Origin of the sequence: Streptomyces sp. NPDC048277, from assembly GCF_040652235.1 — a bacterium.
Lineage (GTDB): Bacteria > Actinomycetota > Actinomycetes > Streptomycetales > Streptomycetaceae > Streptomyces.
Genome location: NZ_JBEZLQ010000042.1, coordinates 19478 through 61268, shown reverse-complemented (window position 1 = coordinate 61268; position 41791 = coordinate 19478). Strand labels below are relative to the sequence as shown.

General features: G+C 71.2%; 36 protein-coding genes and 3 pseudogenes. 18 read left to right on the top strand and 21 right to left on the bottom strand.

All coding sequences use genetic code 11. The annotated features are described in order from the left end of the window. The 3 genes and pseudogenes from AB0D85_RS48895 to AB0D85_RS48885 all read right to left on the bottom strand — a co-directional run. Positions 1–359: pseudogene (locus tag AB0D85_RS48895) on the bottom strand (electron transfer flavoprotein subunit beta); the annotation flags it as partial. 218 nt (positions 360–577) lie between these two features. After that, positions 578–1087, bottom strand: coding sequence for a flavin reductase family protein (locus tag AB0D85_RS48890; RefSeq protein WP_362336983.1), 510 nt, complete (start codon positions 1085–1087; stop codon positions 578–580). Positions 1088–1295: 208 nt separating this feature from the next. Beyond that, entirely contained in the window at positions 1296–1724 is a 429-nt protein-coding gene (locus AB0D85_RS48885; RefSeq protein ID WP_362336980.1) for a thioredoxin family protein, read from the bottom strand. A 91-nt stretch (positions 1725–1815) separates the two neighbouring features. Here AB0D85_RS48885 and AB0D85_RS48880 point away from each other — a divergent pair, with 91 nt between their 5' ends. After that, a complete protein-coding gene (locus AB0D85_RS48880; RefSeq protein ID WP_362336977.1) occupies positions 1816–2232 on the top strand; it encodes a DUF4395 domain-containing protein in 417 nt (138 codons plus the stop codon). Between the two features lie 187 nt (positions 2233–2419). Next, the gene (locus AB0D85_RS48875) at positions 2420–3148 is read left to right on the top strand and encodes a lysophospholipid acyltransferase family protein (protein ID WP_362336974.1); all 729 of its coding nucleotides are present in this window, start codon (positions 2420–2422) and stop codon (positions 3146–3148) included. Between the two features lie 182 nt (positions 3149–3330). Here the strand turns inward: AB0D85_RS48875 and AB0D85_RS48870 are convergent, their stop codons facing one another. The 9 genes and pseudogenes from AB0D85_RS48870 to AB0D85_RS48830 all read right to left on the bottom strand — a co-directional run bounded on the left by AB0D85_RS48870 (position 3331) and on the right by AB0D85_RS48830 (position 12731). Next, a complete protein-coding gene (locus AB0D85_RS48870) occupies positions 3331–4032 on the bottom strand; it encodes a phenylalanine--tRNA ligase beta subunit-related protein (protein ID WP_362336971.1) in 702 nt (233 codons plus the stop codon). A 9-nt stretch (positions 4033–4041) separates the two neighbouring features. After that, positions 4042–4275: pseudogene (locus AB0D85_RS48865) on the bottom strand (transglutaminase); the annotation flags it as partial. A gap of 128 nt (positions 4276–4403) precedes the next feature. Further along, positions 4404–5237 (bottom strand): hypothetical protein, encoded by an 834-nt coding sequence (locus tag AB0D85_RS48860; protein WP_362336968.1) that lies wholly within the window; start codon positions 5235–5237, stop codon positions 4404–4406. 84 nt (positions 5238–5321) lie between these two features. Further along, entirely contained in the window at positions 5322–7349 is a 2028-nt protein-coding gene (locus AB0D85_RS48855) for a site-specific integrase (protein WP_362336965.1), read from the bottom strand. A gap of 395 nt (positions 7350–7744) precedes the next feature. Next, positions 7745–8959 (bottom strand): tyrosine-type recombinase/integrase, encoded by a 1215-nt coding sequence (locus AB0D85_RS48850; RefSeq protein ID WP_362336962.1) that lies wholly within the window; start codon positions 8957–8959, stop codon positions 7745–7747. A 63-nt stretch (positions 8960–9022) separates the two neighbouring features. Continuing rightward, a pseudogene (locus AB0D85_RS48845) lies at positions 9023–9391 on the bottom strand (transglutaminase domain-containing protein); the annotation flags it as partial. 78 nt (positions 9392–9469) lie between these two features. Then, positions 9470–10540: a low specificity L-threonine aldolase gene (locus AB0D85_RS48840; RefSeq protein WP_362336959.1), complete on the bottom strand. Its 1071-nt coding sequence runs from the start codon at positions 10538–10540 to the stop codon at positions 9470–9472. After that, positions 10537–11283, bottom strand: a complete 747-nt coding sequence (locus AB0D85_RS48835) for an SDR family NAD(P)-dependent oxidoreductase (protein WP_362336996.1) — start codon at positions 11281–11283, stop codon at positions 10537–10539. Before AB0D85_RS48835 ends, AB0D85_RS48840 begins: the two co-directional genes overlap by 4 nt. 50 nt (positions 11284–11333) lie before the next feature. Next, positions 11334–12731 (bottom strand): DUF6421 family protein, encoded by a 1398-nt coding sequence (locus AB0D85_RS48830; RefSeq protein ID WP_362336957.1) that lies wholly within the window; start codon positions 12729–12731, stop codon positions 11334–11336. Between the two features lie 411 nt (positions 12732–13142). Here AB0D85_RS48830 and AB0D85_RS48825 point away from each other — a divergent pair, with 411 nt between their 5' ends. Beyond that, on the top strand, positions 13143–13826 hold the full coding sequence (locus AB0D85_RS48825; RefSeq protein WP_362336954.1) for a glycerophosphodiester phosphodiesterase family protein: 684 nt from the start codon (positions 13143–13145) through the stop codon (positions 13824–13826). A 15-nt stretch (positions 13827–13841) separates the two neighbouring features. Here the strand turns inward: AB0D85_RS48825 and AB0D85_RS48820 are convergent, their stop codons facing one another. After that, positions 13842–14381, bottom strand: coding sequence for a GNAT family N-acetyltransferase (locus tag AB0D85_RS48820; RefSeq protein ID WP_362336951.1), 540 nt, complete (start codon positions 14379–14381; stop codon positions 13842–13844). Between the two features lie 115 nt (positions 14382–14496). On the opposite strand from AB0D85_RS48820, the gene AB0D85_RS48815 reads away from it, so the two are divergent. Continuing rightward, positions 14497–14889, top strand: a complete 393-nt coding sequence (locus AB0D85_RS48815) for a VOC family protein (RefSeq protein ID WP_362336948.1) — start codon at positions 14497–14499, stop codon at positions 14887–14889. A gap of 352 nt (positions 14890–15241) precedes the next feature. After that, positions 15242–16006: a VOC family protein gene (locus tag AB0D85_RS48810; RefSeq protein ID WP_362336945.1), complete on the top strand. Its 765-nt coding sequence runs from the start codon at positions 15242–15244 to the stop codon at positions 16004–16006. A 22-nt stretch (positions 16007–16028) separates the two neighbouring features. Here AB0D85_RS48810 and AB0D85_RS48805 read toward each other — a convergent pair whose 3' ends face one another. Beyond that, positions 16029–16619 carry a MarR family transcriptional regulator gene (locus tag AB0D85_RS48805; protein WP_362336942.1) on the bottom strand — a complete coding sequence of 197 codons (591 nt, stop codon included), beginning with the start codon at positions 16617–16619 and terminating at the stop codon, positions 16029–16031. Then, the gene (locus tag AB0D85_RS48800; protein WP_362336939.1) at positions 16616–18259 is read right to left on the bottom strand and encodes an FUSC family protein; all 1644 of its coding nucleotides are present in this window, start codon (positions 18257–18259) and stop codon (positions 16616–16618) included. The genes AB0D85_RS48805 and AB0D85_RS48800 overlap by 4 nt, the downstream gene beginning before the upstream one ends. Before the next feature lie 170 nt (positions 18260–18429). Here AB0D85_RS48800 and AB0D85_RS48795 point away from each other — a divergent pair, with 170 nt between their 5' ends. The 9 genes from AB0D85_RS48795 (at position 18430) to AB0D85_RS48755 (ending at position 28023) form a co-directional block, all read left to right on the top strand. Next, positions 18430–18975 (top strand): DUF5134 domain-containing protein, encoded by a 546-nt coding sequence (locus AB0D85_RS48795; RefSeq protein ID WP_362336936.1) that lies wholly within the window; start codon positions 18430–18432, stop codon positions 18973–18975. A 95-nt stretch (positions 18976–19070) separates the two neighbouring features. Next, entirely contained in the window at positions 19071–20006 is a 936-nt protein-coding gene (locus tag AB0D85_RS48790) for a M56 family metallopeptidase (protein WP_362336933.1), read from the top strand. A gap of 56 nt (positions 20007–20062) precedes the next feature. After that, positions 20063–20734, top strand: coding sequence for a phosphatase PAP2 family protein (locus AB0D85_RS48785; protein WP_362336930.1), 672 nt, complete (start codon positions 20063–20065; stop codon positions 20732–20734). A gap of 36 nt (positions 20735–20770) precedes the next feature. Beyond that, positions 20771–21493: an HAD-IA family hydrolase gene (locus AB0D85_RS48780; RefSeq protein ID WP_362336927.1), complete on the top strand. Its 723-nt coding sequence runs from the start codon at positions 20771–20773 to the stop codon at positions 21491–21493. A gap of 136 nt (positions 21494–21629) precedes the next feature. Beyond that, positions 21630–22298 carry a helix-turn-helix domain-containing protein gene (locus AB0D85_RS48775; RefSeq protein WP_362336924.1) on the top strand — a complete coding sequence of 223 codons (669 nt, stop codon included), beginning with the start codon at positions 21630–21632 and terminating at the stop codon, positions 22296–22298. A gap of 188 nt (positions 22299–22486) precedes the next feature. Then, on the top strand, positions 22487–23833 hold the full coding sequence (locus AB0D85_RS48770; protein WP_362336921.1) for an FAD-dependent oxidoreductase: 1347 nt from the start codon (positions 22487–22489) through the stop codon (positions 23831–23833). A 120-nt stretch (positions 23834–23953) separates the two neighbouring features. Continuing rightward, positions 23954–25300 (top strand): nucleobase:cation symporter-2 family protein, encoded by a 1347-nt coding sequence (locus AB0D85_RS48765; protein WP_362336918.1) that lies wholly within the window; start codon positions 23954–23956, stop codon positions 25298–25300. 79 nt (positions 25301–25379) lie between these two features. Then, positions 25380–25895 (top strand): CGNR zinc finger domain-containing protein, encoded by a 516-nt coding sequence (locus AB0D85_RS48760; RefSeq protein ID WP_362336915.1) that lies wholly within the window; start codon positions 25380–25382, stop codon positions 25893–25895. 412 nt (positions 25896–26307) lie between these two features. Next, entirely contained in the window at positions 26308–28023 is a 1716-nt protein-coding gene (locus AB0D85_RS48755) for an MOSC and FAD-binding oxidoreductase domain-containing protein (protein ID WP_362336912.1), read from the top strand. Between the two features lie 18 nt (positions 28024–28041). Here AB0D85_RS48755 and AB0D85_RS48750 read toward each other — a convergent pair whose 3' ends face one another. Beyond that, on the bottom strand, positions 28042–29364 hold the full coding sequence (locus AB0D85_RS48750) for an SGNH/GDSL hydrolase family protein (protein ID WP_362336909.1): 1323 nt from the start codon (positions 29362–29364) through the stop codon (positions 28042–28044). A 51-nt stretch (positions 29365–29415) separates the two neighbouring features. Beyond that, complete coding sequence (locus tag AB0D85_RS48745; protein ID WP_362336993.1) at positions 29416–30681, bottom strand: PHB depolymerase family esterase; 1266 nt, start codon at positions 30679–30681, stop codon at positions 29416–29418. A gap of 381 nt (positions 30682–31062) precedes the next feature. Here AB0D85_RS48745 and AB0D85_RS48740 point away from each other — a divergent pair, with 381 nt between their 5' ends. Beyond that, positions 31063–31857, top strand: coding sequence for a pectate lyase (locus tag AB0D85_RS48740; RefSeq protein WP_362336906.1), 795 nt, complete (start codon positions 31063–31065; stop codon positions 31855–31857). A gap of 214 nt (positions 31858–32071) precedes the next feature. Then, positions 32072–33226: an NAD(P)-binding domain-containing protein gene (locus tag AB0D85_RS48735; RefSeq protein ID WP_362336903.1), complete on the top strand. Its 1155-nt coding sequence runs from the start codon at positions 32072–32074 to the stop codon at positions 33224–33226. 42 nt (positions 33227–33268) lie between these two features. Here AB0D85_RS48735 and AB0D85_RS48730 read toward each other — a convergent pair whose 3' ends face one another. The 4 genes from AB0D85_RS48730 to AB0D85_RS48715 form a co-directional block, all read right to left on the bottom strand. Continuing rightward, the gene (locus AB0D85_RS48730) at positions 33269–34042 is read right to left on the bottom strand and encodes an enoyl-CoA hydratase-related protein (RefSeq protein WP_362336900.1); all 774 of its coding nucleotides are present in this window, start codon (positions 34040–34042) and stop codon (positions 33269–33271) included. Between the two features lie 79 nt (positions 34043–34121). Further along, positions 34122–35984 (bottom strand): multicopper oxidase domain-containing protein, encoded by a 1863-nt coding sequence (locus tag AB0D85_RS48725; RefSeq protein WP_362336897.1) that lies wholly within the window; start codon positions 35982–35984, stop codon positions 34122–34124. Between the two features lie 218 nt (positions 35985–36202). After that, complete coding sequence (locus AB0D85_RS48720; RefSeq protein WP_362336894.1) at positions 36203–36733, bottom strand: hypothetical protein; 531 nt, start codon at positions 36731–36733, stop codon at positions 36203–36205. Positions 36734–36839: 106 nt separating this feature from the next. Further along, a complete protein-coding gene (locus AB0D85_RS48715) occupies positions 36840–37595 on the bottom strand; it encodes a PaaX family transcriptional regulator C-terminal domain-containing protein (protein ID WP_362336891.1) in 756 nt (251 codons plus the stop codon). A 72-nt stretch (positions 37596–37667) separates the two neighbouring features. Between AB0D85_RS48715 and AB0D85_RS48710 the strand changes: the two genes are divergently transcribed. Continuing rightward, positions 37668–39335, top strand: coding sequence for a DNA alkylation response protein (locus AB0D85_RS48710; RefSeq protein WP_362336889.1), 1668 nt, complete (start codon positions 37668–37670; stop codon positions 39333–39335). Between the two features lie 128 nt (positions 39336–39463). Beyond that, positions 39464–41446, top strand: coding sequence for a HEAT repeat domain-containing protein (locus tag AB0D85_RS48705; protein ID WP_362336888.1), 1983 nt, complete (start codon positions 39464–39466; stop codon positions 41444–41446). Positions 41447–41791: the final 345 nt, after the last annotated feature.

The window sequence follows — 41791 nt, the reverse complement described above, 5'->3', positions numbered from 1 at the left end:
CCGGAGACCACCAGGTCGAAACCGGCCTTCTCGATCGCCTTCGCCAGAACCAGCGAGGTACCGATCGCGTCCGTGCCGTGCAGGTCGTCGTCCTCGACATGGATGGCCTTGTCCGCACCCATCGACAGCGCCTTGCGCAGCGCGTCCTTGGCGTCCTCCGGACCCACCGTCAGCACGGTGACCTCGACGTCGTCGTCCGAGTTCTCGGAAATCTGCAGCGCCTGCTCGACCGCGTACTCGTCCAGTTCGGAGAGCAGACCGTCCACGTCGTCACGGTCGACGGTCAGGTCATCGGCGAAGTGCCGGTCGCCAGTGGCGTCGGGCACGTACTTCACAGTGACAACGATCCTCAGGCTCACGCCGGCTCTCCTACTGCATCGTCTTTTCTGGGCTGCCTCTTGCAGGCAGCATAGGCGCCTCAAGCGGCTCATCCCGGTCGGGGCGGCCGCGCGCTCCGAACGAAATATTACTCGTCAGTACACCCAGTTCATCCCCGCTAAGCAAGCGCTTTGAACTGTGACCTTCGCAACGCAGCGTAACCGGAACTCGACGCGTTCGCAGAACGAGGGACGCGTGATCAATCCCGCAATCCGCTGAACCCACCCTGGTGATAGAGGAGCGGCCGGCCTGTGCCGGACGGGTCGCCGACAACCACTTCGGCCAGCACGATGCGATGGTCACCGGCCGGGACGCGCGCGACGACCCGGCACACCAGCCAGACCAGCACGTCGTCGAGGACCGGGACGCCCGCGTGGCCCTCGCGCCAGTCGGTGGGCGCCGCGAACCGGTCGGCGCCGCTGCGCGCGAAGGTGGCCGCGAGCTCCTGCTGGTGCTCGCCGAGGATGTGGACGCCGATGTGCTCGGCGGTCGATATCGCGGGCCAGCTGGAGGCGCCCACGCCTACGCCGAACGAGAGCATCGGGGGCTCGGCGGAGACGGAGGTCAGAGAGGTGGCGGTGAAGCCGACCGGGCCGTCGGCACCGGTCGCGGTGATCACCGCGACGCCGGCCGCGTGCCGCCGGAAGGCGGAGCGGAGCAGGTCGGGGGAGGCGAGCTGAGGGGTGCCGAGGTCGGGCGTGGCCGTCATGGAGTTGTCCTTCTGCGGGAGGCGTCGTTCGGGTCCGTGGCTGCTCAACAGCCCGGACAGCGCGCGCTCGCATGGCGGGCCAGGTCGACGTGGACCCGCGCGAAGAGAAGGAGTTCCGGAGGCATACGGTCAGGTTGACGATAGGTGGTGCGCCCAGTCAAGTACGTTCCGACATATGGGAGATGCCTCACCGTCAACGACACAGCCGTCAAACCGCCTCTCCCAGGGCCGCGATGACGTCCGCCCTGCGCGGCTGTCCGGTGGCCCGGCGCACCACGCGGCCGTCCGCGTCGAGCACCAGCACGGTGGGCGTCTTGAGGATCTCCAGTTCGCGTACGAGGTCCAGGTGGGCCTCGGCGTCGATCTCGACGTGGGTGACCCCGGGGACCATCCCGGCGACCTCGTCGAGCACCCGGCGGGTGGCCCGGCAGGGGGCGCAGAAGGCGCTGGAGAACTGCACCAGAGTGGCCCGTTCGCCCAGTTCGCCGCCGAGTTCGGCCGCCCCGAGCCGCTTGCCGTCGTCCCGCCCGCGCACCCTTACCCTCCCGCTCCGCCGCTTGTGCAGCACTCCGTAGACGCTCGCCGCCGCGAGCACCGCCACGCACACCACCAGTCCGGTCGTCACCGGACCAAGCATTCACGAGACCGCTCGCCACCGGGACCAGCGTTCACGAGACTGCAAAGATTCCCGGCTCCCCTGCCGGCCTTCGGGGCGGAATCCTTGGTTCATGGACATCGACGCACGTGGGCCGCGGTTCGCGGCGGCCGTGACGACGGCCGTACTGGCCGCCGCACTCATCACCCGGAGCCCCTGGATCCTCGCCTGGCAGACACTCGTGTTCGCGATCGGCGCCGCCGGGGGTGTGAGCCGTTCGCCGTACGGCTGGGCCTTCCGGACCGCGGTACGGCCCCGCCTCGCTCCCCCGACGGAGTTCGAGCCGCCGGAGCCACCGCGGTTCGCCCAGGCCGTGGGACTGGTCTTCACGGGCCTCGGCCTGGTCGGATTCGGCCTCGGCCCGGGCTGGTTGGGCCTCGCCGCGACCGGACTCGCGCTCGCGGCGGCCTTCCTGAACGCGGCGTTCGGGTACTGCCTGGGCTGTGAGATGTTCCTGCTCGTCCGGCGATCGGGGGTACGGCCAGAGTAAAGGCGGGTTAAAAATCCGAGGTGGATCATGGGGCGACGTGACGAGGATCTCGCCACACCGGGGCACCAGGGCTGGCTCCCCGTCCGTTCTTCGGGCACGATCTGCGAGACGCCGTAAACCTACGGCTGCGTAACTTTCCCGCCGGGAGCCCCTTTCCCAGGCAGAGCAGAAAGGGTCCACCCAGCCCATGGCCGAGTTGGTCTACCGTCCCGTCGTCGGTTTCGCCAGGACACTGTTCAAGGTCTGGGACCTCAAGATCGACTGCCAGGGGTCGGAGAACATCCCCCGTTCGGGCGGCGCCGTGCTGGTGAGCAATCACATCAGTTACCTGGACTTCGTCTTCGACGGCCTGGCGGCGCTGCCGCAGAAGCGTCTGGTGCGGTTCATGGCGAAGGAGTCGGTGTTCCGGCACCGGATCTCCGGTCCGCTGATGCGCGGGATGAAGCACATCCCGGTGGACCGCAAGCAGGGCGAGGCGGCGTACCAGCACGCGCTGGCCTCGTTGAAGTCGGGTGAAATCGTCGGCGTCTTCCCCGAGGCCACGATCTCGCAGTCGTTCACGCTGAAGAGCTTCAAGTCGGGCGCGGCACGCCTGGCCCAGGAGGCCGGCGTCCCGCTGATCCCGATGGCCCTGTGGGGCACCCAGCGGCTCTGGACCAAGGGCCAGCCGCGCAACTTCAAGCGCAACCACCTCCCCATCACCATCCGGGTCGGCGAGCCGGTCGAGGCCCCCCGCGACCAGTACGCGGGCGCCATCACCCGCCGCCTGCGCGAGCGCGTGCAGGACCTCCTGGACACCGCCCAGCGCTCCTACCCGGCCCGCCCGAAGGACACGACCGACGGCTGGTGGCTCCCGGCCCACCTGGGCGGCACGGCCCCCACTCCGGAGCAGCTGAAGGCCGCCGAGGCGATCTGACGGCGCGCGGGCCCCTGGGGCCCGAGCTCCGGTGGCGGACTTCCGCCGCCACGACGGCAGCCGGGCCGTACTGCACGCGTCGCTCGCCTCTCGGACGCATTCCTGGCCGCCTGCCGGCGTCGGGCCGCGTTCACCCACGACTGCCTGGAACTCCCTGACTTCGTCCGGCGGCCATGAACGGCTCAGGTGGCGGACTGCGCGGGACGTACGTCGATGTGTGCGCCCGGGCTGAACTTCTCCAGCAGTTCGGCGAGTTCGGCGCCCGCCGCCTCCACCTCGGCCACCGGCATGGGGGCGAGGCTCTCCAGCAGGAAGATGGCCGAGGTCGACTGCTCGGTGAGGCGGGTGCGGGGGCCCTGGCGCCAGTTCCAGCGGCGGCAGGTGACGCCGGCGCCGTCGCACCAGACGATCTCACCGGCGTCGGGGTGCTCGACGACCTCCTCGCCGCCGGCGGCGGTCACGAAGTCCTCTTCGCCCGTGGCCCGGACCAGGCGCATCCCGCCCTGGATGAGGCCGAGGTCCTCGCCGCCGACCGGGATCAGGTGGGCGACGCTGATGGCGTTGTAGAGGTCGACGAGCAGGTTGATACGGGGCAGGCCGCCGTCCGCGAGGGCCCGCTTGGCCAGTGCCTCGGCCGAGTTGCGGGTGCGGGACGGCTTGGAGCCGAAGGCCGTGTAGGCCGCACGCCAGGCCACCATGTGCGGGTCCTCGTGCGGTGCGCGCCCGTCGAGGCGTACGGCGAGACGGCGGGCGGCGTCGTCGAGGAGGGCAGAACTCTCCTCGGTGCTGGGGCCGTTGAGCAGTCCGTGGGCCTCGATCGCGACGTGCGTGAAGCCGGGGACGAGGGCGCGCACCTCGTCGGACACGGTGAGCGTGAGAGTCATCTGTCTGCCTCAGAGTGCGGTGGGGAGCGTCTTCCAGAGATACGGACGGTCGGGCGCCGATTTCAACACGCCGAGCACGACCGGATGAGGTTCAGCGTACAGGACTGGATAGTCCATCTCACTGGACTCCGGATCGGGGACGAAGGCCAGCCGCTCGCCGTCGAGGGAGAAGCGGGCGTCGACACCGGGTTTGTTGCCGCGGGGGTCCTGCCGGTGCCAGGCGCCGTTGAAACGGACGGCGACCTTCTCTGCACTAACGGTGTGCGCGTCTGATGAGGCCGAAGGATTCGATCGGGGAGGAGGAGTGGCCGCCGATCACGATCCGGGATGCGGACCATGCTCACTCCTCCATGCCGTCGGCCGGGATTCGATCAGACGGGGAAGTGCCAGAGGAGGAAGAGCATGGCGCCCGTCAGGAGCTGCATCCGGGTGCGGGCTTCCTGGGCATCGGAGAGCCCCGGGTGAGAGCCGCGCAGATGCGAGATGTCCCACAGGCCCTGGATCATGGTGCCTCCGTCCTTGTGAGGCAGCGGCTTGCCGGTGACCGCAGGGCCGGGGCCGCCCTGGACGTAGAGGTTCTTGATCGCGATGCCACCCTGGTTGGCCCGCCCGAGGTCCTGGTAGCCGGTGTGGTCGATCGCCAAGTTGACGATCAGATCTTCGAATGCCGTCCGAAGCTGCCCGTTGGACGACGCGTGGTCCTGCTCCGAGAAGTGCTTGCGTGCTGCCTGGTAGTGGCCGAGGGCCTGGGCGTATCCCCGGACGGACAACTCGTGTTCAAGCGCGGTCATCTCTTCCGGGAGGGGTGCCTGACTGGCGTCGAACGGCAGGATCTTCACCTTGTGGCGGAATTCGAAGGGGTCGAAGTCGTCCTCCGCCACCTGGTCGACGAGTTCGTAGCCATCGCTCCGGAGAGCTTCGGCGAGGTCGCCGACCAGGCTCCGCTGGTGGTCGCGGAGGTCAAACTCCACGAGGACTCGGGCGAAGTCGAGGAGTGCCTGGTGAGCCTTTGCATCGTCTTCCTCGACGGCCCTGTCACGGGCATCGTTCAGAGCGGTCCGCAGGATCTCCTGCCGGTAGTCGTCCTTGTCGATGCCCCTGGACCAGAGGTTCGCTTCCATGAGCAGATCGAAGATGTCGGACTGGCCGAGCCCCTTGCCGATCTTGATCATTCGGGCGAGCGTCCGGGTACTGAGCGTTTGCATGACGTCCATCATCCGGGCCTGAACACAGCCATGCATCCATATTCCAGAGAGCTTGTCGGCCTATGTGAGGGTCAACCTTGTTTGTCAACCTTCTCCTTGGTGCCGGGATGCGGCGGACTGCTCGGGGAACTCGGGGATGCCCAGGGAAACAGGGCCGACTCTCTCGAAGCGCATCGTCTGCTGGCGCTTGCTGCGGAGGAAGGTCAGGGTCAAGTCGAGTCCTTCGATCTCGCCCTGCCAGCCCTCGGTGACGGCCCGCTTGCGGCGGGCCAGGAGGTCCTCCTCGATCTCGCCGAGGCGGGGCAGCATCTTGGGGTTGACGCTGAGCATCGGGCAGCGGATGCAGGCGTGCTCGTGTGCGCAGGGGGTTCCGTAGGGGCGGCCGCAGGAGCCGAGTTCGATGCGGCGTTTGTCGAAGTGCTCCTGGAAGTCGGTCCACTCCTCCGGGGTGGGGTCCCGGTATTCCTCCTTCGGCCGTTCGGCCCGGCGCCGGGCGAGGAACTGGTGGTAGTTGCTGATCACGTCCTCGTCGAAGACCGCGACGTAACCGCGGGTGGTTCGGATATCGAGATGGCCGAGCAGGGCCGCGCCGATGTGGATCGGCAGGCCGTTGTTGACCAGTTCGGTGGCGAAGAGCCTGCGGAAGTCGTGGGGCGCGAACCTGATGTCCTTGAACTGCGGGTGGGTGAGGGCGAGGTCGTCGCAGGCCCGCCCGATCAGGCGCCAGACGGTTGTGCCGGACATGCCGCGCTGGGTGCCGCCGTGGAAGTTCTGGAACAGGTAGGGCATGGGTTCGCTCCAGGTCCTTTCGTGGCTGTCGTAGCGGACGCAGACCGGGACGGTGCCGTGCTCGTTGCGGTGCCGGCGGATGACCTGAGCGACGACGTGGAAGAGCTCGGCGGACATGGGGATGATCCGTTCGCGGTCGCTCTTGGACGGGGTGACGACGAGCAGGGCCACGACTTCGCCGTTGGGCCGTTGGTACTGCCGGACGCTGAGATGCGTCAGCTCGGTCAGTTCCTCGGCCCGCAGGCCTGCCAGCCGCAGGGTCTCGACGATGGCCCACTGCCAGAAGGTGACGCCCTCGTCCTTGGAGACGTGTACCAGTTCACCGGTGGCGCGGTTGACCGCCCGGACCGGCGGGCGGTTGTGCCGCTGGTCCTTGGAAGAGACGCGGAGCCAGGTGACGCCCTCGGCGGTGAACTCCTCACCGTTCTCGACCGTGAGTGCGGCGTCCAGCAGGGTCCGCAGGCGGTGCCATCGGTCGTTGACGTGCTGGGAGAGGATCGGCAGAAGGGGCTGGCGGTCGCGGGTGCGGTTGGCCATGCGTTCTTGCAGCCGTCGCCGCCGGACCTGGAACCATCGCAGGTCGGCGTCGCGGATCGGGCAGGGAGCGACCCACTTTGCCCAGCGTTCAGGCTCGGCGGCGGCCCAGCTTTGCAGGTCGAGGTAGAGCGCGCGGACCGCCATCATCGGCCCGTCGACGTCAAGCCGTGGCTTGCCGTCAGACAGGACCATCAGCCATTCCTTCCACTGCGTGAATGTCTCCTCCGACAGCTTCAGGTCCTTCTGCCCGGGGTTGATCTTCTCGATCTGCTTCCAGAAGGTCCTGACCAGAAGTCTCGTCAGCTGCCGCAGGGTGGAGTAGTCCAGGCCCGCCGAGCGGCGGCGGATGTACTCGACCAGCAGGTCCCTCATCTCACGGTTGCGGAGCTGGTGGCGGTCGACGGCTTCCTCGACGGAGACCTGCCCGCGGGTGACGGCGCCGCGCAGGCTGCGGGGTGCGGACGCCGGGAAGTGGCCCATCTCGTGGAGGATCGGCCAGGCCAGGGTTCCCGCGAAGCTGGTCTTGTCCCCGGCCAGCTCGTGCCTGTAGGACTCGACGGCGTAGTGCAGCAGGCCCTCGGGGGTCAGGTCCTTCAGGTCGATGCCGAAGACGGTCAGCGCGCAGCAGACGTCGAACTTGGTGCGGGTGCGGCGGGACTGGCTCATGGGCAGCTGGTCGGCCCGTCGGCAGAACTCTTCCAGCAAGGGGTCCTGGGCGACGCCGCGGAACCAGGGCGAGTAGTGGAAGAAGCGGTTGCAGCGGAAGCCCAGCAGGGTGGGACGCACCAGCCGCAGGGCGAACGCCTGGCCGGTCGCGCAGTTCAGCTTCGTGCGCAGGATTCTGTTGCCACCGGCGGCATCCCCGACCGGCCGTCCCTCGTCATGGCCGGAGGCTTCCCACCGCTCCTGCCACGTGTCCCCGGGAAAGGTGGCGAGGTGACCGAGGAAGGCCCGACTTCAGGTCCTCGGACTGGGAGAAGTGATCGGCCGTGACGTTGGCGATGTCCTCTGCCGGCGCCGTGCTGAAGTCACCCAGCGAGCGGGGCGGCCGGGACGGCGCCGGGGGTGGAGCCGGGAGGATCGCGGTCGGCGTGTAGATGCCGTCGCGGCCGGGCTCTTCGGCTTCGTGGCGACGGACCCGGTTGGTCGTCGGGCCCTTGATCCGCATGCTGTTTCCGACCTTACTGCCCGGCACCAAACACCGCCTCGATGTCGTCCGCGGCGTACTGGGTCGGCCACGACACCGGCTGAACCGGCCGGGCGTAGTAGGCCACGAGCTTGTCCAGCAGGTCGTCCAGTCCGACGGCCGTGTAGAGCTCGGTAGTGCTGATATGCGCGTGGCGCAAGATCGTCTGTACTTCGTGCAGCTTCAGCTCCGGGTCCCTGGCCATCCGTTTCGCGGCGGTGTGGCGCAGGTCGTGCAGGGTCCAGTTCGCCCCGAGGACCTCGCAGGCCCGCTGGAAGACACGGCGGGCCGCCCAGTAGGTCAGCGGCCGGGACTCACCCCTGCGGGTGCGCCAGATGGGCATCCCATCGGGCGGCAGCCCATCCTCTTCCAGGTAGGCGGCCAGGTATGCCAGTCCTTCCGGAGAGGTCGGGACCGGCTGCCGGGCCCGGGTGCCCTTGGAGATCACCCAGAGCTGACCCTTGGTCCACTCGATGTCTCCGAGACCGACCCCCAGCAACTCGGACGCCCGGGAGGCGGAAGCCAGGTAGTTCGACAGCAGGGCCTGATCCCGGGCGCACTTCATCTGCGTGAACAGCTCGTTCCACTGGTCGTCGGGGATGGACCGCGGATGCCGGACGGCCACCTTCGGCCGCAGCCGGGCCCGCCGGTGCTGCTGGCGGACCTCAAGCGGCGAGCGGTGGGCCAGCGCGGCGCGGCGGGCCGCGCTCTCCGGGACCGGGTTGGCCACCGGCCCACGGCCGAAGGGCTGGTGGAAGGCGTAGAAGCCGTGGACCACGGTCAGGTTGTGGGCGATCGTCGACGGCACGTATCCGGCCCGCAGGGTGGGCTTGCCCGTCTTGGGGTTCACGGACCCGGCCGGGTGGCTGCCGGGGCGCCGCCGTTCGCGCTGCGGGTTACGGGCGTGCCTCAGCCAGCCGACCAGGGCCGCGGTCTCCGCCTCGGTGACCTGCTCCCATCCCACGTCCAGGGCCCAGAGCACCCGGTGCCAGCGCAGCAGGTCGTAGCCGTAGCTCCGGCAGGTCGCCGTACTGGCGTCGCCGAGCATCCGGTCCCGCAGGTAGACGCTGACCGGTTCGATCTCACGGCCGGCGGCGTCCACCACCAGCCACGGCAGCGACGGCGTCGTACCCGCGACCACAGCACCGACCCGGGGCAGCCGTACCCGCCCGTCAATCAGATCTCGATGAAGCGAAGGAGTCTCATGCACCGTCACATGATCAGAACTCAGGGCCCACGAACCGAACGGGAACCCCAGTTGGTGCAGTTAACAGACCAGGCCGTGCACCACATGACCGCCGCCGCCGCCGTCGTCGTGGGCCAGCCGTTGGTAGCACAGGGCGGTGGGGATGTCCTCGGCCCGCAGCAGGGCGGCGAGGGCGTGGGCCTTGGCATGACAGATGCCGGTGCGCTGCTCCAGTACGTCCGAAGCGCGCCAGGTGACGCGCGGGTCGTCGGCGTCGACGGAGTGCGGGATCGCGTCCCGCACGAATTCATACGCGGCCTGTGCATAGGCATACGAGTCCGCGACCCCTGCGGCCAGCCGGGCGGCCGTCTCCCGGACCACGGGACGGTGATGGTCGATGACCTCGTCCGCGGCCAGATACGCGGACAGGTCGGTGGTGTTCTGGATCAGCTCCATGTCCGCAGAGCATAGGAATGCGATCACCCGAGCGTCAATGACTTTTCAGGTGACCGCATATCTATGCATCGCGTGGGACTACCGCGCCATCTCCTCCTTGAGTGCCGCGACGAACGTGTCCACGTCCTCCTCGGTCGTGTCGAAGGCGCACATCCAGCGCACGTCTCCGGCGGCCTCGTCCCAGAAGTAGAACCGGAAGCGCTTCTGCAGGCGCACGCTCACGTCGTGCGGGAGGCGCGCGAAGACGCCGTTGGCCTGCACCGGGTAGAGGATCTCCACGCCGTGCACGGCACGGACGCCCTCGGCGAGCCGCTGGGCCATCTCGTTGGCGTGCCGGGCGTTGCGCAGCCACAGGTCCTTGGCGAGCAGGGCCTCCAGCTGCACCGACACGAAGCGCATCTTGGAGGCCAGCTGCATGGACAGCTTGCGCAGGTGTTTCATGTGGCTGACGGCGTCCTGGTTGATCACCACGACCGCCTCGCCGAAGACGGCGCCGTTCTTGGTACCGCCCAGGGAGAGGATGTCGACGCCGACGGCGTTGGTGAAGGTGCGCATCGGGACGTTCAGGGAGGCCGCCGCGTTGGCTATCCGGGAGCCGTCCAGGTGCACCTTCATGCCGTGCGCGTGGGCGTGCTCGCAGATCGCGCGGATCTCGTCCGGCGTGTACAGGGTGCCGAGCTCGGTGCTCTGGGTGATGGACACCACCTGCGGCATCGCGCGGTGCTCGTCGTCCCAGCCGTACGCCTGCCGGTCGATCAGCTCCGGGGTGAGCTTGCCGTCGGGCGTGGGCACGGTGAGCAGCTTGAGGCCGCCCATGCGCTCGGGGGCGCCGCCCTCGTCGACGTTGATGTGCGCGCTCTCGGCGCAGATCACCGCGCCCCAGCGGTCGGTGACCGCCTGGAGCGCGACGACGTTGGCGCCGGTGCCGTTGAAGACCGGGAAGGCCTCCGCGCTCGCCCCGAAGTGGCTGCGGATGATCCGCTGGAGGTTCTCGGTGTACTCGTCCTCGCCGTAGGCCACCTGGTGGCCGCCGTTGGCCAGGGTCAGGGCGGCGAGCACCTCGGGGTGGGCCCCGGCGTAGTTGTCACTGGCGAAACCGCGGACCTGCGGATCGTGGTGGCGACGCGCGTCGGTCCTGGGAGGGTTCACGGCTTCTCGGTCAGCCACAGACGGTTTCCGTTCACTTCGGCGGCGGACTTGCTCCAGACGCCCTCGATGGCCTGGGCCAGGTCCTTGACGTCCGTGAAGCCCGCGAACTTCGCGTTGGGCCGCTCGGCGCGCATCGCGTCGTGGACCAACGCCTTCACCACCAGGATGGCAGCGGCGGAGGTCGGGCCCTCGGGGCCCCCGGCCTTGCGGAAGTAGTCGGCCAGGGCGAGCGTCCACGCCTCGGCGGCGGCCTTGCCCGCGGCGTACGCGGCGTTGCCCGCGGTGGGCCTGCTCGCGGCGGCGGCGCTGATCAGGACGTACCGGCCGCGCTCGCTGCGCTGCAGCGCCTCGTGGAAGGCCAGGGAGGTGTGCTGCACGGTCTTGACGAGCAGCAGTTCCAGGAAGTCCCAGTCGTCCAGACTGGTCTTGGTGAAGGTCTCGCTGCCGCGCCAGCCGCCGACGAGGTGGACGAGACCGTCGACGCGGCCGAAGTCCTTCTCGATGTGGGTGGCCCAGTCCCGGGTGGACTGGAGATCGAGCAGATCCACCGTGTCACCCGTGACGCTCGCGCCGCCGGACGCGTAGCGGGCCGCGTCGACGGCCTCCGACAGGCGCTGCGGGTCGTTGTCCGCCCCGACCACGGTCGCGCCGGCCTCGGCCAGCCGCATCAGCGTCGCACGCCCCGCGGGTCCGCCCGCGCCGGCCACCGCGATCACCGCACCGCTGAGAGCCCCGTTGCCCACCATGTCGTTCCCCTCTTGAACCTCTTGAGCCGTGTTCCCGTGCCGGTCGCTCACGCGGCGACCGGCTCGGCGCTGTCCGCCGTGATGCCCTTGGTCTCGGCGATCACGTTCTTCAGTTTCTTGGACAGGGCCTCGTAGAACATGCTGAGCGGAAACTCGTCCGGAAGCACGTCGTCCACGAGCTTGCGCGGCGGGAGGGTCAGGTCCAGGGCGTCCGGGCCCTTGGCCCACCTGGAGCCCGGGTGCGGGGCGAGATAGGTGGCGACCAGCTCGTAGCCGGCGAACCAGTGGACGAGCTTCGGGCGGTCGATGCCGTCCTTGTAGAGCTTCTCGATCTCGGCGCAGAGCTGGTTGGTGACCTGCGGGGCCCGCTCCCAGTCGATGGCGAGCTTGTTGTCGGTCCAGCGGACCACGTCGTGCTTGTGCAGGTAGGCGAAGAGCAGCTGGCCGCCGAGCCCGTCGTAGTTGCGGACGCGGTCGCCGGTGACCGGGAAGCGGAACATGCGGTCGAAGAGCACGGCGTACTGCACGTCACGGGCCTGCGGGACGCCGTCGGCGGCCAGCTTCACGGCCTCCTTGAAGGCGGTGAGGTCGCAGCGCAGCTCCTCCAGGCCGTACATCCAGAACGGCTGGCGCTGCTTGATCATGAACGGGTCGAACGGCAGGTCGCCGTGGCTGTGGGTGCGGTCGTGGACCATGTCCCACAGCACGAAGGCCTCCTCGCAGCGCTTCTGGTCGTGGACCATCGCGGCGATGTCCTCGGGCAGGTTCAGACCCAGGATGCCGACGGCCGCGTCGGTGACCCGGCGAAAGCGGGCGGCCTCGCGGTCGCAGAAGATGCCACCCCAGGAGAATCGTTCCGGCGCCTCGCGTACGGCGATGGTCTCCGGGAAGAGGACGGCGGAGTTGGTGTCGTACCCGGCCGTGAAGTCCTCGAACTTGATGCCGCAGAACAGCGGGTTGTCGTAGCGGGTGCGCTCCAGTTCGGCCAGCCAGTCCGGCCAGACCATGCGCAGCACGACCGCCTCCAGGTTGCGGTCCGGGTTGCCGTTCTGCGTGTACATCGGGAAGACGACCAGGTGCTGGAGGCCGTCCGCGCGGCCCGCCGCGGGCTGGAAGGCCAGCAGCGAGTCGAGGAAGTCGGGGACCCGGAAGCCGCCGTCGACCCAGCGCCGCAGGTCGGTCACCAGCGCCCGGTGGTAGTCGGCGTCGTGCGCGAGCAGCGGGGACAGCTCCTCGACGGCACCGATCACGGCGTCCGCGGCCCGCTCGGCGTCGGCGCGCGCGGGGGCGTCCTCGGCGTCGAAGTCGATCGAACCGTCCTTGGACTGCCATGGCCGGATCCGCTCCACGGCATCCTTGAGCACGGGCCATGCAGGGTGCTCGACCACCCTGGTCACGGGAGGAACCAGCTCCTCCGAACCCACCTGCACAAGAATTTCCGTCATGACCCATCCTCCACGGGAGAAGCTTCCGTAAGGACACCGTATGCATACGGGCTTTCTCCCAGCAAGGGGGACCTCAGGAAATTATCCTGCGGCACCCCTTCTTCACCGCGCTTTTTCCTGTGCGAAACCGTGAATGCGCTCACATCCACTACCGCCGGTGATGAGTCGTCAGATCCCCGGACCGCATGGATCCGGCCGGTCAATACACGGCGGGACTCGCCCACCCCCGGGTGACCGCCGTCAGGGGCACGGGCCAGACACCGCGCGCCCGGCGCACCAATCCCCCGTGTACGCAGGGGTTCATCGCGGCGGGCGGCCATTAGGCTGCGCCCAGCCGCGTGGACAGCGACGTCCGTCGCACGGTCCGCGCGTGTGCCCCCACCGCCGCCGTCGACGGAAGCGAGTTGAATCTTGAACTTCCAGACCATCGGTCACCGCGGAGTCATGGGCGTCGAGCCCGAGAACACCCTCCGTTCCTTCGTCGCCGCCCAGCAGGCCGGCCTCGATCTGATCGAACTCGATCTGCACCTCAGCAAGGACGGCGCCCTGGTCGTCATGCACGACACGGAGGTGGACCGCACGACCGACGGCACCGGCCCGATCGCCGAGAAGACCCTGGAGGAGCTGCGCACCCTGGACGCGGGCCGCGGGGAACGGGTGCCGGTGTTCGAGGAAGTCCTGGACGCGGTGAAGGCACCCCTCCAGGCCGAGATCAAGGACGTGGCGGCGGCCCGCGCGCTGGCCGAGGTCATGCTGCGGCGGGACCTGGTGTCCCGGGTGGAGGTGTCCTCGTTCCACGACGAGGCCGTCGCCGAGATCGCCCGGCTGGTGCCCGGCGTGCGCACCGCGCTGATCGCGAGCCGCTACGACACCGACGTGGTCGAGCGCGCCCAGGAGGTCGGGGCGGCGACCCTCTGTCTCAACATCCGGCGGCTGACCCTGGAGGTCGTCGAGCACGCCCGCAAGGCCGACCTGCGGATCATCGGCTGGGTGGTGAACACCCAGGACCACCTGCGGCTGGTGCGCGCGCTCCAGCTGGACGGCGCGACGACCGACTACCCGGAGATCAAACGCACCGCCCGCTTCACCGCCTGACCGGAGGTACGACCGTCACACCAGCGGCTTGACCAGCAGCTCGAACCGCAGGCCGGTGCGCAGCGGGATGCCGAAGCGCTCGTCGCCGTACGGGAACGGCGTCGTCCTTCCCGTACGGCGGTAACCGCGCCGCTCGTACCAGGCGATCAGGTCGTCCCGTACCGAGATCACGGTCATGTGCATCTCGGTGACGCCCCAGTCCTCCCTCACCCGGCGCTCCGCCTCGGTGATGACGACCTTGCCGAGGCCCGCGCCCTGGAGGGCGGGGCTGACCGCGAACATGCCGAAGTAGGCGTGAGCGCCACGGTGTTCGAGCTGACAGCAGGCGACGACCCGGCCGTCCCGCTCGACGGTCAGCAGCCTGCTGTCCGGCGCCTTGATCACTTCGAGGACGCCGTCCGGGTCGGTCCGCTGCCCGTCCAGGATGTCCGCCTCGGTGGTCCAGCCGACCCGGCTGGCCTCGCCCCGGTACGCCGACTCGACCAGCGCGACGAGCACGTCCACGTCGGCGTCGGTGGCGTCCCGGAAGGTGAGTCCGGTGGCGGCGTTCTCCATGGGCGGGTTCTCCGATCTCGGGCACTGCTGAGCCGGGGACGAGCCTAACGCCGCGGTCCGGCTCCCGGTTCCGGGTGCCCGTCCGCGGAGCCGCCTGGCACTACGCTCCGGTTGCATGGTGCACGTACTGAGCAGCCGGACCCTTCTCCACCCCACCGACGCCGAGCGCTCCCGCGCCTTCTACGGCGGACAGCTCGGCCTCGCCGTCTACCGCGAGTTCGGTACGGGCCCGGAGCGCGGCACGGTCTACTTCCTCGGCGGCGGTTTCCTGGAGGTCTCCGGACGCTCGGACACGCCCGCCTCGCCGGCCGTACAGCTGTGGCTGCAGGTCGCGGATGTCACGGCGGCGCACGAGGAGCTCGCGGCGAAGGGCGTCGAGATCGTGCGTCCGCCGGTGAAGGAGCCGTGGGGGCTGGTCGAGATGTGGATCGCCGATCCGGACGGCACCAGGATCGTGCTGGTGGAGGTGCCCGCCGATCATCCCCTGCGGTACCGGCCGGGGATCTAGCGCCACGGGCCGGAGACCCGGCGTTGCAGGCCGGAGATCCGGCGTTGCAGGCGGGGGTCCCGGCACGACCGGCGGGGACCCGGCACGACCGGCGGGGATCCGGCACCACCGCCCGGGGATCCGCCACGGCCGCCCGGGGATCCGGCACAACTCGTGAGGACCCGGCGCTGTGAGGGGCCCGCGACCCGGCGCGCCCCCGGAGGAAGGGGTCTGGCACAACCGGCCAGGGATCCGGCACGCCCTCGGGAATCCGGCCGTGCAGGCCCGCGATCCGGCCTCGCGGGTCTCCCGATGGCCGCTGTCAGTGGCGGGGTCTAGCGTTCGAAGGAGAGATCCCTCGCGAGGAGTGGCCATGAAGTTCGACAAGCCGGTGACGGGTGGGCCCTGCTGGACGGAGCTGGGGACCGACGACCTGGAAGGGGCCAAGCGGTTCTACGCGGAGCTGTTCGGCTGGCGTCCGGAGACGGACCCCCGGCAGGAGGCGGGCGGCTACACCGTGGCGCACATCGGGGACGCGGCGGTCGCGGCGATCACCCCGCGGTACCAGGAGTCCCAACCGGTCGCGTGGAACGTGTCGTTCGCGGTGACGGACGCGGACGCGACCGCGCGGCTGGTGGAGGAGGCCGGCGGGACGGTGGCCGTCGGCCCGATGGACATCTTCGACGTGGGCCGCTTCTCGGTCGCCCTCGACCCCACCGGCGCGGCCTTCCAGTTGTGGGAGGCGCGGGACTTCCCGGGCGCCGGGCTGCTCAACGCGCCCGGTGCGCTGGGCTGGGTGGAGCTGGCGACCCGGGACACCTCCCGGGCCAGGACCTTCTACACCACGATCTTCGGCTGGAGCACCGAGGGCTCCGAGTGGTACACGGAGTTCACCGTCGGCGGGCAGGAGTTCGGCGGCATGGCCGACATGGGCGACCGGTACCCGGCCGAGGTGCCTGCGCACTGGCTGCCGTACTTCGCGGTCGAAGACGTCGATGCGACGGCACAGGCGGCCGTGGCCGCCGGCGGTGCCGTGCGGGCGGGGCCGATGACCGTGCCGGACGGCCCGCGTATCGCCGTACTCACCGACCCGCAGGGTGCGGCGTTCGGCGTCTTCAGAGCGGCCGAGGAGGGCTGAGCGGACTCACCGCGCCGGCGCCTCAGGCCCGCAGCGCGCCCATCCTGCCCTCCAGCCGGCCCAGCAGCTCGGCCAGCAGACCCGCCAGTTCGCCCTGCCCCTGCGGGGCGAGCACGGACAACACGGCCGTCTCGTAGGCGAGTTGCTCGGGCAGAATGCCGTCGACGAGGTCGCGGCCCGCGTCGGTGAGGCGGAGGTGGGCGACGCGCCGGTCGCGGGCGTCGCCGCGCCGTTCGACCAGGCCCCGCTCGGTGAGCTGCTTGAGGCGCTTGGTGACGGCGGCACCGGAGGAGAAGGTCTCCTTGGCGAGTTCGCTCGGGGTCAGTTCATGACCGGTGCGGCGCAGCGCGCCGAGCAGGTCGAACTCGGGGCGGCTGAGGCCAGCCCGGCGCAGCGGGGCGTCCTCGGCCTGCTGGAGCAGGGCGGCGCAGCGGTTGATCCGGCCGATCACCTCCATGGGCCCGGTGTCCAGCTCGGGGTGGACGTCCCGCCACTGCCGGACGACTGCGGCGACCGTGTCGTCCCTGCCCGTGTCCTTGTCTTTGTCCGTCCCCCAGTCCGCGCCTCTACCCGCGTCGCTCCCGGCCGCCGGTCGTCCGTTGGTCGCCGTCATGGCCGTACGTCCTCCGTTGTCCTCGCGTGGTCCCAGGAGTGCGGCCCCTGGCGTCGTACCGTCGCGGCGAGCGTACGGTGTCCGGACTGCTCGGCGAGCACGACCCGCTCCTGGGGCAGCGCGCGTTGCCACCACTCGCCGGACGCGGCGTCGGCCGTGGCGCGCAGTTCGGCCAGGGCGGCGGAGAGGGTGCGCCGGGCGGATTCCAGGGCGCGCGGGGCCGGGTGCGGCTCGGCGAGCACGCGGGCGGCCTGTTCGCGGGCGCGTTCGACGGAGGTCAGGGCGTGTTCGATCCGGTCGCCGGCCCGGCGGTTGGTGACGAGGACGGCGGTGACGAAGCCGACGAGGGCGCCGACCAGGGTGTCCACGATCCGCTCGGTGATCAGCTGCCCGGCGTCCTGGGTGCGGGCGAACTCGGTGATGAGCAGGGCCATCGGGGTGACGCAGACGCTGCCGAGCCAGTAGTTGCGGCCGATCAGCGCCTCGGCGCCGAAGTTGAAGGCGAGGCAGCACAGCACCAGGGCGGCCGGGTGCAGATGGGCGAGCGGTACGACGGCGGCGAAGACGAGGACGCCGAGGAGGTTGCCGACGACGCGCTGGACGCCCCGGCTCCAGGTGAGGGTGACGTTGGCCTGGTAGAGGGAGGCGGCGGTGACCAGCGCCCAGTAGGGCCGTCCGACGCCGAGGGCCAGGGAGGCGTATCCGGCGAGGGCGCAGCCCAGCGCGGTGCGGGCGGCGAGGGGGGCGAGCGGGCCGAGCCGGTGCCACAACGGGCGCAAGGGTACGGCGAGTTCGGCGTCGACGCCGAGGAGTTCGTCGTCGGCGCCGGCCACCCGCGGGACGCGTCCGGTGCCGCGCAGGTCGCGGGCCCAGCCGCGCAGCCGCTCGGGGTCGGCGTCGGCGGGGGCGGCGAGGGCGACCTCGGCGCGGACGACGAGGTGTTCGAGGGCGCGGCGGGTGCGGTCGGTGCGGGCGCCGGTGGCGAGCAGGGACTGCCAGGCGGCCTGTACGGCGGCGCCCGCGGCACGGGCCTTCGCGTGCGGGTCGCCGGTGCCGCGGGTCTCGGCGTAGGCGGCAGCCGCGTTCAGGGCGTGGGCGGTGGCCCGGCGTTCGGGGCCGTGCGGGCGCAGCAGTCCGGGTGCCATGCCGACCAGCCAGGCCCAGGCGCCCGCCGCGAGGGCCAGTCCGACATGGCCGGGGACCTGGCCGAGGGTCTGGGGGGCGAACAGGGAGGCGGAGCTGATGAAGGTGAGGACGACGTTCCCGGGCGGGCCGATGCGGGAGGCGTCGCACAGCACCTTCTGCACGGCGGCCATGAGCGCGCCGACCGTGACCAGGACGACCGCGTCGGTGGTGAGGGACGCGGCGACCAGGGCGACGGCCAGGCCGCCGACCATGCCGAGGACGACCCGGAAGAGGGCGCGGGCGCGGGCCGGGTAGGGGCGGTTGTGGCCGTAGAGCGCGCACAGCGATCCGGCCATCGTGTACATCGCCAGGTCGAGGCGGCCGAGGGCCAGCAGGGCCAGGTTGGGCGGGGCCACCGCGGCGACCACGCTGAGCGCGGGCTTGAACCAGATGTCGGAGGGCCGGCCGAGGCGCAGCACCCCGGTGAGGGGAAGTGGACGGGTCGCGGTGCTCATACCCATCAATTTAGCATGTGTTTTACTCGTAAAACAATCTCGAACGGCCCTGCTCACAGGCTGTGCTCCGGCGAGTGCTCCCCGTGTACATCCTTGCGCTCGCGTGCGCGCCGTACGGCCCGGGCATCGCATCCATCGATGCGACTACGACGTCGAGCGGGGAGGTGCGCGTGCACGGACCGACTTCGCCCGGCTGGCTGCTGGTCGCGCTGTGCGCGGCGACCGGGGCCTACTGTCTGCTGCGGATGCGCAGCAGCGTCGAGGAACAGCGGCGCGCCGCGGGCGGCGAGGCGCTGATGGGGTTCGGCATGGCCGCGATGGCCGTGCCCGCGACCGCCTTCACACCGCCGGCGTGGACGTGGCCGCTCTACGCGGCCGTGTTCGGCGCGGCCGCGCTGCGCGCCCTGTGGGGCGCCCGCAGCAGCCCGCACCATCTGCACCACCTGGTGGGGACCGCGGCGATGGTCTACATGGCGGTGGTGATGGCCGCCTCGCCCGGCACCCACCACCACGGCGGCGGCGCCGGGGTGCCGCTGGTGACCGGGGTGCTGCTGGTCTACTTCACCGGCTATGTCCTGCTGTCCGGCGCGCGGCTGGTTCCGACCGCGGTCACGGCCGGTACGGGGGCGGCCAGATGGGGCGACCGGCCCGAACTGGCGCGGGCGTGCAGGCTGTCGATGGGGATCGGCATGGTGGCGATGCTGCTGGCGCTGTGAGCAAGTGACGGCACTCGCGGCACAAACGTTGCCTGCGTCACTTTGGCGCAATGGGCTGTACCCCTGAGCGGTCACCCGCTCATAGGGTGCTGGCCATGATGGTCCCTGTGGCACTGTTGCTGCTCGGCGCCCTGACCGCCGTGATCGGCCCCCGGTTGCTCGGCCGGGCCGACTGGACGGACCGGGAGCCGGTGGTCGCCCTGTGGGTGTGGCAGTGCGTGGTGGCGACCGTACTGCTGTGCTGTGCGCTGTCGATGACCCTGAGCGCGGCGGCGGCCTGGCTGGCGGTGCGCGGGCATGTGTTCGCGACCGCCCCGCGCGGGGTGGTGGACGGGTACGCGCTCGGTACGACCGGGCCATGGGCGGCGGCGACCGCGGTGACCCTGGCCTGCGCCGGGCTGTGGAGCGGGGCGATGCTGGTCCGCGAGGTCCGGCGCGCCCGGGTCGGACGGCGCCGGCGACGGGACGAACTCCTGGTCCGCGCACCGCTGTTGCCCGGCGAGGAACCGGGGAACGGCCGGCTCGTCGTCCTTGAGGGCGAGCGGCCCGACGCCTGGTGGCTGCCCGGGTCCGCGCCCCGACTCGTGGTCACCACGGCCGCGTTGCGCCGTCTGAAGGGGCCCCAGCTGGACGCGGTCCTCGCGCACGAGCAGGGGCACGCGCAGGCCCGGCACGACTGGCTGCTGCACTGCTCGGCCGCGCTGGCGGGCGGGTTCCCGCAGATCCCGGTGTTCGCCGCGTTCCGCGACGAGATGCACCGGCTGGTGGAACTGGCCGCCGACGACATGGCCTCCCGGCGCCACGGCCGCCTCACCACCGCCCTCGCCCTGGTCGAACTCAACGAGGACCGGGGCGTGTTCGGCCCAGGCCCGACCCCGCACGCCCATGTCCCGCAACGCGTCCACCGGTTGCTCACCGCCCCGGACCGACTCCCCGCACGGCACCGGCTGCGCCTGACCGCGACCGCCACCCTGGTTCCGGTGATCCCGGTGCTGGTGGCGCTCGTACCGGGTCTGCGCGCGCTCGGGTAAAGCCGTATCCAGCAGGGGAATTGCCCTCCGGGCAATGATTCGGCAAAGATCACGCCATGCGCCCCCCACCCGACGACCGCCCTGCCCCGCTCCTCGCGACCGCCGTCCTCGCCCTGTCCTCGGCGCTGCTGCTCGCCCTCGTCGCCGGCGAGTGGCCTCCCCTGGTCACCCTGGACGAGGACATCGCCGACACCACCCATCGCTGGGCCGTGGCGGACCACCACACCACCCAGGTGCTGCGCATCCTGACGGACTGGGTCTGGGACCCGCTGACCATGCGCCTGCTGTGCGCGGCGGTCGCGGTATGGCTGGTGTGGCGGCACTCGGCGTGGCGGACCGCCCTGTGGCTGGGCCTGACCTGTGCGCTGGGCACGGTCGCCCAGCAGTCCCTGAAGGTGGCCGTCGGCCGCCCCCGTCCGGTCTGGCCCGACCCGGTCGACTCCGCCGGCTACGCCGCCTTCCCCTCCGGGCACGCCATGACGGCGACCGTGGTCTGCGGCCTGCTGCTGTGGCTGCTGCACCGCTGCGGCACCGGCCGCGTGCTGTGGCGGACGGCCGTGGCCGCGGCCGGGGTCTCGGTCGTCGGCGTCGGCCTGACCCGGGTGTGGCTCGGCGTCCACTGGCCCTCGGACGTGCTCGGCGGCTGGCTGCTCGGCGCCCTGGTGGTGGCGCTGGCGGTGCTGGCGTACGAGTGGGAGCGGGGCGGCCGGGGACACCCGCACCCGTAGATCAGGCCGGCTTCGAGCGTGGGTAGAGTCCGGCGTATGACTGCCGTTCTCTTCGACTTCTCCGGGACCCTCTTCCGTATCGAGTCCACCGAATCCTGGCTGCGGGCGGTGCTCACCGAAGCCCAGGTGAGGCTCCCGGAGGGGGAGTTGACCGAGACCGCGGGGGCGCTGGAGGCGGCCGGGGCGCAGCCCGGCGGGGCGAACCCGGTCGAGCTGCCCGAGGAGCTGGCCGGGGTGTGGGCGGTGCGGGACGAGAGCGCGGAGCTGCACCGGGCCGCGTACACCGGTCTGTCCCGGCGGGTGCCGCTGCCGGACCCGGCGCTGCACGACGCGCTGTACGAGCGGCACATGGCCCCGGCGGCCTGGACGCCGTACCCGGACGCCGCCGGGGTACTGCGCTCGCTGCGCGCGCACGGGATCGGGGTCGGTGTGGTGAGCAACATCGGCTGGGATCTGCGCCCGGTCTTCCGGGAGCACGGGCTCGACGCGTACGTGGACGCGTACGTCCTGTCGTACGAGCACGGTGTCCAGAAGCCGGATCCGCGGCTCTTCACGGTCGCCCTGGAGGCGCTCGGGGCGGACCCCGCGGAGACGGTGATGGTGGGGGACAGCAGGCCCGCCGACGGCGGCGCGGCGGCACTCGGCTGCCGGGTGCACTTCGTGGACCACCTGCCGGTGACCGAACGGCCCGACGCGCTGCTGCCGGTCCTCGGCCTGGTGGGCGCGGCCCGCCGACCGGCCACGCCCACCCAGGCCTGAGGTGTCGCGCCGTCCGCCCGAGACGCTCCCCCGTGTCGCCCCGGACGGACGGCAGCCCTGAACAGGCCCCGCGCAGGGCGGTGCCCGCTGCGTCGATTATAGTTGGCTGGCAGCCAGTCAACGCAGGAGTTCCAGGATGTCCCCGCGCAGCGCCTCGGTCAATGAAGAGTTGCGCAGGCGTTCCCGGGAACGGCTTCTCCAGGCCGCGGTCGAGCTGGTCGACGAGCACGGTTTTGAAGCCACCACCCTGGGCGCCATCGCCGACCGGGCGGGTTCCGCGCGCGGACTGGTGTCGTACTACTTCCCGGGCAAGCGCCAGCTGGTGCAGTCCGCCGTGCACCGGCTGATGTGGAGCACGCTGGAGGAGGCGCTGGAGCACGAGCCGCACACCGAGGACGGCCGGGAGCGGCTGGCCCGGGCCATCGACGCGATCCTGGGCCTGGCCCGCGAACGGCCGGTGCTGATGCGCCAGCACATGGCGGGCCTGCTCCAGGCGGAGGGTTTCGTGCAGTGCCCCGAGCAGCGCCGGCTGTCCGAGCTGCTCGGCGACACCGTCGCCAGGTACGGCTCGCAGGACGTGACGGCCGACTATCCGATGCTGCGCGCCCTGCTGATGGGCGCGGTGTACGCGGCGCTGGTGCCGGGAGTGCCGATGCCGGTCCCGGTGCTGCGGGCGGAGCTGTTCGAGCGCTACGGGCTCGACTGGGAGCTGGGTGTGCCCCCGGAGTCCGCGCCGGCGACCGAGCCCCGGGACCTGTCCCGCTTCTTCGCCACCGAGGACCGGACCGAGTCCGAACAGCCGTAGTCGGCGGCGCGTGTGATGCGGCGTCAGAGAACCCGCACCCCGCGACCCCCAAGTCGCACGTAACGTAACCGTATGATCACACTCCGCACTTGACAGACACGTGTCCGCGTCACCCCTGCGGCCCCTGTCGACACGGCCGGGCCGGTGGGATGCTGGAGCCACCAGCCCCTCGGGCAAGGAGTTCCCCCGTGTTGCGTGTCGCCGTCGTCGGCTCCGGGCCGAGCGGGTGCTACACCGCCCAGAACCTCGTCCAGCTCGATCCCACGGTGTGCGTGGACGTCCTGGACCGGTTGCCGTGCCCGTACGGACTGGTGCGGTACGGAGTGGCCCCGGACCACGAGAAGATCAAGTCGCTGCAGGGGAATCTGCGCACGGTCCTGGAGCACGAGCGGGTGCGGTTCCTCGGCGGGGTCCGGGTCGGCGGCGGCCCGGGCGAACTCCCCGTGGACCGGCTGCGGAAGCTGTACCACGCGGTGGTGTACTGCGTGGGCGCCGCCGGTGACCGGCGCCTCGGCATTCCGGGCGAGGAGTTGCCCGGCAGCTGGTCGGCGACCGAGTTCGTGTCCTGGTACAGCGCGCATCCGGACGCGGTCGACACCGGGTTCGTGCGCGACGCCCGCGCCGCGGTGGTCATCGGCGTGGGCAATGTGGCGGTCGACGTGGCCCGGATGCTGGCACGGGGCGTGGCCGAGCTGAGCCCGACCGACATGCCGCAGGCGGCCCTGACCGAGCTCGCGGCGAGCCGGATAAGAGATGTCCACGTGGTGGGCCGGCGCGGCCCGTCCCAAGCCCGCTTCACCACCAAGGAGCTGCGCGAGCTGGGCGGGCTGCCGGGTACCGAAGTCCTGGTGGATCCGGACGAGTTGGCGCTCGACCCGGCCTGCGCCGACCCGTCCGCGCTGCCCGCCGCCCAGCGGCGCAACGTGGAGGTGCTGCGCGGCTGGGGCGGGACCGGCGGGCGGGGTGCGGAGCGCAGCATCTGGCTGCGTTTCTTCCTGCGCCCGGTCGAACTCCTCGCCGACGGCGGGCGGGTGGGCGCGGTGCTCTTCGAGCGCACGGAGCTCGACGCGCGCGGCCGGGTGCGGGGCACCGGGCAGTACGAGACCGTCGAGGCGCAGTTGGTGCTGCGTTCGGTGGGCTACCGGGGAGTGCCGCTGGACGGGTTGCCGTTCGACGAGGAGACCGGGACCGTGCCCCATGAGGCCGGCCGGGTCCTGCACGGCTGTTTCGGCCCGCCCGGCGACTATGTGGCCGGCTGGATCAAACGGGGCCCGACCGGCGTCATCGGCACCAACCGGCCGGACGCCAAGGAGACGGTGGCCTCCCTCCTGGAGGACGCGCCCCTGCTGCTGCGCAGGGAGGTGCCTCGGGAACCGGTCGCCGCGCTGCGCTCGACGGGCATCGAGCCGGTCGAGTGGTCGGGGTGGCAGGCGATCGAGCGGGCCGAGGCGGCACTGGGCGCCCGGCTCGGCCGCAGCGTGGTCAAGCTGGCCGACTGGGACTCCCTGCTGGAGGCGGCGCGGACGGTGTCGTAGCGGAGTCGTCGGCGACCAGGTGGGCATGACACCTATCGGCAACACCACGGAAATCAACAAACTGTTCAAGCCGCTTACGGTCTCGTGCTGTCCGGATGTCGTCCCCGCTCTGGAGTCCCCATGGCCACGACCACCGCCCCCGTCCATCCCGTCGACGAGGTCCCGCCCGTACGGCAGTTGGCGGCCTTCGGGTTGCAGCACGTGCTCGCGATGTACGCGGGCGCCGTCGCCGTCCCGCTGATCGTGGGCGGCGCGCTGAAGCTGTCCCCCGCCGACCTGGCGTATCTGATCACCGCCGACCTGCTGGTGTGCGGTATCGCGACGCTGATCCAGTGCGTCGGCTTCTGGCGGTTCGGCGTCCGGCTGCCGATCATGCAGGGCTGTACGTTCGCCGCGGTGTCGCCGATGGTCCTCATCGGTACGACGGGCGGCGGACTGCCCGCGATCTACGGTTCGGTGATCGTCGCGGGCCTGGCGATCATGCTCCTGGCCCCCGTCTTCGGCAAGCTGCTGCACTTCTTCCCGCCTCTGGTCACCGGCACGGTGATCCTGATCATCGGTGTCTCGCTGCTGCCGGTCGCGGGCAACTGGGCGGCGGGCGGCGCCGGTTCGAAGGACTTCGGGGAGCCGAAGAACCTGGCGCTGGCGGCCTTCGTGCTTGCGGCGGTGCTCGGCGTGCAGCGGTTCGCGCCCGTCTACCTCGCCCGGATCGCGGTTCTGATCGGCATCGCGGTGGGCCTGGCGGCGGCGGTGCCGTTCGGGTTCACGGACTTCAGCGGGGTCGGGGACGCGGACTGGCTGGGCATCAGCACGCCGTTCCACTTCGGGACGCCGACGTTCAAGGTGTCGGCGATCGTCTCCATGCTGGTGGTGGCCCTGGTGACCATGACCGAGACCACCGGCGACCTGATCGCGGTCGGCGAGATGACCGGTCGCAGGGTCGAGCCGCGCTCCCTCTCCGACGGCCTGCGCGCCGACGGCCTCTCGACCGTCCTGGGCGGAGTCTTCAACACCTTCCCGTACACGGCGTTCGCCCAGAACGTGGGCCTGGTCGGCATGACCCGGGTGCGCAGCCGCTGGGTGGTCGCGGCGGCCGGCGGGATTCTGGTGCTGCTCGGACTGCTGCCCAAGCTGGGCGCGGTGGTGGCGGCGATTCCGGCGCCGGTGCTGGGCGGCGCGGGTCTGGTGATGTTCGGGACGGTCGCGGCGAGCGGCCTGCGCACGCTCGCGACCGTCGACTTCAAGGGCAACGACAACCTGACGGTGGTGGCCGTCTCGGTGGCGATCGGTGTGCTGCCGGTGGGTGTGCCGACCGTCTACGCGAAGTTCCCTGACTGGTTCCAGACGGTGATGAACAGCGGCATCAGCGCGGGCTGCCTGACGGCGATCGTACTGAACCTGCTCTTCAACCACCTTCCCTGGCGGGCGGGTTCGGCCCGGACCGTGAAGACGGCGGAGACCGCCTAGGTCAGCCCGCCTCGGACTCCCCGTCCGGGCGAACCGTCCTGTAACCTGTCAACTAGATCGATCGGGTTAGGAGGCGGCGATGGTGACCGGCCGGGAGCAGCAGGACGCGCTGCTGGAGCTCCTCAACACCACTCCGGTGGTCAACGGCGTCGTCCAGGACCGGCTGGCCGATCCGGAAGCGGCGAGGTCCTGGCAGCGGGCCCACGGGGGGAGCGGCGGCGCGGAGGAGCAGCGGTACCTCGTCGACGCACGCGATCTCCTGCAGGACGTGGTGAGCGGCGGTCGGCCCGCCGCCTCGCTGGCCCCGCTCCTCGCGGGCGTGACCTCACACCCACAGGTGTCGTCCGCGGGGGTGGCATGGGAGCTGGAGGCGCCCGTGGAGCGCCGGATGGCGGTGGAGGCCGTCCTGGCCTGGAGCGCGCTGCAGGAGACGATGGCGGGCCGGCTGCGGCCGTGCGCCAATCCGGAGTGCCGGCTGTTCCTCATCGACCGCAGCAAGACCAACAAGGCCCGCTGGTGTTCGATGGCCGTCTGCGGCAACCGGATGAAGGCACGGCGCCACTACCAGCGCACCCGCGACGCCGCGGCCGACTGACCGGCTCACTCCTCCACGGCGGTACGGCCGCCCGGCCCGTCCCCCGCCCGGACGTTCACCCTGGGCAGCCCCCGTCGGCGCGGGCACCGGCACGACGGTCGCGCCCCTGCCGTTCTCCGGGTCGACGTGCACGAACGGCTCACCGGCGGGCTCCGCCCCCGCGACGGACTCCGGGTCCGCGGACGGTCGCCCAGCCCTTCACCCACGTGCCGCCGCCCAGGCCGCCCGGACCTCCCGGGCGGCGGCCCGTCCCGCGGCCGTGGCCGTGGCCCGGATTCTCGGCCGATACACCGAGGCTTTCTTGATCACCGAATCGCGGTGGTACCGGAGGACGAACTAGCATCGGCGCGGAGGCACAGATCACAGCGCCATGGGTGGCCGCCCCGGCCGGCCACCCCGCAGGAGGTCCGCGATGGCCACGCTGCTTTCCGTCAACGTGGGGATGCCCAAGGACGTCTCCTGGCAGGGGCGGACCGTCCGCACCGGAGCCTGGAAGGCTCCCGTCCGGGGCCCCCGGATGGTGCGGCGGCTGAACGTCGACGGAGACGGCCAGGGAGACCTGGCCGGGCACGGCGGCGAGATCCGTGCCGTCCTCGTCTACCAGGTGGAGTCCTACCGGTACTGGCAGAAGGAGCTCGGCCGCGACGACCTGGGCTTCGGGATCTTCGGGGAGAACTTCACGGTCGACGGCATGCCCGACGAGGAGGTGTGCATCGGCGACCGGTACCGCATCGGCGAAGCCGAGTTCGAAGTCACCCAGCCCCGGGTGACCTGCTACCGAGTCGGCATGCGGCTGGGCGAGCCCACCATGGCCGCCCTGCTCGTCGCCCACCACCGCCCCGGGTTCTACCTGCGCGTCATCGCCGAGGGACACGTCCAGGCCGGCGACGAGATCGTCCGCACCCGCAGGGGCCCGGAGGAACTCAGCGTCGCCGACACCGACGCGCTCCTCTACCTGCCCGGCCGCGACCCCGCACAGCTGCGCAGGGCGCTGAACATCCCTGCCCTCAGCCCCGGTTGGCAGCAGTCCTTCCGGGAACTCGCCGCCGCCGAGCGGCCCGGACCGGAACCCGGATGGCCGGGCTTCAAGCCCTTGCGCGTCGCCCGTGTCGTCCCCGAGACCCCCGCCGTGTCCTCGGTCTACCTCGCCACCACCGACGGCAGCCCCCTGCCCGAGGCCCGCCCGGGCCAGTACCTCTCCCTCCGCCTCGCCGTCGGCGACACCGACCCCGCGGTGCGCAGTTACTCCCTGTCCTCCGCGCCCACCGCCGACAACTACCGCATCAGCGTCAAACGGGAGCCGCACGGAAAGGTCAGCGGCTACATCCATGCCACGCTCCGCCCCGGGGACCTCGTGGACACCGCCAGTCCGCGCGGAACGTTCGTACTCGAACCGGGGACCCGCCCGGTCGTCCTCGCCTCCGCGGGGATCGGCGCCACTCCCCTGCTCGCCATGCTCCACCGACTCGCCGCCGTACGGGACCCACGCCCCGTCTGGTGGATCCACACCGCCCACGACCGCGCCCAGCACGCCTTCGCGGCCGAGAGCCACGCCCTGCTGGCCCGGCTCCCGCACGCCCACGAGCACATCTACTACACCGCCGGGGCCCCGCGCCCCGACGAGCCCCACATCACGCAGGGCCGCCCGAGCGCCCCGTCACTCGCCGCACTGGGCATCCCCGCCGACGCGGACGCCTACCTCTGCGGACCGACCGCCTTCATGGACGACCTCGGCGGCTTCCTGCGCGATCAGGGGCTGCGCCCCGAGCGGATCCACACGGAACGGTTCAGTGCCCTCCCCGCCCTCAACCCCGGTGTCACATCGCCCACTTCGGCGCGCCGCCCGCACCAGCCCCCCGGCCCCGCGGGCACCGGCCCCCTCGTCACCTTCGCCCGCAGCGGTGTCACGACCGCGTGGTCGGCGGCGCACGCCTCACTCCTCGACCTGGCCGAGGCGTGCGACATCCCCACCCGCTGGTCCTGCCGTACCGGCGTCTGCCACACCTGTGTCACCCACCTCGTGTCGGGCGACGTCACCTACACCACCCCGCCTCTCGAACTCCCCGAAGCCGGCAGCGTCCTGGTGTGTTGCAGCGAACCGGCCGACGAGGTCGTCCTCGACCTCTGACCGTGGATCCCCGCGCTGTCATCCGCGGGCGAACAGTCCGGCCGGGACCGCCCCCGCCAGGGCCCCGTAACCGGTCGGGTTGAGGTGCAGCCAGTCCCCCACCTGGAGGTCGGCCCGCAAGCGGCTAGGATCCGCCGGATCGCGTACCACCCGATCGAAGTCGATCACCGCGTCGAAGTGACCATGGCCGCGGATCCAGGCGTTGACCCGCTGCCGGGCCGCCTCCCGCACGCCCGCCCCGTCGTCGTACGCGTTGCCGCCGAAGGGCAGCAGGGTGGCGCCGTAGACACGGATGCCCTGGGCGTGGGCGCGGACCACGATCTGCTGGTAGGCGGCGATCAGGTCGTCGGCCACGGCGCGTTGGGCCTCCGGGGTGGCCGCCGCGGTGCCGATGTCGTTGACGCCCTCGAAGACGATCAGCCAGGAGACTCCGCTGCGGGAGAGGACGTCACGGTCGAGGCGGGCCAGGACGTTGGGGCCGAGGCCGTCGTTGAGGACGCGGTTGCCGCCGGCCGCCTGGTTGAGGACCGCGATGTCCGAGGTGGCGGGGCGGGACTGCAGACGGTCGAAGAACTGGTCGGGCCAGCGGTCGTTGCCGTTGGTCGTGGAACCCCGCCCGTCGGTGAGGGAGTCACCGAGCACGGCCACGGCCCGCGTCGCGGCCGGGGCCCGCACCTCGACGTCGCTCAGCAGGTACCAGTGGTCGACATGGGCCGCGCCCGTGAGGTCCGGGTCCTGGGTGTGGTCGCCGTTGAGGAGGTACGACGTGGTGCGCGAGCCCGGGTGCGAGGTGAGCGCCAGATCGGGCTGGCCCTGCGCGGTGTACGCCGTGACGGTGAGGTTCGCGCCGGGGCTCAGCTCGAACTCCACGGGATCGGAGACGACTTGGGCGCCGACGGGCACGACGGCCGCGGCCCGCCCGGAGAACGTGACCGGCCGCAGGCTGCCGGGGACGATCGCGCTGACGCCCGCCCGTCCGTCCTCCGGAAGCGCCACGGTCACCGAGGTGAGCGGCAGCGGGGTGTCGCCGTAGGCGTTGGAGAAGCGCAGCCGGAGCCGGTGGCCGCCCGTGGTCACGCGGACGGTCTGGCGCAGGGTGGTGTCGGCCAGGACCGACTTGTCCCCCGTGAAGGGCGCGGGCGGCAGATTGCCGGCCTCGGTGAGCTGGGGCATTCCGGTCCAGGTGTTCACCCAGTGGCTGCCCCGGTCCGGGTCGGCGGCGACCTGCCGGGGACCGCGGACCAGCGCGGTGAGCGCCGTGGCGGTCACGACCAGGGCGAGGGCGAGGACACAGGTGCTGAGGAGCGTGACGAGCGGCGTTCTGCCGGGCTGTTGCTTCACGGGGGCCTTCCTGGCGGGGACGGGCGAGCGGCGGCGCGGGCGCCGCCGCCGTCAACTGACCGTGCAGGTGGTGCCGTTGAGCGTGTACGCGGTGGGGGCCGCGCTGTTGCCGGTGTGGGTCGCCTGGTAGCCGATGCCGACGCTCGCGGCGGGCGCGATCGTGGCGTTGTACGACGCGTTGGTGGCCGTCACCGACCCGGAGGCGGGGCTGTAGGTGGCGTTCCAGCCGTTGGTGATGGTCTGCCCGTCGGGCAGGACGAACCCGAGCCGCCAGCCGTCGACCGTCGTCGTACCGGTGTTGGTGACGGTCACGGAGGCGGTCAGGCCGGTGTTCCAGGCGTTGGTGGTGACCGTCACCTTGCAGGCGCCGGCCGGTGGTTGGGGCGCGGTGCCACCGCTGTCGAGGCCGAAGAAGGTGAGGGCGCGGGCGGCCATGCCGTAGGAGTAGAGGTTGTGGCCGACGCCCTGGAGGCTGATCGCCTCGACGGGGGCGTGGTCACCGGTGGCGCCGTAGCAGGTGCGGGTCCAGCCACTGACGGGGCTGTCGGTGGCGGCCGGCGCCTGACTCACCCCGAGCACGTTCGTCCACTGCTTGATCTCCTCGCCGAAGTTCGCGTAGGCGAGGGTGGTGTCCTCGGTGCCGTGCCAGAGTTGCATGCGGGGCCTCGGACCGGTGTAACCGGGGTAGGCCGCGCGGACCGCGTCACCCCATTCCTGCGCGGTGCGGGTGATGGTGCCGCCGGAGCAGGCGCTGTTCCACTCGGAACCGTCGGTGGTCGCGAAGCAGCCGAACGGAACGCCGGAGAAGGCGGCGCCCGCCGCGAACACGTCCGGGTAGTCGCCGAGCAGGACGTCGGTCATCATGGCGCCGGAGGAGATGCCGGTGACGAAGATCCGACCGGTGTCGGCGGAGTAGGCGGCGGTCACCCAGTCGACCATGGACCTGATGCCGACGGGGTCGCTGCCACCGCCCCGGCTCAGCGCCTGCGGCGACGACACGTCGAAGCACTTGCCGGCGCGGGTCACCGACGGATACACGACGACGAAGCCGTACTGCTCGGCCAGCGTGGCCCACTCGGTGCCGGAGTACATCGCGGAGGCGTCGCCGCCGCACCAGTGCACGGCGACGACGACGGCCGGGTGCGCGGTGACGCTGTTCGGCACGTACACGTACATCCGCAGGTTGCTGGGGTTCGCCCCGAAGCCGGTGACCTCGGCGAGGGTGGCCGTGGGGACGGCGTCGGCGGTGCGCGCCGAGGCCGCGGGCGCGAAGACGGCCGAGACCGCGAGCAGCGGCAGCAACAGCAGCGCCCTCAACAGGGCCGAGAGGGCCGAACGGGGCCTGGTTCGCGGTGCGTTCAGGGTGGCGCCGGGCGTGGGGGGCACGTCGTTCTCCCTTGCTGATCGCGGCTCGGTGCGGCGTCGTACGGGGAACTCCGAGGGGCATCGTGGCATGGACACGGCTGCCATGGAAGCGCTCCCACGGGACTTTGGCGGCTGGACCGATGTCTGCGTGAGGCGTTGACTAGAAAGCGCTTGCACTCTACGTTCCGTTCAGCACTCTGACCGAGCGGTGCAGAGGTGGGCCTGTTCGGGCAGGTGCACGCACAGAGCGTTCATGTTGATGAATTCTGTTCGCGTTTCCGTTCGTCACATGCACGCCGAAGGACCCCCCACTCGAAAGAAGGCATACGGGACATGACTTCACGAGTACGAACCAGTGCGCGCGCACTGACGGGCGGACTGGCCGCCCCCGGGCTCTCGTTTGGCATGATCATGACTAATGGAGCCCAGGCGAACGCCGCGACCTGGCCGACGGCCAGTGGCAGCCAGGCCGTCACCGCGACCATCAAGCTCTCGGGCACCAAGGACTACGGGATGCTGCGCCTGTACGGCAGCGGCGACCTGGGTACCGGCGGCCAGAGCGAGGACCAGGACCCGATCCTGGACCTGGCGGCCGGCACGGTCCTGAAGAACGTCATCATCGGCGCCCCCGCCGCGGACGGCATCCACTGCGAGGGCAGCTGCACCCTGCAGAACGTGTGGTGGGAGGACGTCGGCGAGGACGCGGCGACGTTCAAGGGCTCCTCGTCGTCCAACGTGTACACCGTCTCGGGCGGCGGCGCGAAGGAAGCCAGCGACAAGGTGTTCCAGTTCAACGGTGCCGGCACGCTCAACGTGTCCAACTTCGCGGTGCAGACCTTCGGCAAGCTGGTCCGCTCGTGCGGCAACTGCAAGACGCAGTACAAGCGCACGATCAACCTCAACACCATCGAGGCGACGTACAAAGGCAGCGCGCTGGTGGGGATCAACACCAACTACGGCGACAGCGCGACGCTGAAGAAGATCACGATCGTCGGGGACAGCGGCAAGAAGATCGTGCCGTGCCAGAAGTACATCGGCAACAACACGGGGGCGGAGCCTCCGACGAACGGCTCGGGCGCGGACGGGACGTACTGCAAGTACTCCGGCTCGGACATCACTTACAAGTGAGCCGGGGCTGCGGGGCCGTCCTCCTTGGCGGGCGGCGGCCCCGCAGCTTCGTGATGCCCGTACGGGATGTGTGCGGTGGAATGTGGACAGGGACCGGATCCGGCCGGCCCCGCCCGCGGGCTCTGCCGGGCCCGGCCCGGCCTCGGGCCTGGCGGCACCGTGGTGTCCTGGTTCGCCCAGGCTCCGCCTTCCGCGGGCCGGAAAGGAGCCCGATATGGGTGACGCCCTCTCCACCGATGTGCTCATCGTCGGTGCCGGGCCGTTCGCACTGTCGGCCGCCGCCCTGGCCCGCGAGCGCGGCATGGATACGCAGGTGGTCGGACGGCCGATGGCCTTTTGGCATGAACGCATGCCTGAGGGGATGCTGCTGCGCTCGGGGACGGACTGGCACCTGGACGCGGCAGGCGTGCACACCTTCGAGGCCTACCTGCGGGAACGAGGCCTCAGCCGCGACGAGGCCGTCCCGATCCCCCTCGCCCTCTTTCGCGACTACGCCGAGTGGTTTCGGCATGCCAAGCACGTGCCCGTCCGGCGCGAACACGTGCTGGACATCACGCAGCGCGACGGAGGGTTCGATGCGGTACTCACCGGCGGGGGACGCATCCGCGCCCGGGCCGTGGTCGCCGCTCCAGGCGTGGGGTATTTCCAGCGGGTGCCCGGCTGGGCGGCCGGTGTGCCGGAAGCGCGGGCAGCTCACAGCGGTGACCTGGTCCGCTTCGACGCCTTGGCGGACCGGCGGGTCCTGATCGTGGGCGGCCGGCAGAGTGCGTACGAATGGGCGGCGTTGCTGGCCGAACACGGCGCAGGCCGCGTCGACATCGTCCACCGCCACCCCGTTCCCCGCTTCGAGGCAGTGAGCTGGAAGTTCTTCGACGACTACGTCGAAGCGACCGTGCAGACGGCGGGCTGGTGGCGTCGGCTGACGGCTGTGGAGCAGAAGGCGATCGTCACCCGGTGCTGGCAGGCCGGTCGGGGGACGCTGGAACCCTGGCTGCCCGCCCGGCTGAACCCCGGAGTGGTCCGCGTCCGGCCGGACGCGGAAGTCGTCGACGCGCACGGCGGCGAGGGGGGCGCAGCGGTGCGGGTGACGTTGTCCAGTACCGAATCCCTGACGGTCGATCAGGTCGTGTTCGCCACCGGGTACGCACCTGATCTGGGACGTGTCCCCTATCTCGCCGGCCTCCTCGACCGGATCGCAACCCGTGAGGGCTTCCCCCTGCTTGACGAGAACTTCCAGGCATCCGTTCCCGGTCTCTACTTCACCGGCTTCGCGGCCACTCGGGATTTCGGCCCGTTTCTGGGCTTCGTCAAGGCCGCTCCGGCCTCGGCCACCGTCCTTGTGCGTCACCTCCGGGCCCGCTTGGGATGACTTCTGGGATGACTTCAGAACGGCGGCCGCCCGCTGGCTGCGCTACCCGGGCCACACGGGCGGGCGCTTTTCCAGGAAGGACGCGATCCCCTCGCGGGCCTGCGGGGTCTGCGAGGAGTCGGCCATGACCTCGCGGGCGATGGCGTAGGCGTCCGCCTCCGGGCGGTCCAGTTGCGCATACAGGGTGCGTTTGCCCAGGGCCTTGCTGGCCGCGCTGCCACGGGTGGCCCGCGCGAGGAGTTCCTCGACCGCCTCGTCCAGCTCGCCGTCCGGTACCACGCGGTTGACCAGCCCCCACTCCAGTGCGGTGCGGGCGTCGATCACGTCGCCGGTCAAGGCCATCTCCATCAGCCGCTTGCGCCCGATGGACCGGGCCACCGGCACGGCGGGGGTGTGGCAGAACCAGCCCCCCTTGCCGCCGGGCAGCGCGAACCCGGCGGACTCCGCGGCCACGGCCAGGTCGCAGGACGCCACCAGCTGGCACCCGGCGGCCGTGGCCAGCCCCTGCACCCGGGCCACCACCACCTGGGGAACGGACTCGACCAGCCGCATCACATCGGTGCACAGCTCCAGCAGCTCGCACGTGCCCTGCAGGTCCAGGGCCAGCACGTCCGCGAAGTCGTGCCCGGAACTGAACACCGGCCCCTGCGCCGCCAGCACGATCCCGCGCGCGGGGGAGTCGGCCACGTCCGTCAGGGATTTCCGCAGCTGTTGGAGCAGGTCCCAGCTGAGGGCATTCCTGCGCTCGGGATGGTTCAGGGTGACCCAGGTGAAATCGCCCCGGCTGGACAGGATCACGCGCTCGGCACCGGTCACGGTCCCAGCGTACGCCCGGGCCTGCGGATGGTGCGGCCCGTCGCGTCGTCGTGTCGGCACACGTGGGTCGGCCGGTCCGTCAGTGGCCGTGGCCGTGGCCGCCGCCTTGGTCGCCGTGGCCGACGATCGTCCACGGGCGCATCAGGTCGTCGTCCTCGTGTTCGAGAATGTGGCAGTGGTGGATGTACGTCGCCGGGAGCGTGGCGCCGCTGCCCGGAATCGACGCGATCGTGGCCGTCGGCGGTGTGAATTCCTGAATGATGATTCGGGTCACCGTCTCCGGATAGGACTTGAACGTGTCCTTGCTGGACCGCACCTCGTCCGGGTCCGGCGGGACCGGTGGGCCGGTGAAGTATTTCTCCAGCACCGGCAGGTCCTTCGGTTTGCGGCCGCCGTCGATCCACTTCTCGTAAGCGGCCTGGTAGGCGGCCGCGTCGATCGGCTGCCTCTCCAGCACCTGGAAGTTGACCAGGTGGACGTGCATGGGATGGGCGTCGTGGTTGGGATTGATGTACTCCCAGATCTCGGTCGAGCCCTCCACGATGAAGTCCTGCGTCGGTGCCTCGAACGGCACCGCGTTGAACGTCATGGTCCTGAACAGCTTGTGCTGGTACACGACCCACTGCCGCCGACGGGTGTGCGGTTTCGGCCTGACGGGTGCGACCGTCGGCAGCCTGAGGTCCTTGGGCGGCCTCGACCTGTCCCCGCCTCCGGACAGTGCCTTGGTGACCTGGAACTCCATGATTTCCCGGATCTCCGGTCCCTCGCCCGGCATACCGGGGTAGTGGACCGGCGCATGGTAGTTCACCAGTCTGACCTTCGTGCCCAGGGGCACCTGGCTGAAGTCGATGACCAGGTCGTACCGCTCGGCCGGCGAGATCAGGAAGTTCAGCATCTGCAACGGGGTACGGAAGCCGCTGTCGGTACCGATCAGCCAGAACGGCAGTTGGGCCTCCGGTACCGCATCCCTCGGCACGGTCTCGAACCTCAGCCGCCAGAACCGCTCGTTCGAGGCGTTGAGAAGGCGCAGCCGGTAGCGTCGCCGCTCGACGGCCAGGAAGGGGTACGCCTTCCCGTTGACGACCGGAGTGTCCTCGCCCTCCCTCAGGGTCATGGAGTAGGCGAGCGAGCCGTCCGGGTTGAAGGTCCGGTCCTGCAGGATGAGGGGGACCTCGAACTCGCCTCGCGGCAGCCCGAGCCGCTCGTCGGCGGGGTCACCGATGCGCCAGAGACCGGCAAGGCCCGCATAGACGTTGAGGCTGGTCATCCCCATGGCGTGATCGTGGTACCAGAGCATGCACGAACGGTCGTGGTTGGTGTAGGCGTAGATCGCTTCGTTGGGTTTGGTCCGGCCCGGGTCCAGGGTGGTGTAGTGCGCGGCATGGACGCCGTCCGGACTGAACGACTGCATGGGCGTGCCGTCGGACTGCGGTGCCGTGTAACCGCCGTGCTGGTGTACGACGTTCCACACGTTGACGTTCGCGGGAAAGGGCTGCACGGGTTTGTACGGAGGCGGCGGGGTCGGGGTGAGCTCGTCGCACCCGCCGCGGATGGCGTCGATCACGAACTGGAACAGGTGGGTGGTCGGAAGCTCGTTGCGGTACTTGACGACCGTCGGGCGGTCCGTGGTCACACTGATGGTCGGCCCGAGATAGCCCATGCCGGTCGGCCTGTGCGGATCATGGGGGTTGTCGGCCCAGTACCCCCACACGGTTGCCGGCCCGAGATCCCGGTGGAAGCGCCACGAGCCCTGCCGCATCGCGATCTCGTAGTAGTCGGCACCCGGGTAGACGGAAGGATTCGGGACGGCCGTCAACGGCATGGGGAGCGGGTCGACATACCTCTTCAGCACAGGGGTGTGCGGGACCGGGCCGCCCGGACACGCCGCCTCGTGGGCCGCCGCCGCATACGCCCGCGCTCCCAGAACACCCTGAGGAAGCATGGCCGCACCCCCCATGGCACCGGTCAGGAGGAATTTCCTTCGCCCGAACATCGTCTCCAGCCTTTCGTCACCCCATGCAACGATCAAGGGATACAAGGCTGGTTCGGAACGTGGCCGCAGCACACCGGTCAGGCCGGGGAAAGACACTCGTTGAGCCGATATCGGCAACAATTCGGCAGGCACCGGAACGGGCATGGGAATGATTAGCGCCAGTCCGACTACATTCCCTGACAGGCCTTGGCCTTGAACTCCGCCATGGTGACGGTGACCGCGGATTCGTCGCCGTTGTCCGAGACGCTGCCGTAGCGGACCTTTCCGGGGGTGAGCCGGCTCCGGTCGGCCAGAGTGAAGGCGACGCTGCCCGACGACCACGAGTTGTCCTTGGTCCAGCCGTAGAACCTGTACGTGGTCGCGGCGGTGAGCGGGGCGAGAGATCTGGTCGCGGTCCAGCCGGCGGCAGGAGAATCGAGGGTCCAGGTGGCGAGGCCCGGCGTGAGGTGACGCGCGGCGGTCCAGGAACCGACCGTCACCTCCTTGTCGGCGTCGTCACTGTCCACGTAGCGGGTCGCGCCGTCGATGTGATGTCCGCACACCGACATGACGCCGAGCAGGTGGCCGTCGGCGGTCACGGAGATGCCGGCAACGGCATCGACGGGAACCGTGCATCCTGAGGTCGCGGCCAGGGCCACGCCGACCGCGACGGCCCCGACGAAGCGCCGGAACACCGGCGGTGAAGTGACCGGCCGCATGATGAGCCCCCCTGCCCGCTGCGGACGTAGGCCTCCTGCCCCGTACGGCAGGGGACGAGCATAGGGCCCCGGGCTGCCGGCGGGACCTGGCCGGGGCACCGACGGGTCAGCCGTCCACGTCCGCCGTCGGCTCGCCCAGTTCCCTGCGGTAGTCCGCGTAGGCCGCGCGCAGGCGGTCGCCCGGCCAGTCGGACGGGAGGAGTTCCGGCGGGAGGACCGGGTCGGTCAGCAGGTGGCGTACCGCCGCCGCGAAGAGCGTGAAGCGGTCGGCCGGCAGGGGGGATTCGGCCGCTCGGGCCAGGAGGGCGCGGGCGGTGGCGGCCCATGTGGTCAACGGCCAGAGGGCGGCGGTGAGTTCGTGTGCGGGGCGGTCCGGGCGGGCCGTGTAGGACTGGGCGATCTCCAGCACGTCGCCGGGGAGCGGCCTCGTCAGGTTCGCCGGGCGGAGCCAGACGCCCTCACGGAGTTCGGCCAGCCGGAGGGCGGTCAGGCGGGTGCGCAGGTCGGCCCGTTCGGCGGGGCCGCGGCCCGTGGTCGTGATGACCAGCATCTCCCAGTCGCCGTGCCACGCGCGCGTGCGGGGTCGTACCGCCTCGTCCTGGCGGTGCTGGCGGGCGAGCAGCCGGTCGCTGAGGCCGTACACGGCGTCGTCGCTGCGGCGGAGGTCGCCGGAGGCCGTCATACGGCTCAGCGCGGCCCGGAGCGTGGAGCCGCCGATCCCGAAGGGCTCCACGAGCCGGACCAGGTCCTTCACCGGCAGCTCCGGCGGATGCATGCCCAGCAGCAGGCTCAGCACGACCGACCGGGCGGACAGCGGCCGCAGGTCGACGTCGGCGGGCTCGGCGGACATGTTCATGCGCATGGTCACGTACTGTACGGGCGGCCCGATATTGCAATATTGCTGCGCCCGCATGAAAGGTGCAACATGGGGACCATGGAGTCCACCTTCTCGCAACCGCAGCCGCATCCACAGCACGCCACCCACGACGTCACCAATCAGGCGCCGCCGCTCGCCCCCTACGACGCCTCCGACGACCCGGCCCTTCTTGAAGGACTGCGGCGGGAGGGTGCCGGGTGGGCCGAGGAGGGGATTCGGCGGCTCGGGGCGCGGGCCGGGAGTGCGGAGGCGCAGGAGTGGGGCGAGCTGGCCAATCGGCATGAGCCCGAGCTGCGGACGCACGACCGCTACGGCAACCGGATCGACGAGGTCGACTTCCATCCCAGCTGGCATCACCTGATGCGGGTGGCGGTGGCCGAGGGGCTGGCGGGGGCGCCCTGGGCGGACGACAGGCTCGGTGCGCATGTCGCGCGCACGGCGGGCGGACTGGTGTGGGGACACACCGAATCCGGCCATGGCTGTCCTACGTCGATGACGTATGCCGCCGTCCCCGCGCTCCGCGCCCAGCCCGAGCTGGCCAAGGTGTACAAACCGCTGCTGACCAGCCGGGAGTACGAGCCGGGGCTGCGCGTCCCGGCCGAGAAGCCCGGGCTGCTCGCCGGGATGGGGATGACCGAGAAGCAGGGCGGTTCGGACGTACGGACGAACACCACCGTCGCCATGCCCACCGCCGAGCCGGGTGTCTACACCCTGCGTGGGCACAAGTGGTTCACGTCGGCTCCGATGTGTGACGTCTTCCTGGTGCTGGCACAGGCTCCGGGCGGGCTGTCGTGCTTCCTGGTGCCCCGGGTACTGCCGGACGGGAGCCGCAACGCGTTCCGCATCCAGCGGCTGAAGGACAAGCTCGGCAACCGGTCGAACGCGTCCTCCGAGCCCGAGTTCGACGGGACCGTGGCCTGGCTGGTCGGTCCGGAGGGCCGGGGCGTGAAGACCATCATCGAGATGGTCAACTGCACCCGGCTGGACTGCGTGATGAACTCGGCGACCCTGATGCGCAAGACCCTCGTCGAGGCAGGTCATCATGTGCGGCACCGCAGCGCGTTCGGTGCCCGGCTGATCGACCAGCCGCTGATGCGCAACGTGCTGGCCGATCTCGCGCTGGAGTCGGAGGCCTCGACCACGCTCACCCTGCGGCTCGCCGGGGCCGCCGACCGCGCGGTGCGCGGGGACGAGCGGGAGCGTGCCTTCCGGCGGATCGCCACCGCCGTCGGCAAGTACTGGGTCACCAAGCGCGGCCCGGCCTTCACCGCGGAGGCCCTGGAGTGCCTGGGCGGCAACGGTTATGTCGAGGACTCCGGGATGCCCCGCCACTACCGCGAGGCCCCTCTGCTGTCGATCTGGGAGGGCTCCGGGAACGTCAACGCGCTCGACGTGCTCCGGGCCCTCGCCCGGGAACCCGGTGCCGCCGACGCCCTGTTCGGCGAACTCGCGCACGCGCGCGGGGCGGACGCCCGGCTGGACGCCACCGTGACCCGGCTGAAGAGCGAGCTGGCCGAAACCGACCAGGTGGGCGCCCGGCGGCTGGTCGAGCGGATGGCGCTGGCGCTCCAGGCCTCGCTGCTGGTCCGGTACGCGCCCGCCGCGGTCGCCGACGCCTTCTGCGCCACCCGGCTCGGCGGCGACTGGGGGCACGCGTTCGGCACGCTGCCCGCCGGAGCCGGGATCGACCCGATCCTGGAGCGGGCGCTGCCTGGCGGGAACTGATCCCTCCCCGAGGTGTCCGTGGCCGGTGACCGCCGACGGATCGCACACAGTCGCCGTCCGATTCCGCATCGTTGTCAGTGTCGTGGTGCAGACTCCGGAACAGGTGGTACTCGCCTGGGGAGGACAACGTGTTCACGGGGATCGACGAGGTCGACTGGGCCTCGCTGCGGCACGCGTACGGCAGTGCGGAGGATGTACCCGGTCTGCTGCGGGGACTGGCCTCGGCGGACGCGGCCGAACGGGAGGTCGCGCTCGACGGGATGTACGGCTCGGTGCACCACCAGGGGCAGGTGTACGACTCGACGCTCGCCTGCGTCCCGTTCCTGTTCGCGCTCGCGTCCCGCGCGGAGGTGCGGGACCGGGGCGCCATAGTCGAACTGCTCATCAGCATCGGCGCGGAGAGTGCCGGTCCCCCGGCGCAGGCCGCCGTGCGCGCGGGCGCCGAGGCGTTCGTGCCGCTGGCCGAGGACGCGTGCCCCGGGGTGCGGCGGGCGGCGGCCGGGGCGCTGGTCCGGTTCCTCGGCGAACCGGCGCGGGTGCTGGAGGTGTTGCGCCGGCGGGTCTCGGCCGAGCGTGACGAGCAGGTGCTGGCGGCCCTGACCGCGGCCCTCGGCCTGTTCGTACGGAGCTGTCCGGCGCAGGCGGCCGGGGCGGTGGAGCTGCTGGCCGCGCAGAGCGAGCCGCCGTACGCCCCGGGGACACGGCTCGCGGCGCTGGGTCAACTGGCCCTCGGCGCGCCGGAACGGCTGCCCGCCGATCTGGTACCGACGGCGGTCGGGCTGCTCAGGGAGCGGTCCCAGCGGCGTGCGGCGGGACCGGAGCGGGCCGAGGCGGACACGCTCGTCGGGCGGATACGGCGGCTGCGGCCGTCGGACGAGGAAGGGTCGTATCTGCTGCGGACCCTGCACCGAGGGCTGGACGACCGGGTGGCCGACCGGATCGCCCTGCTCGTGGGCCAGTTGAGCAGCCCGGACGCGATGGACCGGTGCAACGCGGTGCGGATGTCGGCCGGGTTGTTCCGTGAGTGGCGGGCGGACTTCACCGTGCCCGTCACCCTGATCGGCACGCAACTGGGCCGTGACGAGGATCAGTTGCGTGACGCGGCCGTCTCGGTGCTCGCGGAGCTGTTCGGGCTGGCCGCGCCTGCCGCCGACGAGCTGCACGCGCTGGTGGTCGCCCGGCCCGACCTGTGGGTGCACGCCTGGGAGCGCGGCAGACCCTCGCTGGGCGGGCCGCTCAAGGGGCTGGCCAGAAGCGGTGACGTGCGTGCGGTGCCGGTCCTCGGCCAGTTGCTGGCGAGGCCGGTGGCGCCCGGCGGCCTGGGCTTCGAGGTGGTTCATCTGGGCCCGGCGGCCGCTCCGCTCGCGCCCGCGCTGCGGCACCGGCTCGGCCAGGTCCCGCTGGACTCGCCCGAGGCCGCCGAACTGGCCGCGCCGCTGCTGGCGGCGCTCACCGCGCTGGCGGACACCGCGGCGGTGCCGGAGGTGCTGCGGCTGCTGCGCGGCGCACCGGACGGGCTCGGGGCCCGGGACGCCCTCGTCGGACAGGCGGTGCGGACGCTCGACGTCCTGGGGGCGGCCGCGCGGGCGGCGGCGCCCGTGCTGCGCCGGCTCCTGGACACCCGGCACGCGGCCGCGGCCGCGGGGGCCCTGTGGTCGGCGGAGGGTGACGTGGACGTCGTACTCCCCGTGCTGCTGCGGGAGTTGACGTTCGGCCGCAGCCGCAGTGCCCGGACGGCGGCGGAGCAGCTGGGGCGGCTGGGGACCGCCGGGCGGGACGCGCTGCCCGCGCTGCGCCGGCTGGCCGGATCCGGCCGGGCGGGGGAACGGACCGCTGCGGCACAGGCGTTGTGGCGGATCGAGGGCGATCCCGAGCCCGTGCTGCCGGTGTTCCGGTCCGCCTGGGCGGAGAACCCGTACACACGCGGCGCGATCGCCGAGTGCCTGGCCACGATGGGCCCGGCGGGCGCCCCGCTGCACGATCTGGTCACGGCCGAACTCGCCACCGCCCGACGGCACACGGCACGGCCGGGCGGCTACGGCAGCCACGACATCGCCCAGGACGAGCAACTGCTCGCCAACTGCCGTAAGGCGGCGCTGGCGAGTCGGTGACTGGTCGCCCCGGGCGACGCAATCAGCAGATCGATCGGCCCGGGGGGACAACCTCAGCCGGTCGGCTCGGACGACACTCCCGGCCGATCGCCTCGGGCCGCGCTCCCCGCCGATCCGCCCGGACGACCTGCCAGCCGGCCGACTCGGGGGACAACCTCAGCCGGTCGACCGGGCGACGCTCCCAGCCGGTCGGCCGGGACGCCGATCTCACCCGATCCGCCCGGACGACCTCCCAGCCGGCCGACTCCGGGGACAACCTCAGCCGGTCGACCGGGCGACGCTCCCAGCCGGTCGGCCGGGACGCCGATCTCACCCGATCCGCCCGGACGACCTCCCAGCCGGCCG

What these genes read in the sequence shown, in the direction of transcription:
- AB0D85_RS48890 (WP_362336983.1), bottom strand. Translation starts at nt 1,087, where the DNA reads ATGACGGCCACGCCCGACCTCGGCACCCCTCAGCTCGCCTCCCCCGAC.
- AB0D85_RS48885 (WP_362336980.1), bottom strand. Translation starts at nt 1,724, where the DNA reads ATGCTTGGTCCGGTGACGACCGGACTGGTGGTGTGCGTGGCGGTGCTC.
- AB0D85_RS48880 (WP_362336977.1), top strand. Translation starts at nt 1,816, where the DNA reads ATGGACATCGACGCACGTGGGCCGCGGTTCGCGGCGGCCGTGACGACG.
- AB0D85_RS48875 (WP_362336974.1), top strand. Translation starts at nt 2,420, where the DNA reads ATGGCCGAGTTGGTCTACCGTCCCGTCGTCGGTTTCGCCAGGACACTG.
- AB0D85_RS48870 (WP_362336971.1), bottom strand. Translation starts at nt 4,032, where the DNA reads ATGACTCTCACGCTCACCGTGTCCGACGAGGTGCGCGCCCTCGTCCCC.
- AB0D85_RS48860 (WP_362336968.1), bottom strand. Translation starts at nt 5,237, where the DNA reads ATGCAAACGCTCAGTACCCGGACGCTCGCCCGAATGATCAAGATCGGC.
- AB0D85_RS48830 (WP_362336957.1), bottom strand. Translation starts at nt 12,731, where the DNA reads ATGACGGAAATTCTTGTGCAGGTGGGTTCGGAGGAGCTGGTTCCTCCC.
- AB0D85_RS48820 (WP_362336951.1), bottom strand. Translation starts at nt 14,381, where the DNA reads ATGGAGAACGCCGCCACCGGACTCACCTTCCGGGACGCCACCGACGCC.
- AB0D85_RS48815 (WP_362336948.1), top strand. Translation starts at nt 14,497, where the DNA reads ATGGTGCACGTACTGAGCAGCCGGACCCTTCTCCACCCCACCGACGCC.
- AB0D85_RS48810 (WP_362336945.1), top strand. Translation starts at nt 15,242, where the DNA reads ATGAAGTTCGACAAGCCGGTGACGGGTGGGCCCTGCTGGACGGAGCTG.
- AB0D85_RS48805 (WP_362336942.1), bottom strand. Translation starts at nt 16,619, where the DNA reads ATGACGGCGACCAACGGACGACCGGCGGCCGGGAGCGACGCGGGTAGA.
- AB0D85_RS48800 (WP_362336939.1), bottom strand. Translation starts at nt 18,259, where the DNA reads ATGAGCACCGCGACCCGTCCACTTCCCCTCACCGGGGTGCTGCGCCTC.
- AB0D85_RS48790 (WP_362336933.1), top strand. Translation starts at nt 19,071, where the DNA reads ATGATGGTCCCTGTGGCACTGTTGCTGCTCGGCGCCCTGACCGCCGTG.
- AB0D85_RS48785 (WP_362336930.1), top strand. Translation starts at nt 20,063, where the DNA reads ATGCGCCCCCCACCCGACGACCGCCCTGCCCCGCTCCTCGCGACCGCC.
- AB0D85_RS48780 (WP_362336927.1), top strand. Translation starts at nt 20,771, where the DNA reads ATGACTGCCGTTCTCTTCGACTTCTCCGGGACCCTCTTCCGTATCGAG.
- AB0D85_RS48775 (WP_362336924.1), top strand. Translation starts at nt 21,630, where the DNA reads ATGTCCCCGCGCAGCGCCTCGGTCAATGAAGAGTTGCGCAGGCGTTCC.
- AB0D85_RS48765 (WP_362336918.1), top strand. Translation starts at nt 23,954, where the DNA reads ATGGCCACGACCACCGCCCCCGTCCATCCCGTCGACGAGGTCCCGCCC.
- AB0D85_RS48760 (WP_362336915.1), top strand. Translation starts at nt 25,380, where the DNA reads ATGGTGACCGGCCGGGAGCAGCAGGACGCGCTGCTGGAGCTCCTCAAC.
- AB0D85_RS48755 (WP_362336912.1), top strand. Translation starts at nt 26,308, where the DNA reads ATGGCCACGCTGCTTTCCGTCAACGTGGGGATGCCCAAGGACGTCTCC.
- AB0D85_RS48740 (WP_362336906.1), top strand. Translation starts at nt 31,063, where the DNA reads ATGACTTCACGAGTACGAACCAGTGCGCGCGCACTGACGGGCGGACTG.
- AB0D85_RS48735 (WP_362336903.1), top strand. Translation starts at nt 32,072, where the DNA reads ATGGGTGACGCCCTCTCCACCGATGTGCTCATCGTCGGTGCCGGGCCG.
- AB0D85_RS48725 (WP_362336897.1), bottom strand. Translation starts at nt 35,984, where the DNA reads ATGCTTCCTCAGGGTGTTCTGGGAGCGCGGGCGTATGCGGCGGCGGCC.
- AB0D85_RS48720 (WP_362336894.1), bottom strand. Translation starts at nt 36,733, where the DNA reads ATGCGGCCGGTCACTTCACCGCCGGTGTTCCGGCGCTTCGTCGGGGCC.
- AB0D85_RS48715 (WP_362336891.1), bottom strand. Translation starts at nt 37,595, where the DNA reads ATGCGCATGAACATGTCCGCCGAGCCCGCCGACGTCGACCTGCGGCCG.
- AB0D85_RS48710 (WP_362336889.1), top strand. Translation starts at nt 37,668, where the DNA reads ATGGAGTCCACCTTCTCGCAACCGCAGCCGCATCCACAGCACGCCACC.